At 45.5% G+C, this 57,671-nt stretch carries 42 protein-coding genes and 1 other annotated feature (2 of these 43 running past the window's edge); of the genes, 8 read left to right on the top strand and 34 right to left on the bottom strand.

All coding sequences use genetic code 11. The annotated features are described in order from the left end of the window. From PAHA3_RS07780 to PAHA3_RS07760, 5 genes are all read right to left on the bottom strand, one after another. Positions 1–274, bottom strand: the 5' portion of a protein-coding gene (locus PAHA3_RS07780) for a response regulator transcription factor (RefSeq protein WP_062834212.1). Its footprint begins 1,406 nt before the window's first position; the window shows 274 of its 1,680 coding nt (coding positions 1–274); its start codon is at positions 272–274; the stop codon falls past the left edge of the window. Between the two features lie 4 nt (positions 275–278). Then, entirely contained in the window at positions 279–2,027 is a 1,749-nt protein-coding gene (locus PAHA3_RS07775) for a sensor histidine kinase (RefSeq protein ID WP_235599385.1), read from the bottom strand. A 91-nt stretch (positions 2,028–2,118) separates the two neighbouring features. After that, a complete protein-coding gene (locus PAHA3_RS07770) occupies positions 2,119–3,009 on the bottom strand; it encodes a carbohydrate ABC transporter permease (RefSeq protein WP_062834211.1) in 891 nt (296 codons plus the stop codon). 15 nt (positions 3,010–3,024) lie between these two features. Next, on the bottom strand, positions 3,025–3,930 hold the full coding sequence (locus PAHA3_RS07765) for an ABC transporter permease (protein WP_047842804.1): 906 nt from the start codon (positions 3,928–3,930) through the stop codon (positions 3,025–3,027). Between the two features lie 148 nt (positions 3,931–4,078). Beyond that, positions 4,079–7,819 (bottom strand): alpha-L-arabinofuranosidase C-terminal domain-containing protein, encoded by a 3,741-nt coding sequence (locus PAHA3_RS07760; protein WP_062834210.1) that lies wholly within the window; start codon positions 7,817–7,819, stop codon positions 4,079–4,081. A gap of 391 nt (positions 7,820–8,210) precedes the next feature. On the opposite strand from PAHA3_RS07760, the gene PAHA3_RS07755 reads away from it, so the two are divergent. Continuing rightward, the gene (locus PAHA3_RS07755) at positions 8,211–10,628 is read left to right on the top strand and encodes a family 43 glycosylhydrolase (protein ID WP_062834209.1); all 2,418 of its coding nucleotides are present in this window, start codon (positions 8,211–8,213) and stop codon (positions 10,626–10,628) included. A 201-nt stretch (positions 10,629–10,829) separates the two neighbouring features. Here the strand turns inward: PAHA3_RS07755 and PAHA3_RS07750 are convergent, their stop codons facing one another. Beyond that, positions 10,830–11,384: a helix-turn-helix domain-containing protein gene (locus tag PAHA3_RS07750; protein WP_062834208.1), complete on the bottom strand. Its 555-nt coding sequence runs from the start codon at positions 11,382–11,384 to the stop codon at positions 10,830–10,832. 129 nt (positions 11,385–11,513) lie between these two features. Between PAHA3_RS07750 and PAHA3_RS07745 the strand changes: the two genes are divergently transcribed. After that, positions 11,514–12,095, top strand: coding sequence for a LysE family transporter (locus tag PAHA3_RS07745; RefSeq protein WP_062834207.1), 582 nt, complete (start codon positions 11,514–11,516; stop codon positions 12,093–12,095). 51 nt (positions 12,096–12,146) lie between these two features. Here PAHA3_RS07745 and PAHA3_RS07740 read toward each other — a convergent pair whose 3' ends face one another. Further along, entirely contained in the window at positions 12,147–13,124 is a 978-nt protein-coding gene (locus PAHA3_RS07740; protein WP_062834206.1) for an MBL fold metallo-hydrolase, read from the bottom strand. Between the two features lie 200 nt (positions 13,125–13,324). On the opposite strand from PAHA3_RS07740, the gene PAHA3_RS07735 reads away from it, so the two are divergent. Then, entirely contained in the window at positions 13,325–14,302 is a 978-nt protein-coding gene (locus PAHA3_RS07735) for an alpha/beta hydrolase (protein WP_062834205.1), read from the top strand. A gap of 52 nt (positions 14,303–14,354) precedes the next feature. On the opposite strand, the gene PAHA3_RS07730 is transcribed toward PAHA3_RS07735, so the two are convergent. From PAHA3_RS07730 to PAHA3_RS07720, 3 genes are all read right to left on the bottom strand, one after another. After that, positions 14,355–15,002: a hypothetical protein gene (locus tag PAHA3_RS07730; RefSeq protein WP_062834204.1), complete on the bottom strand. Its 648-nt coding sequence runs from the start codon at positions 15,000–15,002 to the stop codon at positions 14,355–14,357. A gap of 298 nt (positions 15,003–15,300) precedes the next feature. Next, complete coding sequence (locus PAHA3_RS07725) at positions 15,301–16,782, bottom strand: DHA2 family efflux MFS transporter permease subunit (RefSeq protein WP_062836013.1); 1,482 nt, start codon at positions 16,780–16,782, stop codon at positions 15,301–15,303. Between the two features lie 68 nt (positions 16,783–16,850). After that, positions 16,851–17,438 (bottom strand): TetR/AcrR family transcriptional regulator, encoded by a 588-nt coding sequence (locus PAHA3_RS07720; RefSeq protein WP_062834203.1) that lies wholly within the window; start codon positions 17,436–17,438, stop codon positions 16,851–16,853. Between the two features lie 274 nt (positions 17,439–17,712). On the opposite strand from PAHA3_RS07720, the gene PAHA3_RS07715 reads away from it, so the two are divergent. Then, positions 17,713–18,630, top strand: coding sequence for a LysR family transcriptional regulator (locus tag PAHA3_RS07715; protein WP_062834202.1), 918 nt, complete (start codon positions 17,713–17,715; stop codon positions 18,628–18,630). 39 nt (positions 18,631–18,669) lie between these two features. On the opposite strand, the gene PAHA3_RS07710 is transcribed toward PAHA3_RS07715, so the two are convergent. From PAHA3_RS07710 to PAHA3_RS07675, 8 genes are all read right to left on the bottom strand, one after another. Further along, the gene (locus PAHA3_RS07710) at positions 18,670–19,434 is read right to left on the bottom strand and encodes an SDR family NAD(P)-dependent oxidoreductase (protein WP_062834201.1); all 765 of its coding nucleotides are present in this window, start codon (positions 19,432–19,434) and stop codon (positions 18,670–18,672) included. A 22-nt stretch (positions 19,435–19,456) separates the two neighbouring features. Next, entirely contained in the window at positions 19,457–21,169 is a 1,713-nt protein-coding gene (locus tag PAHA3_RS07705; protein ID WP_062834200.1) for a M28 family metallopeptidase, read from the bottom strand. After that, the gene (locus PAHA3_RS07700; protein ID WP_062834199.1) at positions 21,156–22,409 is read right to left on the bottom strand and encodes a M20 metallopeptidase family protein; all 1,254 of its coding nucleotides are present in this window, start codon (positions 22,407–22,409) and stop codon (positions 21,156–21,158) included. The genes PAHA3_RS07705 and PAHA3_RS07700 overlap by 14 nt, the downstream gene beginning before the upstream one ends. A gap of 35 nt (positions 22,410–22,444) precedes the next feature. Next, entirely contained in the window at positions 22,445–23,434 is a 990-nt protein-coding gene (locus PAHA3_RS07695) for an ABC transporter ATP-binding protein (protein WP_062834198.1), read from the bottom strand. After that, complete coding sequence (locus PAHA3_RS07690) at positions 23,412–24,428, bottom strand: ABC transporter ATP-binding protein (protein ID WP_062834197.1); 1,017 nt, start codon at positions 24,426–24,428, stop codon at positions 23,412–23,414. Before PAHA3_RS07690 ends, PAHA3_RS07695 begins: the two co-directional genes overlap by 23 nt. Then, positions 24,406–25,329 carry an ABC transporter permease gene (locus PAHA3_RS07685; RefSeq protein WP_235599477.1) on the bottom strand — a complete coding sequence of 308 codons (924 nt, stop codon included), beginning with the start codon at positions 25,327–25,329 and terminating at the stop codon, positions 24,406–24,408. The genes PAHA3_RS07690 and PAHA3_RS07685 overlap by 23 nt, the downstream gene beginning before the upstream one ends. Positions 25,330–25,350: 21 nt before the next feature. Next, positions 25,351–26,301 carry an ABC transporter permease gene (locus tag PAHA3_RS07680; protein WP_062834196.1) on the bottom strand — a complete coding sequence of 317 codons (951 nt, stop codon included), beginning with the start codon at positions 26,299–26,301 and terminating at the stop codon, positions 25,351–25,353. A gap of 92 nt (positions 26,302–26,393) precedes the next feature. After that, positions 26,394–27,998 carry an ABC transporter substrate-binding protein gene (locus PAHA3_RS07675; RefSeq protein ID WP_082762741.1) on the bottom strand — a complete coding sequence of 535 codons (1,605 nt, stop codon included), beginning with the start codon at positions 27,996–27,998 and terminating at the stop codon, positions 26,394–26,396. Positions 27,999–28,255: 257 nt separating this feature from the next. Here PAHA3_RS07675 and PAHA3_RS07670 point away from each other — a divergent pair, with 257 nt between their 5' ends. Continuing rightward, on the top strand, positions 28,256–29,758 hold the full coding sequence (locus PAHA3_RS07670) for a carboxypeptidase M32 (RefSeq protein ID WP_062834194.1): 1,503 nt from the start codon (positions 28,256–28,258) through the stop codon (positions 29,756–29,758). 144 nt (positions 29,759–29,902) lie between these two features. Here PAHA3_RS07670 and PAHA3_RS07665 read toward each other — a convergent pair whose 3' ends face one another. Further along, a complete protein-coding gene (locus PAHA3_RS07665; protein ID WP_062834193.1) occupies positions 29,903–33,157 on the bottom strand; it encodes a bifunctional cytochrome P450/NADPH--P450 reductase in 3,255 nt (1,084 codons plus the stop codon). Between the two features lie 298 nt (positions 33,158–33,455). Next, positions 33,456–34,385 carry an NAD(P)/FAD-dependent oxidoreductase gene (locus tag PAHA3_RS07660; protein ID WP_062834192.1) on the bottom strand — a complete coding sequence of 310 codons (930 nt, stop codon included), beginning with the start codon at positions 34,383–34,385 and terminating at the stop codon, positions 33,456–33,458. A 384-nt stretch (positions 34,386–34,769) separates the two neighbouring features. Between PAHA3_RS07660 and cyoE the strand changes: the two genes are divergently transcribed. Then, entirely contained in the window at positions 34,770–35,699 is a 930-nt protein-coding gene (cyoE, locus tag PAHA3_RS07655; RefSeq protein ID WP_062834191.1) for a heme o synthase, read from the top strand. 114 nt (positions 35,700–35,813) lie between these two features. Here the strand turns inward: cyoE and PAHA3_RS07650 are convergent, their stop codons facing one another. From PAHA3_RS07650 to PAHA3_RS07640, 3 genes are all read right to left on the bottom strand, one after another. After that, positions 35,814–37,583 carry an ABC transporter ATP-binding protein gene (locus PAHA3_RS07650; RefSeq protein ID WP_062834190.1) on the bottom strand — a complete coding sequence of 590 codons (1,770 nt, stop codon included), beginning with the start codon at positions 37,581–37,583 and terminating at the stop codon, positions 35,814–35,816. Then, the gene (locus PAHA3_RS07645; RefSeq protein WP_062834189.1) at positions 37,580–39,325 is read right to left on the bottom strand and encodes an ABC transporter ATP-binding protein; all 1,746 of its coding nucleotides are present in this window, start codon (positions 39,323–39,325) and stop codon (positions 37,580–37,582) included. The genes PAHA3_RS07650 and PAHA3_RS07645 overlap by 4 nt, the downstream gene beginning before the upstream one ends. Before the next feature lie 617 nt (positions 39,326–39,942). Beyond that, positions 39,943–41,178: an MDR family MFS transporter gene (locus tag PAHA3_RS07640; RefSeq protein WP_062834188.1), complete on the bottom strand. Its 1,236-nt coding sequence runs from the start codon at positions 41,176–41,178 to the stop codon at positions 39,943–39,945. A 140-nt stretch (positions 41,179–41,318) separates the two neighbouring features. Between PAHA3_RS07640 and PAHA3_RS07635 the strand changes: the two genes are divergently transcribed. Next, positions 41,319–43,085, top strand: a complete 1,767-nt coding sequence (locus PAHA3_RS07635) for an ABC transporter substrate-binding protein (protein ID WP_062834187.1) — start codon at positions 41,319–41,321, stop codon at positions 43,083–43,085. A gap of 127 nt (positions 43,086–43,212) precedes the next feature. Here PAHA3_RS07635 and PAHA3_RS07630 read toward each other — a convergent pair whose 3' ends face one another. The 5 genes from PAHA3_RS07630 to PAHA3_RS07610 all read right to left on the bottom strand — a co-directional run bounded on the left by PAHA3_RS07630 (position 43,213) and on the right by PAHA3_RS07610 (position 51,459). Beyond that, entirely contained in the window at positions 43,213–45,840 is a 2,628-nt protein-coding gene (locus PAHA3_RS07630) for a PAS domain S-box protein (RefSeq protein ID WP_062834186.1), read from the bottom strand. A 270-nt stretch (positions 45,841–46,110) separates the two neighbouring features. Further along, positions 46,111–48,492 (bottom strand): polyprenyl synthetase family protein, encoded by a 2,382-nt coding sequence (locus PAHA3_RS07625; RefSeq protein WP_062834185.1) that lies wholly within the window; start codon positions 48,490–48,492, stop codon positions 46,111–46,113. 187 nt (positions 48,493–48,679) lie between these two features. After that, a complete protein-coding gene (locus PAHA3_RS07620; RefSeq protein ID WP_062834184.1) occupies positions 48,680–49,477 on the bottom strand; it encodes a sulfite exporter TauE/SafE family protein in 798 nt (265 codons plus the stop codon). Between the two features lie 491 nt (positions 49,478–49,968). Then, complete coding sequence (locus tag PAHA3_RS07615) at positions 49,969–50,724, bottom strand: SDR family NAD(P)-dependent oxidoreductase (RefSeq protein WP_062834183.1); 756 nt, start codon at positions 50,722–50,724, stop codon at positions 49,969–49,971. A 294-nt stretch (positions 50,725–51,018) separates the two neighbouring features. Continuing rightward, on the bottom strand, positions 51,019–51,459 hold the full coding sequence (locus PAHA3_RS07610; RefSeq protein WP_124114481.1) for a DUF6376 family protein: 441 nt from the start codon (positions 51,457–51,459) through the stop codon (positions 51,019–51,021). 171 nt (positions 51,460–51,630) lie between these two features. On the opposite strand from PAHA3_RS07610, the gene PAHA3_RS07605 reads away from it, so the two are divergent. Further along, on the top strand, positions 51,631–52,599 hold the full coding sequence (locus tag PAHA3_RS07605; protein WP_062834182.1) for a bile acid:sodium symporter family protein: 969 nt from the start codon (positions 51,631–51,633) through the stop codon (positions 52,597–52,599). A 103-nt stretch (positions 52,600–52,702) separates the two neighbouring features. Here the strand turns inward: PAHA3_RS07605 and PAHA3_RS07600 are convergent, their stop codons facing one another. The 6 genes from PAHA3_RS07600 to PAHA3_RS07575 form a co-directional block, all read right to left on the bottom strand. Next, on the bottom strand, positions 52,703–52,963 hold the full coding sequence (locus PAHA3_RS07600; protein ID WP_062834181.1) for a hypothetical protein: 261 nt from the start codon (positions 52,961–52,963) through the stop codon (positions 52,703–52,705). 292 nt (positions 52,964–53,255) lie between these two features. Continuing rightward, positions 53,256–54,341 (bottom strand): aspartate-semialdehyde dehydrogenase, encoded by a 1,086-nt coding sequence (asd, locus tag PAHA3_RS07595; RefSeq protein ID WP_074094892.1) that lies wholly within the window; start codon positions 54,339–54,341, stop codon positions 53,256–53,258. A gap of 169 nt (positions 54,342–54,510) precedes the next feature. Next, positions 54,511–54,786 (bottom strand) — a binding site (T-box leader). Between the two features lie 76 nt (positions 54,787–54,862). Then, positions 54,863–55,708: a class I SAM-dependent methyltransferase gene (locus PAHA3_RS07590; protein ID WP_062834180.1), complete on the bottom strand. Its 846-nt coding sequence runs from the start codon at positions 55,706–55,708 to the stop codon at positions 54,863–54,865. A gap of 73 nt (positions 55,709–55,781) precedes the next feature. Further along, positions 55,782–56,654 carry a UTP--glucose-1-phosphate uridylyltransferase GalU gene (gene galU / locus PAHA3_RS07585; RefSeq protein WP_062834179.1) on the bottom strand — a complete coding sequence of 291 codons (873 nt, stop codon included), beginning with the start codon at positions 56,652–56,654 and terminating at the stop codon, positions 55,782–55,784. A 17-nt stretch (positions 56,655–56,671) separates the two neighbouring features. Next, positions 56,672–57,067: a GtrA family protein gene (locus PAHA3_RS07580; protein WP_062834178.1), complete on the bottom strand. Its 396-nt coding sequence runs from the start codon at positions 57,065–57,067 to the stop codon at positions 56,672–56,674. Beyond that, positions 57,060–57,671, bottom strand: the 3' portion of a protein-coding gene (locus PAHA3_RS07575) for a glycosyltransferase family 2 protein (RefSeq protein WP_062834177.1). 375 nt of this gene lie beyond the right edge of the window; the window shows 612 of its 987 coding nt (coding positions 376–987); its start codon lies off the right edge, out of view — the gene reads right to left on this strand; its stop codon occupies positions 57,060–57,062. Before PAHA3_RS07575 ends, PAHA3_RS07580 begins: the two co-directional genes overlap by 8 nt.

Genomic DNA, 57,671 nt, shown 5'->3' with positions numbered 1-57,671 from the left:
GTGCATAATCGAATTCGTTATGACCAGTCAGCAACAGTACCTTGCATCGTGGCCACCGATCCATAATCTGCTCGATCAATTGCATGCCATCCATACCAGGCATACAGATGTCACTGAGTACAATATCAATCTTGACCGAGTTCAGCCAATCGATGGCTTCAAAGGCAGAGTACGCTTTAATAATCTCCATGTCTTGAAAGTTCGCCTTTTGAAAGAAAGCGTATAGTCCATCCAAAATAACGGGTTCATCATCTACAATAAGCATCCGCTGCATAACGCTACTTCCCTTCCCATGGAATTTTCACTAGAATGCACAACCCACCCAGCTCACTTCGCTGCGCTGTAAGACCATAGGCGGCCCCGAATTTGATTCTTAATCGCTGATTCACATTCATGAGTCCGGTTATCTCTTCGTTTCCATGTTTCCGCTCTGTTTCCTCAAAGGAAGATTGCAGGTAATTCAAGGTTTCGTCTGTTAATTGATCCCCATCATCCTCAATACGAATGGACAGGTATCCCTGGCCCTGTTGGTATGAAAGCTTTAGAGTACCTCCCTGACTACGCTTCGCAAGTGCATGCTCGAACACATTTTCTACGATTGGCTGGATGATGACTCTGGGAATCGAAATCATTCTGTACCTCGCATCCAGATCCTCCAGTTCCAATTGAATCCTGGAACCAAACCGAATTTTCTGAATCGATGCATAGACCAGCGCATGGTCAATCTCAGCCCCTAACGATACTTCGCTATGGGAATCCCGGGACATGTATCTGAAATATTGACCCAGATAGTCGGTGAATTCCTGAATGAGCTCCACATTCTCCACTTCCGCCATTTGCTTGATGCTGAACAGACTGTTGTATAAAAAGTGAGGTTGAATCTGGGATTGCAGATGTTTGAGTTCTGCCTCACTTGTTCGAATCCGTGCAACATAATTCTCATCGATCAAAATATGTAAGCGCTCTATCATATGGTTGAATCGAGAGTACAAATAGCCGAATTCATCCCTTCTGGATGAAGGAATATGTACGCTTGTCTGGCCCTGCTCTGCCATTCTGAATCCTCGAATAAGTACCGATAAAGGTTGATGAATCGATCTGTAAATTGAAAACGAGAAGATGATAATGATGACAATCGACATAAAGGTCACCATCCATAACCACAATTTGTATTGTTCCAGTGGTGCCCTAAGCACATCTTGTGGGATACTTGCAGTCAGCGTGAACGAGTGATCCTTATCATGCAACGAATAGTAAAGATATGGATCAGATTGGAACTTCGTAACTTGCATGGATACGGTTGGTTCAGGCAATACGGATCGGATTGATTCCATCGGTGCAGACTGCTCGGATGAAGAGATCACCACATGCTGCTGTTCACCGAAACTCAGTGTAATCTCACTTTCACCCGTTTCCGACAGCTGTTGCAATCGGTGTTTCAATTCTTCAGCAGACAAGCGTATTCCTAATATGAAATTGGGTGGTTCCTCATGGTTCATGTTATATGGATTACTTTTCAGGAAATAGAGATCGTTATTGGAATGCGATAATTCGCCATTCAGATTGCCCATCGTGGCGAGCAGATTCTTCCACTCGGTATCCTCCACGTCCCGAATTCCGTCGGCCGCACTGACCCGTTTATGCAGAGCGGGAACGTAATACACGACATCACTAATGTAAGGACTCGTTACCATGATCTGACTCAGCTTGTTGTGGATATTGTTCAGACTGGACGTAACTTCATACCTGCTCATAATCGCGGCTCGTGTACTTAGCGTGGACATGGGTTCATCAAATGAAAATTCGGTCACCAGCGCACTCATTCGCTCCAATTCGAATTGCAGATGATTATGGTAGAAGTACAATTTGGACTCATGTGCCTTCTCCACCTCCGTCTGCATCTGCTTGGAGCTGACTTGCGTAATCATAATGCTTATCCCGTACAAGGGCAGAATGACCAGTACAAAAGCAATCATTAATTTGACGACGATAGATGTCTCTCTCCAGCTCCCCCGGATGAATCGCAATATTCCCTCCTCCTCTCCTCACTCTCTTAAATTGCAAAAAAGGAGCCAGAAATCGGCTCCTTCCTCCCAACGGTTTTTCCTCCTATCGATCTTATCCCTTTACACTGCCGACAACAAGCCCATGGACGAAATACCGCTGCAGGAACGGATACACGAGCAGGATCGGAATAACGGACAAAAAGATCTGGGAAGCTTGAGTCGTTCTATCCGATACCTGACTTAAGAGCGTCGCATCCTCCAGCGTCATCATCTCGCTCTGGATCATCGTCACCTGCTGTAACATGGACTGAAGATACGTAGCGAGCGGATAGCCTTCCGGACTCTTCATGTAGATCATGCCATCGAACCAGGCGTTCCAGTGTCCTACCATGGCGAACAACGTAATGGTTGCGATACTTGGTAGAGAGATCGGAAGATAAATGCTCCATAGTGTGCGAAAATGTCCTGCCCCATCCATCCAGGAGGCTTCTTCAAGCTCCTTCGGCAAACCTCTGAAGAAGTTGAGCATAAGAAGCACATTAAAGATCGGAACGGCACCCGGCAGAATCAGAGCCCAGATGGAATCCAACAGCCCCGCTTCCTTAACCACCAGATAACCCGGGATCAATCCTCCACTGAACAGCATGGTGAATACAAAAATCCAGGCATAGAACGTTCTTGAACGGAATTTCGCCGCCTCTTTGGAGAGCGGATAAGCTACCAGAATCGTAAAGATCAGATTGGTCGTAACCCCCAGAACTACACGAAGAAGGCTGGTTCCGAATGAGTTCAGGAATTGCTGATTTTCCAGAATGTATTGATAGGAGGACAATGTGAAATCTACAGGCCAGAATGTGACACTGCCCGCCTTGACCGCATCACTCGAACTAAAGGAAATCGCTAATATATTCACAATCGGGAACAGGCATAACAAGGCAAGAATCGTCAGGATGACGTAGTTAAACCCTAGGAACCACCGATAGGCTCTTGAAGCGTGGTGCATGATTCTGCCTCCTTTCTAGAATATCCGATAATTCGCAAACCGATAGGCCAAGAAATAACCAAGTCCGATAAAAATGAAGGAAACGACAGATTTGATTAGACCCAACGCTGTCGATACAGAATACTGTGCATCCTGCAATCCGATCCGGTAGATCATCGTATCCAGAATATCTCCTGATTCATATACCAATGGATTATAGAGGTTGAACACTTGGTCAAAGCCACCGTTAAGTACGTTACCCAGACTAAGCGTTACCATCAAAATTACGATCGGGCGAATGCCTGGCAGTGTAATATGCCATGTCTGTTTCCATCTTCCTGCACCATCCATAACAGAGGCCTCATACAGAGACTTATCAATATTAGTTAGGGCAGCGAGATAGATAATCGTACCAAATCCGAATTCTTTCCATTGATCTGTAATAACAAGTATGTAAGGGAACCACTCATTACTGGCCAGAAATTGAATCGGGTCAATCCCCACGGCTTTCAACAACATATTAACGATCCCCGTGCTTGGAGATAACACATCCACGATGATTCCCGCCAGAATAACCCATGAGAAAAAGTGAGGCATATAGATTACGGTCTGAATCGTTCGTTTAAAACCTGTCTTGCGAACCTCATTGAGCAATAAGGCTACAAGTACCGGAATCACCAAGCCGGAAACAATTTTCATCGTCGATATAAATACCGTATTCCATACAACCTGCGAGAACCCCGGCAGATCGAACAGGTACCTGAAATTGTCCAAACCCACCCAATTCATATTTTTGAATCCGGCAATGGGAGAGAAATTCTGAAAAGCAATAGAAAGTCCCGCCATCGGAATGTAACCGAATACAATAATAATGAGCAGTCCAGGCAGAATCATGAGATGAAGCGGAACATTTCGGATAAATTGTTTGTAGTTGGAACGCATAAGCTGACTCCTCCTTCAACATTTATTATAGGAGCAGCCAGATCACTGCAATAGTGTGGGCTATTTACTTTGGGTATCTTTTGTTGACTCTCTCCCCTGGAACGCCAAAAAACCGCGATATCCGCGGTCTCTTGTTCACGCTATAGATTTAATTCAGGATTTCCATCACCAATACATTCACTGAATGAGCAGCTAAATTAACCACCACCGATGTATCGGACAGTGTGATCTCCTGTTCTTGGGGAATCACTTTTTCATCATTCTTCTGATTCACATTTGGCATATGCACCAAATGATCTTCTCCAGTAAGCGTGATCAGTCTGGCTGAAGCATCAACCTTCAGATCCTGAAGGCTAATCCGGGTTGATTTATCCACACTATCTGCATTGACCAGTTTCACATATACATGCCCTGCGTCTTTCGTAACAGAGTGGAATACTTCCCGGTTGTAAGCTTCCAGCTTGTAATCCAGAATCTTGCTGGTATTGCGACCGTCTGTATAGGAGCAGATCAGATTCTTTCCTGTATCCCCACCATAGTTAACCGTGATGGTATAATTGGTCCCATTCTCCAGTGGTTGATAGTTGGCCGCTCTCAGGTTACCTGCTGCCGAACTGGATGAATAATCTCCCAAGGTGTAACCTTCGATCCCTTGTTTGTACACCTTCACTCCCGTGGCATTTCCACCGTAGCTGATTGCGTACTCAATGACATCCTTATTCTCGGGCGTGATATCCATCAGTCCCACACCGATGTAAAAACCATCCTCACCCGAGATTCGTTTAGCCTCAACGCTCACTTTGTAGTTGCTCCATTCGTCATTCAGCAGGTACAATCCGTTCAATCCACTTGTTTGTGCGCTCAAGATGAGCCCTTTCCCTGCGATTAACGTGTATCCTTCCGATCCAGGAATCTGTCTCCATGACTCACTAGGCTCTGTACGTTCCCTGAAATCTTCATCAAACATCATACTGCCATCCTCATTGGATGTCACAGTGACTCGTTTCACTACGATGTCTGCATGACCTGTTGCAATTTCGATACCGCCACGCGGAATGAGATTCAACGGTTTGCCTTTGCTATAGGTAGAGAATGAAGTCTCAAGCACCTGATCTCCTACATGTTTTGCAAAAAGCTGCTGTACATAATAATTCGGTGTATACCACACGGTTTCATCATCAAACCAGATGCAGTCCGGCGTCCAGCGGTAGGTACCGTCCGTCAGTACTTTGTTGAACAATGGCGCATAGGCAGCCAAACGAACAACGTCCGCATTATTTTCAAATCCAGTCATGATCGCAGCTTCTGCAACTGCACCTGCCAGCGTATTTTTGTCCGTGGAAGCATATTCTCCCACAAATACTTTGGATGTTTCTTTCCAATCGATACTTCCATCTTCAAGATAAGCCCGGTCATAATAGTTGTACCGATCTGCGTTGTTCAGCAGATATTCATTGGATCGATAGTAGTGCTCATCTGCGATAGTATCCATGTAATTGTCCTGATTCTCATACCAGGTTACCGTCTCCTCAATCACCTCTGTGCCATCTGCAAAAGCAACCTGAGCTGATCCGGTCAGATTTCCGCTGAGGAATTTCCATCCTTCCTGGTACGCATCATCATCCGCCTGAGCACCAACCGTCGAGATAATGTGCAGTTCATGATCAGGATAGTTCCGTTTCATGTAGTCATCTATCGAACGTTTGAATACTTCGAAGTTGGCAAAAAATTCAGTGCCCCAGTTCTCATTGCCTACGCCCAGATAACGAAGATCAAACGGTTCAGGATGTCCCATCTGGCTTCGTACCGCCGCCCATTCATTGTGTTCAAAGTCTGTACTGAGCGCAAAGTCGATCAGGTCTGTAAAGTTCCTGATATAATAATCCCGCAAAGCACCACCCGCAGGGTGAGCATAATCCGAGCGTGCCTGACATAACACACCGCAAGCCATGACTGGAACCGGAGCGGCATTCAGATCTTCCGCCAGTTGGAAGTACTCCATATAGCCAAGCCCCATCGTCATCATGTAACCCCAGACATTATAATTCTCTTTGCGGAGCTCAACCGGACCCACAGAATCCTTCCAGTCATATACGTTATCCCAGATGAAAGATCCCTCCGAGATGCATCCTCCCGGAAAACGCAGGAACTTCGGATGCAGATCTGCGAGTGCTTGGATTAGATCTTTTCTCAATCGATAGTTCGGATTACCTGTATAGTTGGCATGTGCTGTAACCGATATTCCTTCTTCTGCCGGATCAGCTCCCCATACATTCTGAGGGACTAAGGACACCATATCGATGGAGATTTCACCTTCAAACGTAAGTGCCAGTTGACCAAGTACGGTCTCGGTTCCAGTCAGAAGCAAAGCGTATTTCTTCCATGTGTTCCCGCCTTCAACATGTAGCGTTACCGAATCACTGATGGAAGTGTCACTTCCATTCTGTAATTGAACGGTGATCATTCCTGCCGATTCTGCTTTTGCCCATACGGTAAAGTCATACGATTCACCCTGTTTGATGGACATGGCACAATGCTGGTTGGAGTCTGAGAATCCGCGATTTCGAATCGTTGCCCCATCCTGAACCGTTACATAATAAGCATTGACTTCAGGGTCTTCCACGTTAAAGTGAACGTTCAGTCCATCCGTATGCTGTACGAGCATTTTCTCCGTATCGCCTGACCAAGCAAACAAAGGTTCACGGTTTCGCCCTGTCGAACAACCACATTCTCCAGAGTCATGGGAGTACGTATCGAATGCAAAGGATTCAAATGATCGATTTTGAACAAGCTCTGCATAGATTCCGCCATCTGCCGCGTTATTAATATCCTCGTAGAAAAGCCCATACATGACTTCACTGATGTCTGCCACCTTCTGATCCCCATGAATGGTGACCGTATAAGGCGGGAGATGCGCCGGCACAACAGACACGTCAAAGCTTTGGCTCAGCTTACGATCTCCTCTGTTCAGAAGCGCACGGAGCGTAACCTCTTGTGCAGATGTGATTGCCTGAACCTCTCCGTTCTCGGACAAAACTTCCGGCTTACTGGAACTCCATTCAACAGACACTTTACCACCCAGCAAGTCTGCAGGTAATGATACATCCTTGGTGATAATTCGGTTGGGGAAAGACAAGTACTTGTCTGCCGCAAGCTTCACAATCGCTTCATCTGTCAGTGACTCACACATCACTTCAATGACTTCATCCATGGTAAGTGCTGCCCCATAGATCCGAAAGTCAGATAACGAACCTGCAAAATCCACATCCGCTGCATACTGGGAACGTCCGATATAATTCTGGCTATAATTCTCAGGATCGGTGAACGAATCAAACCATTCGCGCAATTTGGCATAATTGCCACTGGATGTCTGACTAATGGAACCGTCTGCGGCCTTCTCCCCATTCACATATACAATCGGCCCCGCACTGCTCAACGTTCCCCCTTGGCTGCCTGCCACAGAGAGTGCAATATGCAACCATTCTCCAGTTGCAACTCCTCGACTTGGGTGAACAACCAGATTATCGCCGGCATATAACGTACCCAGGAGCTGACGCGTCAGAAACATATACGGCCCCTTCTCGCCTTTGCCAAAGTCAAAAATGCGTTCCCACACATTGGACCCTTTGCCGAGAAATACCCAAGTTGCAATAGTAATTCCCGTGTTATCGCTTACATCACGAAGCAGATCCGACGGTAATTGCAGATAAGAAGTTCCATTCGATCCCCCGTTGAAAGTTACCGCCGATCTTCCTTTTAACTCGGATATGACAGGGGGTAACTCGCCTTTTGCCAAACTATCATGTCCGTTCCCGGAGCTGTCTTTCCCAATCTGAACAGCATCTTCGAACGTGTATTGTGCGATTAATTGGTTTTGATATGTGGTCATGTTCTTACCTCCTATGTAGTTTGGAATTGTCGTTACAGAATACTCGCCTTTAATTCGTATAAGTATAAAATGATTAATAAATAGTTAAATACCTAATCTAAACGTAATAATATCCCATCACATAACCTAATTTCAATCCTAAATTTGAGAAAGACAACTGGTTTATTTGAATGTAATAAGCCTCACGAGCTCTTTCCGGCTCTCTTCATTTATTTATTTTAGTCTTATAAACATTACATTTATGGTTTACAAACATATAAACCAATTGATAATATAACAAATGAAAGCGCTTGATATAATAAAATACTCAAAGGAGGTCTGCCGAACCTTATATCGTGTGTTGCCAAGTATCGGGTTATTTTCATTCCGGGAATTAGGAAAGGGGAAACGTATGAAACGTTATTGGGTACGCGTACTTAACATTTCTGTACTAAGCACCACTTTACTTACTGCAACAACTTTGGCACCGGTCTCGGTGTTCGCAAATGGTTCAGGGGCAACCGTGGGTAATTCGCAGACTTCCATCACACCTATCGCAAATCCTGCTCCATCATTCAAAAATGTTTCCGTTCATGACCCTTCTGTCATTAAGGTGGATGATACGTTTTATATTTTTGGATCACACCTGCAAGTGGCCAAGTCCAAAGATTTTCTGAACTGGGATCTCGTCGCCTCTGGTGTTACGGATAACAACCCTGTTGTCCCCAATGTAACCAAGGAATTTGCTGAAGCCCTGGAATGGGCACAGACGGATACGTTATGGGCGGCAGATGTCATTCAGCTCGCGGACGGCAAATTTTATATGTACTACAATGCTTGTAAAGGGGATTCTCCCCGATCAGCCCTCGGAATTGCTGTCGCAGATAACATCGAAGGACCTTATAAGGATCAGGGCATTCTGTTGAAATCTGGCATGTGGGATCAGATCAGTGAGGATGGTACCATTTACGATGCAACGATTCATCCCAATGTGGTCGATCCAGATGTCTTTTATGATAAGAACGGCAAGTTATGGATGGTGTATGGCTCGTATTCCGGAGGGATTTTCATTCTGGAGATGGATGAGACGACTGGCAAACCGCTGCCAAATCAAGGTTATGGCAAGAAGCTCACAGGTGGCAACCATAGTCGTATTGAAGCCCCATACATGCTCTACAGTCCAGAAACCGATTATTATTATCTGTACCTGTCTTACGGCGGGCTAGGTGCTGATGGAGGATATAACATTCGTGTAGCCCGCTCCCAAACACCGGATGGACCTTTCCTCGATGCGGAAGGAAACGATATGATCAACGTTAAAGCGGACAAGGATAAACCGTTGTTTGATGATCGTTCTATCGAGCCTTTTGGAGTCAAATTGATGGGGAACTTCCTGTTCGAGAGACAGATCGGTGATCCAGGCACAGGCCTAGGTAGTGGCTATGTTTCGCCAGGACATAACTCTGCTTATGTTGATCCGGAGACTGGCAAACAATTTCTCATCTTCCATACTCGCTTTCCAGGGCGTGGCGAAGAACATGAAGTTCGCGTACATGAGATGCATATGAATGCAGATGGGTGGCCCGTTGTTTCTCCCTATCGCTATGCGGCTTTGGGAGAGGATACAACGCAACTGACAACTCAGGATATTGCTGGTCAGTACCAATGGGTGAATCATGGTAAGGACATCACGGCGGACATCAAGCCATCCCAGACGGTTCAGTTCACGGCAGATGGGCAGATTCATGGTGCTGTGACAGGAACATGGAGTCTTGGCGCAGACAACAAGGTTCAGATCACATCGAATAACGTTGTCTACAAAGGCGTTTTCACGCATGAATGGAACTCGGAATCTCAAAGTACGGTTCTGACCTTTAGCGCCCTCTCCTCCTCAGGGGTAGCCATCTGGGGAAGTCAAGGTGTTGAACGGAGCGATCAAGACATTGTAGATGCGGTGAAAAAGGATCTGAGCATTAGCAATACGGATCATGTGTTCTTCAACCTATCTCTGCCTACTAAGGGAACAAGTGATGCAGAGATTACGTGGAAAAGCTCCAACACTTCGGCTCTATCCGCTACAGGTGTAGTGCAGCGACCGCGCGCTGGTAAGGGTGATGCCAAAGTAAAATTAACCGCAACGATTCGTAAAGGAACTGCGGCAAGCTCCAAAACGTTTAACGTTATCATTCCACAGCAAGCGATAAGCCCGTTGCTCGGGGAGTATACTTTTGAGCACAAGAAACTTGCCAAAGTCGCACAGGATTCCAGTAAAAATGAATATCACGGACAAGCTTTTAACGTGGTCAGTTCTGCTGCTGGTGGCAAAAATCAGGCTGCCACATTTAACGGGACAGACAGTTTCATCCAATTACCTGGCCTCGTTACAGATACAACGGATTTCACGTTTAGCGCTTGGGTCAATTGGGACGGCGGCGGGTCCTGGCAGCGTATTTTCGACTTTGGAAATGGCTTGACGAGGCATATGTTCCTTACTCCCTCCCAGCATAATGGAGCGCTACAATTCACCATTCATAATGAGGGTCGGGATCAGAGTCTGATTGCTGCAAATCCACTGCCTTCCAAAGCTTGGGTTCATGTGGCTGTAACCCTTCAGGGTGATGTAGGTACTCTGTATGTGAATGGTACATCGGTTGCAAGCAGCTCTGAGATCACCTTTAACCCGAAAGATCTGCAGGTAACGGAAGCTTATGTAGGCAAGAGTCGTTATGCGGCTGATCCGTTCTACAAAGGCAGTCTGGATAATGTAAGAGTGTATGACAAAGCATTAACAGCCAAAGAAATCCAGCGTCAGGCCAAAGAAAAGCCTTAAGTCAGAGTCATATCATAGGCGCTGAGCCCCATAAGTACACACATCAATAAAGCAGCCAATGTATCGAACTGCACCCCATTTGTTAGAGATAACGAACAGCGGTGTTGCAGTTCATTACATCAGGCTGCTTTATTGTCATTCCTTTCATGTATGCATTCATTCGTTCATCGTTGGTTACTTTCAGAGATGGATCTTTGCTTCTCACTTCGGATAATGAATGACCATGTTGAATTTGCTCTCCTTAGCACAGGAGTTAACATAGGCATGAGGCTTGTCCGCTCCAAAACGAATTGACTCCCCTTGGTTCACCGTATATTCTTCTGTGCCTACCCGAATCGTAACTTTCCCTTCAAAAACAGTAATAAATTCTTCCGTACCTTCGATATGCGGTTCAGCTTTCAACTCAGACTTGGGGTCCATCTCCATCATATATATTTCAAAACGACGACCCTCTTCAAAAGAAAAATAAGGATAAATCCGAACTCTTCCCCCATCCTCCATCAATACCTGAATATCATCGACCGTTACAACGGTAGCATCTGACTTCGGCTCGTGGATCAAAGCAGTAAAGGAAATCTTCAAGCCGTTGGCAATCTTCCATACGGTTGCAATCGATGGGTTGGATTCGCCACGTTCAATCTGACCAAGCATCGTTTTGCTAATACCAGACATTTCGGCAACTTTGTCCAGACTCAGCTTTCTTTGTTCCCGAAGCTGTTTCAGGTTCTGCGCAAGAATACTATTAATGTTTTTCAAAATCCATCCTCCTCATTTTATAATTGTATTGTGCTTTATAACGCACATATTGTACAATGATAAAGTTCGTACGTTATAGCGTACATTTCAGGACATTATATCATACAACTAAGAAAACGTGGAGGACACATGAACATCATACCTTTAGTGACATACGCAATCATTGCTTCATTTACACCTGGACCCAACAACATCATTTCCATGACGCATGCAAGAAATCAGGGGTTCCGAAACACCCTTCCGTTTATCAGTGGAGTTGCAGCCGGCTGCCTGCTTATTATGTTTTTGTCCAGTTATTTCAACCTTATTCTTCATCAATACATCCCGAGGATTACACCCATCTTGAACCTTTTGGGATGTGTGTACATGCTCTATCTGGCGTTCAAAATCATGCGAAGTAAACCTGCAGATGCACAAGAAAACAAGTTTAATCATTATTCATTTCTATTCGGCTTCACCCTGCAATTCATCAATCCCAAAGTCATTCTGTATGGGCTTACTGCCATATCCGTTTTTGTTCTGCCTCTTGGACAATCCCATATTCAATTGATCGCATTCTCCTTGCTGCTCACCTTCATCGGTATTAGTGCCAATATGACCTGGGCGTTCGGTGGCATGTTATTCCAGAGCTTTCTATTAAAATTCGAGCGTCCTGTTAATATCGTAATGGGTATGTTGTTAATTTACAGTGCTCTATCAATCCTGATATAAAAGGCAACAGAAAAAGCGTCCACTCATTCAATGAGCTGAACGCTTTTATTTTTATCCTAATTCCGGTCTCCACCACGGATGTATAGGATAATTCTCCGTATGAAGAACAACCTTCTCGCCGATTTTGGGTGTTGCAATCTTAACGTTCAAGGCATGTGCAGCCTTCGTAATTCGTTCAACCGGTTCATTCCAGGCATGATAGGCCAACGTAAATGCTGCCCAATGAATTGGAATGAGTAGCTTACCCCTTACGTCCAAATGCGCTTGCACTGTTTCTTCTGGCATCATGTGAATGTTGGACCAACGCTCGTCATATTGCCCACATTCCATCAACGTTAGGTCAAATGGACCGTATTTATTGCCAATTTCTTTGAAATGAGGACCGTATCCGCTGTCGCCACTAAAGAACACTTTCGTATGTTGTCCAGCAATAACCCACGAACACCATAAGGTAGAATTGCGGTCGAATAATCCTCTGCCTGAGAAATGTCGCGCTGGCGTGCAAGCGAATGTTAAACCTTTGAACGATAACTCATCCCACCAGTTATGCTCGGTAATCTGTTCCGAAGGCACACCCAGTTGAATCAGTCGACGACGGACCCCAAGCGGCACGATAAAACGCTTTGTTTTATCCTTCAATCTGCGAATGGAGTCATAGTCGAGATGATCATAATGGTCATGCGATATAATGATTGCATCCAGAGCCGGGAAATCCTCGGGTTGAATCGGTAGATTCGTGCTGTAACGCTTGGTACCCACCCAGGATACAGGGGATGGACGATTGCCTAGCATCGGATCAAAGAGTAACCTGTGACCTTCGATTTCTAGCAAAAATGCCGAATGTCCGAACCATGTAACCTGTGGGTTATCCGATGCATTGAAGGATTCAGCAGGTTCACATATCTCCATAGGCATTACGCCCACCGGCCTCCGCTCTACATTGCCACGCATGGAATCTCTCAATATACTGATCAGAGACTTGAAGCTCATGCCGGCCGATGTCGGGATCTGATTTTCATATTTTGTCATTGTGCATACCTTCTGTTCTATATAATCAATCTGTGATTCAACATTAGAAAAATATCTATTCATATCGTAGCTTTATATTAATTCATTGGCCGTTGATATTCAATTTTCGGTTAATTAAGATAGAATTAAGGCTCAGTTTTCTCTCCTATAAGATTGGGCATATATGATAGAGAAAATACATGGAGAGTATGTGAGAGAACATGAAGAAATGGCGTAAAAGATTAGTTAAGTTTTTGATATTTGACCTCGCGTTAATTATTTTACTTTTCGGTACAGGCGTGATCTACCAACAAGTGGGTTTAAGACAGGATGCCAAAACACTCGTACCTCCTGGAAAGCTCTACGAAGTACACGGAGACAATATGCATTTATATACCGGTGGAGAAGGCGATGTAACGGTAGTACTTGCCTCCGGCTGGGGTACCGCTAATCCCTATGTAGATTATTATCCCCTATATGAGAAGCTTGCTCCTAACACAAAATTTGCTGTATATGATCGATTTGGCTATGGTTATAGCGATCGAACCGATAAGAAACGTGATGTCGATACCGTGGCAGAGGAATTACACGAGTTGTTAGAGGTATCTGGACAGAAGCCACCTTATGTTTTAGTTGGACATTCTCTCGGCTCGCTGGAAACCATCCGTTTCGCACAGAAGTACCCGGATCTCGTGAAAGGTATCGTCATGATTGATGGTGGAAGTCCCGAATATTATGCGAATGACGATGACTCCTTGGCAGATACAATTGGTGGTTTCGCGAATAAATTCCGTATCCAAACCGGACTGTTCCGCCTCTCCATGCAATCTGACTTGGTTGTCGAGACATCCAATGCCAGTCGCAATGAACTGAAACTTGTACCCGATGATCTGAAAAAACTGGATACAACTGCGTTGTTGTACAACTACGGTAATGCTAACACGTTGGATGAATTACGTGAAATAGCTACCAACGCCAAAGTGGTCGTAGATCACAAGCAAACCTTGCCGTTTCCGCTAACTATACTGACGGCTGATTACTTAGGTGCCAGTGAACCCGAATGGGATAAAACTCAAACAGAATTCAAATCTTGGTCTAATGAATCGAAACAGATAACCATTAAAGATACTGATCATTACATCCATCAATATCGCCCGGATCTCGTTGCGGATGAAATATTAGCCTTGGTGAAGAAGTAACTTGAAAGAAACCCCAAAGAATCTCGAACTCTTTGGGGTTTTGGCTATGAATTTATTGTGCTATCGCCAGTCTTGGCCGTTGGGATCTGAAATCGCTGAAGGCCTGTTCGATCTCTGATGACGTCAACTGGTGACGATAGAAATATTGCTCCATCGCCTCCATTTCGATGCGATCCCCATTGTAGATGTTATCAATTTTCCGAATGACCTGGTTATACAAACTTTCACGTCTGGATTTCACAGGTTCACACAACCAAAAGTCTGTTCTTTTCACATCACCTGTCTCCGTCCATAGTAAATTCTCATATCGGATGACATCCCAGTCCCAATATCCAGCATAAATCTGCTGAAGTTCCGTCGTAAACATATCGTATATCAAGTTGGGAGGAATGTGTCCATATGTCTCACGGTACTGTTTCAGATTGAATGCTTCAATCCATTCTGTCAGGGTGTACTCTCCTGGTGAATACGCATACAATTTAGGTGCATACGGATGACTTTGCAGTGACCTAAGAGCCTCATTTTCCATTTCCCCATCCAATTTTGCACGCGAAGCGTATACTTTGAGACAATAATCCTGCAATCTGTATACAACCGAGCTATTGCTAATAAGCGAAGCCTGTATAGTTAAATGGTGATTTTTTTCGTAGTGCAACAGCATCTTTTCGATGTTATTGCCAATGGAATTGATGATTATCATAACGTTGTCTCCTTGAGTAAAGATAAAATATAAACCGTTTTCGAATTGGTTCAAAATTGCACTATTACATCCTATATTACCCTTTTATATTAGTATGAACATATACAATCTTGCCGGAACATGAAGTATTTGCTCTGAAATTCATTCGTTGAACCACCGTATTCCAGCTATATTCCTACTCTAATGGCTGAAACCCGTTTCACGTCAACATAAAAAAAATAAATAATAATACACAAAAAAGCGATGCGTCCTTGGTTTAAGGAACGCATCGCTCTTGATATTGCGTTTTTTATAATAATTAGTGCATTGGGCCTTGTTGTCCAGCTTGTGCTCCAACTTTGACCCGTTTCACAAACAGTGAAATGATCAGTCCGATCACGGCAAGAACCAGTGCAAAGACAAACGCGTTTTGTACACCTGACGTGAAACCTGCCAACTGATTCTCAGGGCTCTCCGGGTCCGTCACATTGCTCAAGAAGCGAGTCTGTCCTGCACTCAATATACTTACCGCAACAGCTGTACCAATAGCTCCGGATACCTGTTGAAGTGTATTCATGATCGCAGTTCCGTGAGGATAGAACTCAGGTGGTAATTGATTTAGACCGTTCGTTTGTGCAGGCATCATAATCATCGAAATACCGATCATCATGAACACGTGCAACGTAATGATCATGCCCAGGGAAGTTGTCGCTTCGATGCCCGTGTACAAGAACAAGACAACGGATACGATAGCCATCCCAATAATAACAAGCCATTTTGGACCAAACTTGTCGAACAGACGTCCCATAATCGGAGACAAGAATCCATTCAGCAAGCTACCTGGCAATAGAACCAGGCCTGCTGTCAAAGCTGTAACCGCCATACCTTGTTGCAAGTACATTGGCAGAATCAACATCGAAGACAGCATCATCATCATACAGATGAAGATCAGGATCAGACCAACCGTAAACATTGGATATCGGAATGCACGCAGATCCATCATCGGCTGCTTCATTCTCAATTGACGGATACTGAATAACAGTAAGGACAACACACCAATAACGAGAGTGGCAACAACGACAGGGCTCGTCCAGCCTCCGCCAGTTTCCCCATGTCCTCCTGCGCTACTGAACCCGTATACAATACCACCAAATCCGAGTGTGGACAGGATAATGGACAGTACATCAATTTTGGGCTTGGTCAATTTCGAAATATTCGGCAAGAACAACAAGCCACATACCAGTGAGATAATGAAGAACGGCAAGGAGATCCAGAAGATCCAGTGCCAGCTCAGGTTAGCCAGGATCAGACCGGAGATACTCGGACCACTTGCTGGCGCAAACATGATAACCAAACCGATCAATCCCATGGCAGCACCACGTTTTTCAATCGGGAAAATAACCAATATGGTGTTAAACATCAGTGGCAACAATAGTGCTGTACCTATCGCCTGCAGTACGCGTGCCACCAATAGAATTTCGAAACTAGGTGCAAGTGCAGCAACAAATGTTCCTGCAATCGAGAAAATCAGGGACGTTGTGAACAATTGTCTGGTTGTAAACCACTGCAACAGCATACCGGATACCGGTACCAGGATTCCCAATACAAGCAAATAACCTGTGGTTAACCATTGAATCGTTGTAGGACCTACTTCAAGCAGACCCATAAGTGGCGTCAAAGCCACGTTTAATGCCGTTTCTCCAAACAGACCAATAAAGCCGCTTAGCAGCATGGCGAACAAAATCGGAAATACCTTATATTGCTTTGTTTCTTCTTGATTCTGTGCAGAATCAGCCTTCATGGAAACCTCCACGATCCCATCCTCCTCAAACGTATCGAACTTTCTTTTTCTCTGTCTCTTGGTATAACTTATTGAATCTGTCTGGCATTCTTCGCCACAACCGACAAATAATCAGCAGCCGTCAGCAGAGGCTGTTTATCCTGATTCGTCAGGCTGATTATCAATGCGCCTTCCATCAAGGAAATGACCAGAAGTGCTGTCTCCCGCGCCTTCTCTTCACCAATGCCATCCAGAATCAGATGTTTCTTAATGACATCCTGCCAATCTGCAAATACCCCCTGACAGGCAACACGCAACTGCTGACTAATACATGAGGTCTCCACAGCTGCCCAGAAGCTGAATGGCAGAAATCCGGTAAAACCAGCTGCTTCTGTTTCATGAGCCAGATCATGAATAAATCTCTGAATGGCGTCCCCCGTGTTGTCATGGGCTGCAAAGGTTTGCTCAAATGTCTGCAAGATATGTTCATTGGCTTTTTGAATACACTCGTGCGCGAGCTCTTCTTTGCCGTGCGGGAAATAATGATATAAGGACCCTTTCGGCGTACTACTCTCCTTGATGATCTGATTCAGACCGGTCGCATGATATCCTTGTGAAAAAAACAGTCTCGCTGCTGTGCTGACAATGGACTCTCTAGCATTAGACTTTTCACTCAACGAAAGCCACTTCCTTCAAATAATTATAACAATCGGTCTATATAATTAAACCCGCTCAAATAGGTACTGTCAATCATTTTTATTTCAAATTTTAATGTAAACGTTAACACTTCAGGAGTAAGAAAATAAACCAAGCGACTGCGCATGGTCAGATCATCAAAATAATTAAATCCAATTGGAATAGTGTGTATTAATCATGCTATACTAATCGAGAAATTGTAAATCATTATTCAAAACATATATTTATAGAAAGGTGTTTGCCATGGAGATGCGAATGATTAAGACCTTTCAAACCATTGTAAAGCTTGGAAGCTTTCAGCAGGCCGCAGAAGCATTGCAGTATTCACAACCCGCCATCACACAACACATTCAGAAGCTTGAAGGTGATCTTGGTGTGAAATTAATTGACAGAGGAAAAAAGATTAAATTGACGGAAGCAGGGAAAATTTTTTACGCCAGAGCCGATCAGCTTCTTAAAGAATATGAGTACTTAACGAATACGATCTCGGACATCCAGCAAGGACAAGCCGGTTATGTGCGAATCGGAGTATCCGAGCCAACAGCGAGTCACAGACTTCCGGCGATTCTGTCTTCATTTGTGGAGAAAAATCCAAAGATCAGACTCAGCATCCGTATTGGGGACAGCAAGTTGCTAAATGAGCTGGTCGTGGATGAACAGCTTGACTTTGCCGTCTGCCCTTCTCCAGAAACCAGTCTGGATACCGAGTTTCAGCCTCTTCTTTTTGAACCCATGGCCTTATTGTTGTACAACACGCATCCATTCGCTCAAGCTACTGAAATACATTTGCAGGATCTCAAAGGACAACCGTTTCTGTTCACACCTCCGAATTGCCCGATTCGAATTCGAATTGAACAACTGTTGGCCGAGAAAATTGACAGTGATTATCAGGGTATCGAAATAAGTAATATCCGATCTCACAAATATTATGTACAAGCCAAATTGGGCATAACGATTGCTCCCATAGCTACGATCTCTCCTGCTATTCCGGGAACCGTTATCCAACCGATTGCCGATCTGAAGGTTGGCCCCATCGTGGGCGTTTTACGTAAACGAAATACTCCACTTGGTACTGCGAGCGAGAAGCTGATGCTGGATATTCGAGCCGCCCTACTCCAAAGTAACCTGTATGTTCCAGAGTTCGAGCTTCCTTCCAAGCTGGCATTGCCATAAATGACTTGCCAGCTGTAATCATAGTATAGGACTCATTCGCTACTTCAGTCTGCCTGCCGTGCGTCCGCCATCTACCGTCAGTATGCTGCCCGTTATAAATGAAGCCAGTTCCGAGGTTAGATACAAAATAGCTTGAGGAGCATCGTCGGGACCTGACGTCCGACCTAACGGTGTAATTTTAATCATATGTTCTGTATGTGCCTGTGTCATCACACTAACCTCACTGCCGGGTGCATATCCCGGTACAACGGCATTAACCCGAATGCGATATGGTGACAATTCCAGTGCGAAGGTTTTGGTGAGCATCTCAATCCCTACTTTGGAAACGGAATAATTCCCCATGCCAACACCGGCGGTGGAAGCTGCTCCGGAACTTATATTAATGAAGGAGCCTTCCACCCCGCTTACAATCATCTGATTGGCAAACTGCTGTGTGAGTAGAAACGGTGCTGCCAGATTCAGATCCATCGTATCATTCCAATCCTGAAGCGTCATGTTCATCAGCGTGCGATATGGGTATATCCCTGCATTATTGATCACAATATCTGGCGCATTCCATTGGTGTTCAACCACGTGAACCAATTCATTGACGGAGTGTTCGTCAACAAGGTTGGTCACATGCCAGTGCACCTCCACACCCTCCTGCTTCAGTTCATCCGCTACATCCCTTAAAGCGTCTTCTCGAATATCGGACAGATAAAGTTTCGCCCCTTCGACTGCATATGCTCTTGCAATCCAACGTCCAAATACACCTGCAGCCCCAGTAATGACTACCTTTTTACCAATAAATCTTCGTTCAGTCATGATGTTCTCTCCTTTATGCAATTCAGTTGGAATGGACATGCCTCTCGCTCTCGGTCACAAGAAGAATCGCCTGTTTAATCTCATGACCGATACGATTTACCTGACGTACAAGTGATGTTCTTAACCTGTAAAAGAATTCGCTGTCCACGGTGGCCGCAGCCAACTGTTCGGCTTCCGCAAGAGCGGGTACCAGCACTTGACTGCCTGCAAGATCATGATCATAACGGCAGCCTTGAACGTAGTTGATGGGAACAAGCCATCTGCTGAGTGCCAATATCGTTCGATTCACCTCTGAAACTGACGTATTCGGCAAGGAACCACGTTCAACTTGTTCATAGAAACGATCCGTAACAGCCTGAAGATGTTGTATCCTGCTTGTTATATGTGAAAAGTCTATATGCTCCCCGGCAAGCCCGGCGTAATAGCCGATTCTGTCCGATAACGTCTGAACAGCTGGTCTCTGATCAATGGGAATGATCGGAGAAAAAGCGGCATGGTAGACTGCTGCTGCATACACTTTGCAATCCCGTGCCAGAACATCTCCGTCAATTTTGTCCAACGTATCCTCCGTCGTATGCCACCACCAGCCAAACCAGCCTTCAGGCTGATAGGATAACCCCATGAAAGCCGACGGAAGTCCGGCACCCCAAAAGGACTGATCCCCCGACCTGCCAAAAGGCGAACCGCGGAAAGCCTCATCCGTTACAAACCTGATTGCCTGCTCACATAACCCCTTAGTCTCTGCCATGGTGTTCGCCGCAGCCAGATTACTGGCACCCTTAGCGCCCACAGAGTCAATATTGATATGGAGCACGCCATTCTCGTGCAGATCCTCCCAATGAAGATCACTGTATAACGCAGAACCCGCATATCTGCCATGGGAATGCCCGGACCAAAAAGCGAACCGAACAGAACGCCGCAGAGAATGACGGTGCAGAGATAGTACTCGTGCCACTTCCACCATGACTGCATTAGCGGAGCCGTTATCCATCGCACCATAATGCCAGGAATCCACATGTCCGCTGAAAAGTATAAAGGACTCAGGCTCCACCATGCCTTGTATCTCTGCAATCAGTGTAGGGATCTTGACCCAACCCGTTTTCACCTCGGCATGTAGCGTAATCTCTACCGAATCACCATCACGCGTGGATATCAGCGACTTAATCTGCTCCCCGTCAGCCTTATTGACCGAAAACACCGGAATGGCAGGATAACCATCATCCTCTGGTGTCGGATTCCCCCACACGGAAGAAACGATCATCTCATGCGTATACGCACCACTATTAATAAATATGATTGCCTTGGCACCCTGCTGCTGCAAACGGTGAATGGTTGTCCAATTCGCCAGTCCGTGCACGATCACCGCGCTGTTGATCCGCTGACCTTCCCTGGAGTTCTGGTCTTCCTGTTCCAGATCCAGGAATCTCAATTCCGTGTTCAATTGTTCCGCCTGGGCCGACATCGAATGTGTAATAGCCGTGAAAGAGATATCACCAACCCGGAGTTCTGCTCGGAGCGGGATACTGATATAGGCCTCGTTAAACGTAAGCTCCGTCGTCAGTCCGAAGCTCTCCAATTGTTCTTGAATATAACGAAATGCCCGCAGTTCTTCTTCTGATCCGGACAAACGAATCTCCTTAGCGATCTCTTTGTTGTAATCAAGTAGCAGATCACGATTGATTTCATGCAGAACGACATTCAATTCCGTTTGTTGCTGTAACTTAGCCATTTGCATTCGCCCTTTCCTCTTTGCCTGCCGCAACGCCTAATGCAATCCTTGATTCATCTTCACTGCTCTGGTTCAAATAATGAATGGCCGTTTCGCCAAGAACCGATATGCCTGTGACAATGGCTTGCTCATCAAAGATAATCGAATCACTGTGAAGAGGAAGCTGCGAGCGGGCATCTCCCTCTGCCACCGTTCCGAGCCGGAATATGGCTCCAGGCACATATTCAAGATAAGCGCCAAAATCTTCGGCACCCATGGATGGTTCCTTCAGATATACGACCGAATCCTTACCAATCACAGACTCCGCTGCATGTTCAATCACGTCGACTACGTGATCATCATTAATAACAGGAGAACCGCCGCGGTAATAGTCAAATATCGCTTGTCCACCAAAACCCTCCGCAATCGTCTCGATGAGACGCTTCATATATACTGGCACGGCTTCACGTGTCTCCGGATTGTGCGTACGGATCGTACCTCTGAGTTGAACTTCACCTGCGATAACGTTATAGGCATTGCTATTGCTTTGCAGCTTCGTGATCGAGATGACGGAAGAATCCAGTGGAGACAGGTTGCGGGATACGACCGTTTGCAGCGCAGTTATGATCTGGGCAGCAATAATAACCGGGTCAACCGTGCGGTGTGGATACGCAGCATGTCCCCCTTTTCCCGTCACCCGAATATCAAAAGCATCTGCCGCAGCCAGCATGGCTCCTTTCCGTAATCCAATCTTGCCTGCGGGCAAATCCGGCCATACATGCAGGGCAATAATCGCATCCAACTCAGGGCTCTGCAATACGCCTGCCTCAATCAGATCCGTAGCTCCTCCCCGTACTTCCTCCGCAGGCTGGAAAATAAATTTCACCGTTCCCTGAAGCTCATCTCTGTGCTCACTTAATGCCGCCGCGGTTCCGAGTAGAATCGCTGTATGCACATCGTGCCCGCAAGCGTGCATCACACCTTCGCGAGTGCTGGCATATGGCAATCCGGTCTTCTCCTCAATAGGCAGGGCATCCATATCAGCGCGAATGCCAATCGTTCTGCCATCACGTCCACCTTTCAGAAGCCCAACCACCCCTGTTCCACCTACACCCGTCTGTACTTCAAGGCCAGCCTCCGTTAAAAATTGGGCAACCAGTTTAGCCGTTTCAAACTCCTGGTTTCCAAGCTCCGGATTCTGGTGAATATGGCGGCGGAGCCGAATCGCCTCGTCCTTCCACTTTTCGGCTGTGATACGAAAACTCATCGTTGCATTCCTCCTCTTCCATGCTGAATTGACCACTATTCGTTATATAAATGACATTGCACTTCGCGCTCCGGTGTGACGAAGCGTTTCTGCGGAACGACCTGACGGCATGTCTCCATCACATAAGGACAACGGGTATGAAAAACACAGCCCGAGGGAGGATTAAGTGGAGAGGGAATCTCCCCGCTTAATACCACTCTCTCCCGCTTCACACGCGGATTCGGAATGGGTACCGCTGACAACAGGGATTTGGTATACGGATGGAGTGGATCGGCGAACAACGCTTCTGCGGGTCCCTGCTCAACCATTTCGCCCAAATACATTACGCCAATGCGATCGGCAATATGGCGTACCACGCTAAGGTCATGGGCAATAAACAAATAGGAAATTCCCAGCTCCTCCTGAACCTCTTCCAGTAAATTGATGACCTGTGATTGGATCGATACATCCAGCGCCGATACCGGTTCGTCACATATAATCAGCTTTGGCCCAAGGGCCAGCGCTTTGGCTATGCCCAACCGCTGGCGTTGACCGCCGGAAAATTCATGAGGAAAGCGCTCATAATGCTCTTCACTGAATCCGACTTTGCGCAGCAATGACAGGGCTGTCTCCATTCTGTCCCGTTTATTGCCCTTCTTATGGATTAATAGCGGTTCTTCAATTGAATATCCCACACGTTTGCGAGGGTCCAGCGAGGTATACGGGTCCTGGAAAACCATCTGCATATGTTGCCTGTAATTTCGCAATTCTTTTTTGTTTAATCCGAGAATGTCGGTACCCTCATAAAATGCTTCCCCGGACGTCGGTTCAACAAGTCTAAGAATAGAGCGACCAAGTGTACTCTTTCCACAACCGGACTCTCCTACTAAACCGAAGGTTTGCCCGGTATGGATGTCGAAGGACACACCATTGACTGCCTTGACTTGTCCCTTGGTTCGGCCAAAAGAAGATCGAACTGGGAAATGTTTGTTCAGATTGCTCACCTGTAATAGCGGCTTCGACTCAACCAATGATTTCGAGTTCATGTGTCTCCTCCTGAATCGTTGCTATTCCGGGATACCAGCAGCGTACCGAATGTTTCTCATCCACCTGCTTCAATGGAGGTGCTGCTCGCAGGCACTGTTCATCTGCATAAGCGCATCTGGGAGCAAACCTGCATCCCTCGGGAATCTGATGTAGCGCTGGAACCGTTCCCTCAATGACGTGCAGCTTGCTGTGCTGTTCACCATCTATTCGTGGAATGGATTTCATTAAACCTGATGTATAGGGATGCTTCGGATCGAAGAATAAATCGTCCACACTGGCCTCCTCCACGACTTGGCCTAGATACATAACAGCCACCCTTGTGCACGTCTCTGCGACGACACCCAGATCATGTGTGATCAGGATAACCCCCAGTCCCGTCTTCGATTGCAGACTCTCGATCAGTTCCAGAATCTGAGCCTGAATCGTTACGTCCAGCGCAGTCGTTGGTTCATCCGCGATCAGCAGTTTGGGATTACAGGCCAATGCCATGGCAATCATGACCCGTTGTCGCATACCACCTGAGATTTCATGTGGATGCTCATCTACCCTCTTTTCTGGTGAAGGAATTCCCGTCATTCGGAGCAGGTCTACCGCAGCAAGGCGTGCCTGCTTGCCATTCATGCCCTGATGCAGCTTCAAGCTCTCGGCAATTTGTTTACCGATGGTCTGTACCGGATTCAGGGAAGACATGGGGTCTTGAAAGATCATGGACAGTTCATTGCCACGAATGCGTTCCATTTGTCTTTTCGATAAGCTTAAAAGATCGGTTCCCTCGTAGAGGACTTCACCGGAGTAATCCACGTAGTCTTCATCAAACAATCTGAGGATGGATTCGGCGGTTACGCTTTTTCCACAACCGGACTCGCCTACGATGCCGAGCGTCTCACCAGCAAGGACGTGGAAGGATACACCTTCCACCGGGTGAATCGTTCCCTTTTCGGTTGAAATGGATACTTTCAGATCCTTCACCTCAAGCAGCGGTTGTTTTCCCACGTCGTCTCCCCCTTTTCACCTTATTGGCATGCGGGTCGAGCAGATCTCTTAGACCATCACCGAACAGATTAAGCCCCAACACAACGAGTACCAGGAAAATGCCAGGAAAGACTGTCATCCACCAAGCGTTATAGATCACCGTTTTCCCGTCAAAGAGCATATTCCCAAGACTTGGGGACGGTGAAGGAATACCCGCACCAAGGAAACTTAACGAAGCTTCCGTCAGGATCGATACGGCAAATATAAAACTGGATTGGATAATAAGCGGGGACAGTGTATTGGGTGCCATATGAATCCAGATGATCCGCCAACTGCTGGCTCCCTGTGCATGCAACGCTTCAATATAAGTCAGCTCACGAATCACCAGCGCTTTGGAACGAATGATTCGTGCCATGGATGGAATGAAGATAATACTCAGGGCAATAATGACATTTCCCGGATTCGGACCAAGGGCAGCCATAATGGAAATGGCGAGCAGAATGGATGGAAAAGCAAACAAGCCATCACAGATACGCATAAATATGTGGTCCAGCACCGAGTAACTTGCAGATAACAGCCCCACAATCATACCGATCAATGACGCCACGGCCGTAACAGCGAAACCAACCACAACTGAAATACGCAACCCGTATACGGCCCGAGTGAATACGTCACGCCCAAAGTTATCTGTACCAAAAACATGCTGCCCGTTCGGACCTTTGAGGCGATTCACCGGATCAATCTGTAACGGGCCGTACGGCGTAATTAAGGGCCCAACGATGACTAGCAGAACAACAACCAACAAAATTCCCGCCCCTGTAGTTAACAAGGGATTATTCATAAAACGTCTGAATGCGATACGTCTGCTTTTCCTCTTCTTGTGAAGTCCTGACGGAGCGATGGTCGTTCCCGAATTGGTTATCAAGTGGTGTCCACCTCCCGTTTATTTCTTGCTTAATCGAACCCGTGGATCGACCAAACCGTACAACAAGTCAACAATCAGATTCACGAACACATAAGCCACCGTAACCAGCAGCACCGAACCCTGAATAACCGAATAATCTCTTCGACTAATCGAGTTCACGATGAGTTGCCCGACGCCCGGAATATTGAATAACGTTTCAATGACCGCAGCGCCTGTAACCAGCCCACCGAATGATTCCCCAATCACCGTTAGAATCGGGATAAACGCAACACGTAACGCATGCGTATACACAATCGTTTTTTCTTTGACTCCCTTGGCTTTCGCGGTCTTGATAAAATTGCCGGACATCACATCGAGAATGGACGATCTTGTCATTCGGGTAATGAGCGCTGCCTGAATGATGCCGAGCACGATGCCTGGTAACAGCAGGTATTTGATATGCTGCCACAGTCCCTCGCTAATCGGCTGATATCCTGCAACGGGTAGCCAGCGCAGCTTTACACTAAAGAACATGACTAACAGTGATCCCAGCAGAAAACTCGGAATTGATATACCAAGCATGGAGAATCCCATCACCGATTGATCCACGATCGTGCCTCTTCGCTTAACCGCTGTAATGCCAAGGAACAAGGCAAGAAAAACACCGATTACCTGTGCAATGATGGCGAGGGATAATGTTGGCGCCAACCGTTCAAAAAATGCTTCTGTCACAGGCTTGTCCAGAAAGATCGACTCCCCCAGATTCCCCGACAACAGCCCCAGCATCCAAATGCCAAATTGCTCATAGATGGGTCTGTCCAGCCCCAATTTGCTTCTTAACTCATCAATGTCGGCCTTTGTTGCCTCTTCCCCCAGCAGAATGGCAGCCGGATCACCCGGTGTGACATGAATGATGGAGAACACAACGATGGCGACGACGAACAAAACCGGAATCAAAGATAATAACCGCCGAACGATATATCCACCCATAAGAGGGCACCTCACTCTCGTGTTGGCACACGGAAAGGCGTATCCCTGTAAAAGCGATGGTACGCCTTTTCATCCGTTGCCCTTTGCTTCAGCTACTTGTTGTTGGTTGTATTCCAGAATATAGGGCCCAAAATATTTTGGAATCCACTGATATTTTTCGATAGCGCTGTAACCTGCTTCGTATGTCCGATCTGAGAGAATGGAACTTCGGTCCATACAAATTGCTGCAATTCATCAATCAGCGGCCTTGCGGCTTCTACCGATTCTGACGTGCGAATTCCCTGAAGCAGCTCGTTGAGCTTCTCGCTTTTTAACAGCCCCGCTCCGCCTCCCCAGAACGAGTATTGATAGAACGTAGGCCGGAATGCATAACTCATTGGATAGATATCCCATCCTGTACCTGTCCCGAGCTTCTCCTGCAACGTTGGCCAATCATAGACATCCAGCTTGACCTTGATCCCAATCGACTCCAGCTCCTGCTGCAAAACAACGGCTACGTTATATTGGTCCACATAATCTCTCGTCGTGAAAATTTTAATCTCTTCGCCGTTATAACCGGCCTCCTGAAGCAATTGCTTTGCTTTGTCCGCATTGGCCTGGCTGTACGCTTCCTTGCCCGCTTCCGAGTACCAGTTCGGATATTCCGGAAGGACCAGCGAGGACGTCTTCACATAAAATTGTGGATCACGGAATGCGGACGTCAGAATGTCATCCGTATTCTGAATGGCATTAACCGCCTGACGAAGCTTGACGTTCTTGAACAAGCCGTCATTGCTATTGTAGAAATAGCCAATCATTCCTCCTGGACTGAGGAACGTTTGCAGCTCCGGGTTGCCTGCAATTTGCTGTTCATTATCCACAGAGATATTTAAGGCAATGTCATATTCCCCAGACGTAATTCCGGCCAATCGGGTCGACTCGTCTGTGACAAAGCGGAAGTACAAGTCATCAACCAGCGCTTCCTTTTTGCCGCCAGCTCCATTACTTGGCTCGGAACGGGCAGAGTAATCCTCATATTTTTTCAAATGAATATATTGATCCTGCTTCCACTCCTCCAACTGAAACGGACCTGTTCCGATGTAGGATTTGATGCCCTTGTCATCTGCCTCATCCACGACTTCCTTCGGATAAATGGCTGCTGCCGGAATCGGATCAGCAAGGAGTTGCAGAGTTAACAGAAATGGTGTCTTTAATTGCAGGACAACGGTAGATGGATCGATTTCTTTCGCCTCTGCACCTACAAAATTCGCTTTCCCATGACTGGACAACTTGATCCAGCGATTCAGGGAAGCCACTACATCCTCTGCCTGTAGCTCCTTGCCATTATGAAACTTCACACCTTGGCGCAGATGGAATGTATACGATAATTGGTCTTCACTGATCTCATAAGATTCAGCTAGCAGTGGAATGACCTGTGCATCTTTATCCAACGTCACCAGTTGCTCATAGATCTCACGTGAAATATCCTTTACCGCTGTATTGGAAGAAACGTGTGCATCCAGCGTGACCGGTTGTGTTGGATAACCAACGTTCAACGTCCCGCCAGTCTTGACTTCAGCACCCGTTTGTTGGGATTGATTGTCCCCTGATGATGATGAAGCTTGCGTGTTCTGATCTTGTCCACCCGATGCGCAACCTGCCAGAAGCAGGAATGCCAGAATCATGATTAATGCAGGTTTGGTTCGATTTCTCATCATGTAACCCCTCTCGCTCTCATGCATAATGGTAAATCCGATTTCACGATCCCGAATGATATGCAAGTGTTCATGTCGGATTAGTGAAAATTGGTATTTTCAGGCTAAGGGAAAGGCATGTTTTTGTAAAATAAGCATTATTAATGTGTTAATTCATTTTTTGTAAACTATGAAAAAAGCGTAAAACTATATACATCCAAGTATTCCGATGGTAATATTCAACTTAAATTTCATCCTTTATCTGGAAGGAGTCATCATTCATGACCACACTCGAACGTTTGGACCCTGCGCTTAAGCAGCACATCGAAAAAATAGAGCATTATAAGCAGATTCAAACCCTGCTCGCCTGGGATGCCCGCACAGGAGCACCCAAAAAAGGCGCTTCATACGCTGCCCGTGCCAAAGCGACATTAGCCGGAGAGTTATTTCGTTTACAGACGGAACCGGATTTTGGTTTGAGACTGGAGGAAGAAACACGAAATGCGAACGTTGATGAACTGACCGGAAGAATCGTTGCAGAGCACCTGAAAACATATCAACGCTGGAGCGCGATTCCCAGAGAAGAATATCAGGCTTTTGTACACCAACAAGGTCTTGCTAACGCTGCTTGGCTCGAAGCCAGAGCTGCCAATGACTTCTCCATTTTCGCGCCGCAGCTGAAGCAGATCTTTGATGCAAGCCTGAAGTTTGCAGGTTATTGGGGGTACGAGCAGCATGCATACGATCCACTCGTGCAGCAATTCGACCCCGATCTGGATACCGTCACATTGAACCGCATTTTCAGTGAACTGAAATCCGCCCTCTTACCTCTGATCCGCCGTGTCGCGGCTTCCTCCAAGCAACCGGATACATCCATATTCACCCATCCTTTCCCGTTAGAAAAGCAACGACAGCTTGGCATTGAACTGTTAGATGCCATTCGGTACGATTTTGATGCCGGGCAATTCGGTGCAACTGTCCATCCATTCAGTTCTGCCATTAATCCATATGATGCAAGGCTCGCAGCCAAGTTTGTAGAGAATGACGTTCGTGTTTCCCTGTGGAGTGCACTACATGAAGGCGGACACTCGCTCTATACGCAGAATATTAATCCCGATTTGATTCATACCGGACTGGGCATCTTCACTTCATATGGCATTCATGAATCACAATCGATCTTTTATGAGAAATTCATTGGCAGGCATGAAGGATTCTGGGAAAATAACTATCTCAGCTTGCAAAAAATCAAACCTGAAACGTTTAGCAATGTGAATCTGGATGATTTTTATTTTGCATTAAATGCAGTAAAACCAACGTTTAACCGCTTTGAAGCCGATGAGCTTACCTACAATCTGCATCTCATTATTCGGTATGAGCTGGAACAGGCCATTATCGCTGGAGAAGTGGATTATGAAGGGTTACCTGACGCATGGAATGATAAATATGAGGAATATCTGGGGATTCGTCCCCCTACTCATCTGGATGGGATTTTACAGGATGGACATTGGACGGCAGGCTTTGGTTTGTTCCCTTCCTATACGCTCGGTTTTGTGTATGCAGCTCAGTTACACGAAGCCATTCGCCGCGACCTCCCCGATTATGATCATTTGATTGAATCAGACAATGTCGAGACCATTACCGAATGGCTAACGACTCATGTTCATCAATTTGGTAAATCACGATCGGCGAACGAGCTAATCAAGTCCATCACAGGGAAAGGAATTAACACCGCTCCATTGATCCGATATTTGACTAATAAATACGAGCAACTCTATGAGCTGTAATCTGTAATCCTTAATGCACTTTATAAGATGTATCAACCTATCAAAACAGCCGCTAATTTGGATGCAAAACTCCAGATTAAGCGGCTGTTTGTTCATATAATTAGATTAAGGACTGTGGAAGTACATATTGAAGTCGAATCCGTCTTAATGTATCTCCTGATGTACGGCTTTGGAAGGTTCACTTGTTCGTTTATTACCCGCCCATACGTCTTGTACATAGCGTCCTTCGGCCTGAAGCTGAATGAGCCAGTCTTTCGCTTGCTGCATCGTTGCTCCCTGCACTTCCTGATACGCTTGCCGCAAAGTCTCTTCCACTGCAGGAGCCATGTGGCTTCCATCTCCGCATATGTAGAGTTTCCCTTTGTTCATCAGCATGTGAAGCAACTGCTCAGAATCCTCCTTCATTAGATGCTGTACATACGTTTTCGGCTTGCCCTCCGCACGAGAAAAAGCAGTGTGTAGCTTAACGATCCCTTCTCGCTCGTATTGTTCAAGCTCCTGACGATATATGAAATCTGAATCATCCCTGCACCCAAAGAACAGATGCGCCTCACTCAGTGGCAGACCTCTCTGTTTCATGACAGCTCTCGCCTGAAGGAAACCTCTGAACGGTGCAACTCCCGTCCCCGGTCCCACCATGATCATCGGAACGTCAGCCTCTTCCGACAGATGAAAATCGGATTCAGGTGTACGTACAAACATCAGAACACGTGTTCCAGATGGACAACCAGCGAGGTACGATGAAGCAACTCCCAGATATTCGCCTTTACCATTCCATGCAGGCTCTCTTACTACCGATACGGTTATGCTCGCTTGCTCGGAATTCAGGCTTGGCGAGCTGGATATTGAATAGTATCTAGGCTTAAGTGGAGGCAATAGTTCAAGGAACCTTTCGAATGGCAGCTCACACGCCTCATACTTTTCCAGCAGTTCCAGCATGGTGACTCTATTCGCAAGAATATAATCCCTGTAGCTATTTTCGTCCAACATGCCTTCCAGTTCACGCTTATGAGGTGGGCATACCGTATGATTAGCTAACTCCTGCAACTGTGCTCTGGTGACAGGCGTCTGCAATTCCACACAGTGATTGAGCAACTCATACACCTTGACCGGACGGTTCAGTGGAAGATGCGTAAGATGTGTCATGTCCGATGTTAATTGGATCTGAACATCTTCACTTAGTCCGAACCGACGGAGTATCCGATCCACGTTCTGCTTCTGATTACTAGGCAATACACCGAGATGGTCGCCTTCTCGATAAATCATGCCTTCGGGCAGTAACACCTCGATGTGTCGTGTGCTTCTCCCACTTCCCGGGTCCTGAAGCTCTTTATTCACCACAACCGTGGCATAGCTGGCATCATAAGTTCGTGCAAGCGGCATATCCGTTTTCTCACGGACAATCTCCATTTGAAGTCTGTTTGCGCTTGGTGTGGATGGCTTCACGATCTCCGAGTTGATTCCCAAAGCATTCAACAACTGAGGCCACAACATATGTTGCCACGCTTCGACTTGCTTTTCCATATCACCTCCGGCATCGGCTTCACCGCGGGATAACAGTCTTTTACCTCCCAATATTTCAAGCTTCTCATCCATCAATCGCGGAATACTCTGGTATGTACCGGACCAGCTCCGATCTCCACAGCCCAGAACGGCATAGTTCACATCCCGTGCTTCCTCTGACTCCGCTCCGTTCAACCAGTCTACAAATGCCGTAGCATTTTGCGGCGGTTTACCGTTATACGAAGCAGTAACGATGAGAACGACACCTTGTTGGGGTAATCGGCAAGCCCATTCATTCAGAGAAGCTGCTTCACTTGGGATTCCATTCGAACGTCCTTTCTCCGCAAGCTCTCTGGCAATGCCTTCTGCCGTTCCCAGATTGGAACCATATAACACCAGGAGCGATGGGTTACCGTCTGCTTCAACGGCCAGCATTTCTCCCGTCTGGCTGTCACTTGCTACATTCTTATGAACAACAGGACCAGGTTTCTCTTCTGCATTTACAATAGCCTTATTCATCGTTTGCGAAGCCGCGCGCGCTTTCACCTGGATTCGGAAGTCTCCCGGTTTTAATGTTAGCGTCTGTTTAACATCCAATTCATAGTTGCTATAATCGATCAGTTCAAAATGTTTGAGGACCATGCCAAGCACAAGTGTTGCTTCATATAAAGCAAACTGCATGCCGATACACGCTCTCTCCCCATTACCAAAAGGTTTATACGCATGATGAGGCACTTTCGTCGTATCCTCAAATCGCTCCGGCCGGAAAAGCTCCGCATCCTCTCCCCAGGCATCTCTGTCACGGTGAAGCTGGGGCAAAAGAATACTGCAACTTTCCCCTTTCTTCAAGGGGTATTTGCCACCTATGACGGTGTCTTCTTTGGCATATACGTCAAATCCCGGGGCTGTTGGCCATAGACGGAGCGATTCACTGAGAATCATGCGAATATAGGGAAGCTGAAGAATTTCCTCGTACTGTGGTGAGTCACTGACCAAAATCTGATCAACTTCTGCATACGCCTTTTGAAGCGATTCCGGATTTTTCAGTAAAAAATAAAGAGCAAAGGATAACAAACCACTGGTTGTCTCATGTCCGGCAATTAGAAACGTAATAATCTGATAACGAATGTTCTCATCATCCAGCATTTCACCAGTCTCTGGATCTTTGCCATTTAACATACGTGCGAGCAAGTCTACCTCTTCGGGTGCTGAACTCGCTTTACGTTCCTCTATAATCTGATCTACCAGAGAGAACATCGTCTGTATATCCTCCTGGAACTGTCGCTTGGTTTTGACCATAAGCAGATTTTGAATTTTCAAACGCGAGCTCTTCTGCATCGCTTCATTTAGTGCCCGAACCATGCTTTCAATAAAAGGACTGTGATCCTGTCTGTAAAAACTGTTAAATCGATAATTGAATCCACATAGTCCAATGGTATCCAACGTGAGGCGTGTCATATCGTCCGCAACATCAATCGTATCGTTGGAATTGAGTCGTGCCCACTTATTGATCAGCTGTTCCGCAATATCGACCATCATGGGATGATAACCTTTCATAGCCTGCTTGCTGAAAGTGGGAAGCAGGATGTTATGAGCCTTTTTCCAGTTGGGCTCCGATGTTTTGCTTGTGAATAAACCATCCCCTCCAAAGGCCCGTACATTCTCGAGTTCATTGTATACAAACTTGTCAAAACGGGACACATCGCATAACTCCGCGACAAGATCTGGTCCAGATACGATTAAACCGGAATAACCGGGAACGGTAAGTCGATATATCGGTCCATGCTGTTCAGCCAGAACGCCTAACGACAGCGTGGGTTTATCTTTATCAATTAAGGGCAGATTGCCAAGTGGCCCATACATTTTGGGCTGTGGAATGTAAGTTGCATCACTCATGAAGATCACCTCTTATCTGTACGCCGTGGAGCAAGGTATTCGTTAGCCATATGCTGGCCGTTCTGCTTTCATTCATAAGTGATCTCTCCTTTGATGATTATATAAATGATAGTAATATGTATCATTTGATAATACAATAAACCAATATTTATATAAAATCAAATTTTCTTCTGCCTAAATTACATTCATTTGAACTGTTCAACGTTTAGCTAGAACAACTACAAATAGAGGATTGCATATGCAATCCCCTATTTTATGAACCTATGACGCTATAGTTCTTTACGCTTATTCATTTAATCTAATGATGACGTGGCTCATCCCACTTCTCAAAATTCAATTCATTATTAATGCTTACCGCAGACAGCGCACCCAGAGAAGCAGCCGTAATTGCCTGATACATCTCGGACGCCGCATCACCAGCACTGAATACACCCGCTACGGATGTTTTGCCGGAAGCATCAACGATAACTGTTCCTAACTCTGTAATTTCACAACCGATGGCCTTCGGTAGTTCTGATCCGGTAAACAGTTTCGGTTGGAAGAAGACTCCCGTGCATGGAATCGCTGTACCGTCATTCAGTACAACTTGTTTTACCATTCCTTCTTCCGAGTTAATGGATTGAATCGGTGCATCAAATACAGTAACATGATGCTGTTTCAGTTCTTCACGCTGCTCATCGGTTAAGGAATCTGATCCATTCGTGCAGATCGTATAACGATCTGTCCAGCCGGATATGACTTTTGCCATATGTAATGCCTTATCTCCACTAACGATGATGACCAGCGACTGGTCTCTTAACTCCCATCCATCACAATATGGACACACAAACGCACTTTTGCCGTAAACCTCTGTTAATCCATTAATATCTAGAGGCAGATCTTTCTTACCTACTGCAAACAAAATCTTTTTCGTACGATAGCTTGCCCCCTGTGTTGTCTTGACTACAAAATCACCATCGCTACCTGTTACAGCTGTTGCCGTATCAGATGTAAAACGTACTGAAGGATATGCTGCAATCTGCTCTTTGGCCGCTTTGCGGAATTCACGAGGACTGGCCCCATCTCTCGTCACAAATCCATGAGTCTCCCTTGTGACCCAGTTTCGCGGTGTCTCATCATCAATGACTACCACGTTCTTACGAGCCCTGCCGAGCACAAGTGCTGCATTAAGCCCCGCGGGTCCTCCACCAATAATTAGTACATCCAGGAGTTGATTCGTATTACTCATATTATTCACCCTTTCCAGACATTTAATATCTCTAATTTATCTTTAAAAATAACCTCCGCTTTCTCTTAAGAAAAGTAATATCGGAGATTTACAAGAACATGTTTAAATAAGACCATTAAAGATATCTTATATCTACAATAAACAAAACCTGAGCATTTTGCAAGACATATCTTCATCTATTCTCTTCAACCCAGCCGGTATATCGTATAAATCCCCTCCTGTAACACAGAAATAATTATTTAACAATTAAAAAGCACCTTGTTTTTAAATTGTTCACAATCAAATGACATTATTTTAAATACTAAAACGTTAATTAAATCACATAGTGTATTGAATGGTATAATAGCGACATAATATACAAGTATAGATATAGGAAGTGAGTTCTTGAAAACATTGAATAATGGTTCACAGACCAATATCAGCCTGGAGTATAGCTCGATTCCGAAAGTATTCTTCGATACGATCAAAATCGGAATCATCAAGTCCAACCTGATCGCCATGTTTGCGGGTTTAAGTTTGGCTTTATATGTATTTGATGCTTCAATCTTAGCTAATATTGTACCGATCATCCTTTCCTTTATTGGGTCTTCTCTCATTATTGGAGCTGCAGGGGTGTTTAACAATCTGTATGATCGTGATATTGATGCGATCATGGAACGTACGAAGAAACGTCCTACCGTTACGGGACGCGTAGATACCAAGTCGGGTCTAATTCTCGGTATTGCAATCACCGTCATCGGTGGCATCATGCTGTACATTGCTTCTCCATCCGCTGCTGTATTTGGTATTTTGGGTCTGTTGCTTTACGTGTTCCCTTACACGATGTGGACCAAACGTACAACGATCTACAACACGGAAGTGGGAAGTCTTTCGGGTGCTGTGCCTCCGCTCATCGGTTGGGCAGCCATTTCACCGGAACTGGGTCATTTTGAGATCTGGGCATTGGTCGTTACGATGCTCTTATGGCAAATGCCTCACTTCTACGGAATTGCGATTCGTCGTTTTGACGAATACAAAGCTGCTGGTGTTCCCATGCTGCCGGTAGTTAAAGGCATCAGACGGACATACATTCAGACGAATGTGTATCTGGTCCTGTTGCTGATCTCCAGCTTTTTATTCTGGCCGATGAGTCCATTTGTCGCTATTGTGGCATTTCTGGTCAGCTTGGCCTGGCTCATTCTTAGTGTGGCTACCTTTGATAAGAAAGAAACAGAGAAATGGTCCAAACGGATGTTTATCTTCTCCATTAACCATATCACTATTATCTTCCTGGTCATCATTGCGTATTCCTTGATTGCTCAGATGATGAGATAAACATATGCCATCGTTTCACTCGTTATAACGATAAAAGCCTTACAGACTATCCTCTTTTGAAGAGTCGTCTGTAAGGCTTTTTTGCTTTTTATTGTCGTTTCTAACTTTTTATAGCTATCCAACTTTGACGGGGGTTTGCTCCCCTTGCCACAGCAGCTGCATCTCTTCATTGGTGGCAAGCAATTCGGTCAAACTTCCCTCAGCTTCAATGCGTCCATCTTTCATTACGATAATATGATCTGCTTTGGAAAGTGCTGCCCTGCGGTGAGAAACCGCGATACAGGTGACATCCGGCTCTTGGAACAATCCTTCCCATACTTGTTGTTCTGTCTCCACATCCAGTGCGCTGGACAGATCGTCAAAGATAAAGAGGTCTGCCTCCGTCATTAGCATGCGTCCTGTAGCCGCGCGTTGAATCTGCCCGCCTGACAGCATTACTCCTCTTGGACCAACTGGGGTCTCAAGCCCCTGATCCAGATGTTTGATATCTTTATCCATCACAGCCAGACGAATGGCTTTTTCAAGCGTTTGCTCGATGTTACCCTGTTTGCCCTGGACGATATTTTCTTTCAACGTATCACTGAACAGTCTTGGCACTTGCGGGGTATATGCTGCTCTAGGCGGCATCAGGAAGGTGGCTGGATCAACAGCTGCTCCATTCCAGTGGATGTCCCCTTTTTGCTTGGGTAATAGTCCAAGAAGTGTTCGTACAAGCGTTGATTTACCTGATCCGATCCTTCCCGTAATAACAAGAAATTGTCCACGTTTCAGACGGAAACTGATCTCTTCTATCCCATTTGCAGAATTTGGATATTGATAAGTCAGATTATTCACCTCAAGGGATTGCAATTTCTCCTTGGGGTCTCTCTGTTCACTTATAAGCTCCGGTGGATCTTCATACAGGTAGATTTCTCTCGAATCCATGATCTGGTCTTCTTCCCCTGGGCGGAATAGCTTACGCATACGATCATAGGATACCTTGAGCCTTTTGTGCTGAAACACCATATAGCCAAACAGTGAAATGCTAAATCCAATATTGGCCAGATAACTGGTGAATAAGGCAAAATCACCTACGGTAAAGTTCCCTGCTTTCATCTCAGCTGCGCACATCAGTAGAATCAATCCGGTACAGATACTTAGCACATGCTGATTCATTGATCTCATCCACTGCTTGAACAGATTGTCTCGTAGTGCAGCCTGGCGACGATCTTCATTCAACTGGTTAAAACGTGCAGAGACATTCTCTTCGGCCTGACCCAGTTTCAGGGCTTGCACAGCTCCAAACGTTTCCGCAATAAAACTGGTGATTCGTCCTGTCGATTCGCGATTAACCTGAGCATACTTCCGAGCCCGATTCCCGGACAGGTTGTTGAGTAAGGTCACGACCACCAATGGCAGCACAGCAACCAATGTGATCTGCCAATTAATGTTCGCCATAATGACGATGGACACAACTGCAAATACAAGCCGTCCCCAGAAGTCCACCCATGATTCTATATACTCGACAACTTCATCCACATCATCCCGAAAGCGACTCATCGCCTCCCCTGGTGAAGCCGGAAGATTACGTCCCGGCCAGCGCATGATCGCTGCGAGCATGTTGGTTCGCAAGATCGCCTGAACATGATACAGATACGTAACCCATGCATAGAAAGCTACAAAAAATGTACCCACCCGCGCCATTCGGATCAAAGCAATAAAGATAAGCGGCACAGCAAGCCACATGTAGTCATTGGAACCCGCTGTCGTCCGATCAAAAAACCACTGCATCCCGATCCCGATCGCTAACGGCAAGGAATGAAATATACACCATAACAATCCGTTGATTACAAACAAGAATGGCCTGAATCGAAACAAACGGCCTATAAATCCTGCTACAGTCATGCCAATTCCTCCTCTCGGCCTGTAATGAGCAGTCTGGCATAGTGCGATGCCGGGTTACTGGCAAGTTCTTCTCTCGCTCCAAATTCCAATACCTTGCCATCCCCGAGCACCATAATCCGGTCCACTTTCTCCAGCGTAGCCAGACGGTGAGCAATGATGACTCCGGTAGATTGTTTCATTAACTGGTCAATCGCAGATTGAAGCATGCCTTCGGTGGCAGCATCCAGTCGTGACGAAGGCTCATCCAGAATAACCAGACTTGGTTCGGTCAGGAATACACGGGTTAGGGCAAATAACTGTGCTTCCCCTGCCGACAATGAAGACCCACCTGCTGACAGATACGTATCAAGTCCTGCTAGCTGTGAATCAATCCATTGACTAAGTCCAAGGCGATCCGTCGTCTCTCTGATCATCTGATCCGATACATCCCCATTGAAAAGGGTCAGATTATCACGCAGCGTGCCATCAAACAGCTGCACATCCTGTGTCACCATACCCACCCGGCGATAGAGCGCTTGTAAAGAAAGCTTCGTGATATCCGTTCCACCTACACGGATCGTACCTCGATCCAGATTGTACAATCGGAGAAGGACACGACTAAGACTCGATTTGCCGCTACCTGTGCGACCGATGATTCCCAGACGTTCACCAGGTTTAATAGCAAAATTAATGTTCTGCAATACCGGTTTATCCTGGTTATAACTGAAATGTACCTGACTGAATTCCAGACCAAGCGGTCCTTCCGGCAATTGCTCCTCTGTGCCCTCTTCAATCTCACTCTGCATGGACAACAGCTCTCTGGAGCGCAACATGCCGGATTTTGCTTTTTGAAACTCTTGCACCTGATCTCCCAGCATCTCAATTGGATCATTCAGCATCTGTGTATATTGGTAAATCAAAAATAATGTTCCGATACTAATTAGACCTTCCATATAGTAATGTACACCCAGCAAAAGCACCGCAGTGACCGCCAGTGCGAATAGAACTACCGTGGTATTCCATGGAATAACCCGTAGCAGCCAAGCTTTTCTACCCTTAAGAAATACCGTGCGCATCGTGCGGTAAAAGCGGTTCATCACATATGGCACATGACCATTCGCTTGCACATCTTCAATCCCGGCAATACGTTCTTCAATTAATCCGAATAGAGACGCACTTGCCGCCCGCTCATTTTTGGAAGAGTCCACGCCCAGATTTCGGATGAAGACCATGAACAGGATCGATAACAATGTGAACACCGTCATGACCAGAGCAATAGGCACATTAACGCTGAACATGAACCCGAGAATTCCGGCCAGCAGTACAAAACTCCCAATCACTTGCACAATGAACATCGCGAAAAAATTGGAGATACTCGTTACATCACCATCCACACGTTCAATCATCTCTCCAGGTGTCTTCACATTATGAAAACGCATATCGAGACGCAGACAGTGCTTTAGCAGATCGCCCCGCAGTTGATTCGTGGCCCGCCAGGCCACATCATTCCCGAGATAACTGACCGCTACCGTGATAAGTTGATTAAACACGGCAACAACCAGAAATAGTCCTGCAAGCTGAATGAGGTTGGTGAGCACTCCCCCACTCGCAGCTGTATCAATAAATCGTTTGATAATCTGTGGATTCAAAAGCTGAAGCCCTGTTGATGTTAACAACATGATCAAAAGCACGGCCAGCCGTCCTTTGACTGGTTTTAGATAGCGCAGCAGCCAAGACATGGAGCGTTTCTCTGTTTTGGGCACAGGTCCCACCTCTTCATCGGTTTATTTATATAAAATGAACTAAAGAACATTACACTGTAACTACGATGACAGAATAACCTTTCGATCGCTGTTATCCCCACTAGGATGAGTCATACATAATGACATTAAAATCGGCATTTCCCGCCCATAATTGATATGTAGAACATATGTTGACCATTGTACATTCTCCTTTTGAACATGTGATTTTTAATAAAATAACGCTTCAAATGCTCCTTTCCATGTGAACGGATTGGTGGAATGCATGCAAAAAAGCCATAGATGAACTAATGTTCATCTACAGCTTATAACCAAAAGAGACCGGATGAAATGCAAAGCATCTCCCGTATCTCCTCTGCATCGCAATAATGATGAGCGTCCACGACAGGGGTGCACAAACATGACTGTCCCAACGCGATCATTGCATTAAAAATTGGATTAATGTCACTATGCTCATGCGTATTCAGTTATCGATTCGAAATCTGTATCGGCATAAACATAATCATCATCCCACCCGTTTCACATATTTGTTGTTTATTGTATTCGTTGGATTAACATCCGTCAAGATAATTTTAACTGAATTGTTATTTAATTCATGTCATTAATCTTTTCAATTCATGCTACATACTCAATGATGTGGACTCCGTTTGCTTCTCTCTAACAACAAGACGTCTATGTGCGATCAGAAGAAAAGGTACTCCCAGTGCAGTCGTCAGCGCAATCGGGACAAAGACGGCGAGTCCATTCTCTGCTCCAAATTGACTCAACAGTATACCACCCATTACAGGAGCGATGACACTACCGATATTATTGAAGCCGATGGTCCCGAAATACGTTCCTTTCCATTCCGGCTTCGCAATCCGGTCAATAAGCATATCCATCATCGTGAACAACAGCACTTCCCCAATGGTAAATAGTATGACACTCATCATCATCATGAGTACGCCTTCAGCGATTCCGACCATCATCAGACTGGTTGCGACCAGCAGGTTACCTACAATCAGAGGAACCAGTGGTGGAAAGTTTCGGAAGGTTCGTACCAGTGGATATTGAATAATCAGTACCGTCACGGCGTTCAGGGAGAGCATGTACGAGAACATCTGGCTCCCATTTTCAAAGATCGGACTCCTCGCCAAGTACTGTGCCAACGTAGAACTAAAGTGTCCGTAACCCAGCACACAAAATGTGGTACCAATCAATACCGGCAGAAATACCCGGTCACGGCCAGTGGTCATCAACGCTTCACGTAAACGTGGTGCAGTCGCCTGGTGACGCTCTGGCAGATTGGCATGCTGTAGCTTGAATTGCAGAAACAGTACAAGTCCATAGGCTATGTATACCAAGCCGGAAATCACAAATGGAAATGTTGATTCAGATGATCCCAGCTGAAATCCGATAATTGGCCCAAAAACCACACCAAGATTAATTGCAGCATATCTGAGGTTGAACACCAGCAATTTGTTCTGAGGTGAAGTAATATCCGATAACAGCGCTCTGGAGGTGGGCTCAAATACTGCGCGGCATAATCCGTTTAACGTATTGGCAACAAAGAACACCCATAGATGCTCTGCTGCTGAAAAAATGAAAAATACACCTGCCCAGCTAAAGACTGAGATTAACATCACGATTTTGCGACCGATCCGATCCGAGATATAACCTCCATAAAAACTGACCATCACACCTGCCAGCGAGCTAACTGCAACCGTAACACCGGTCTGTGTCGGGGTAGCCTCTAGCACACGTGTCAGATAGATGGATAGAAACGGGATACTCATTGACGTCACAAGACGTCCAAACATGGTTCCGATAATGATGGTCCATGCCAAGGGGTGAATTTGCCTTAAATATTGCTTCATGCGAACTTCTCCTATTCTGACTGCTCCAATGCGGGGTGATTTAACTACCTCTTCTAATGTATAATTGTAAGGATAAAAGGGGGAAATAAAAGTGTAAACATATGATCACACTTTTCACCTTTAATAGAGGAGTCATGACCATGGATACCCTACATACACACTTTATAAGGCTCGCCGGGGCCGAACAACTTTCTTTCAAGCTTCATGAACCTGTAGCGGTGACGATTGACAGCCTGTCCGCGGCCTTGTGCTGCACCCCTCGCAATGTGAAATTCATTCTCAGAAAATTGGAGGAACAAGGCTTCATCCATTGGCAGCCTGGGCGTGGTCGTGGACATCATTCGGAGCTAACAATGCTGCGTAGCATGAATGAAGCGTTGGAAGCGAGTTTTACCGAACTTCTGGCTAAAGGCAAAATGAAAGATGCTATTGAACTCATCGGAACCGTTCAGATGGATGATACATTGCGAGAACAGCTCATGCTCTCTCTTCATCAACAGATGGGATTTCACAGCCACGATGAAACTGCCTCTGGTCAGGATATCCTGCGTATTATGAGGTCACGCCAATTGGGCGATCTGGACCCTGCTTTTGTCTACACTGCATTTGAAACCTTTCTGCTGAGCCAGGTCTGTAATACGTTGATCACTTATGATGCCAAGACGGAATCCTTTGTGCCAGCATTGGCTCACATGTGGGAGTGCAGCGAGGACCATCGCTTATGGACCTTCTACCTCCGGAAAGGTGTACGTTTCCACAATGGCCGTGTCATGACATCCCGGGATGTGCAAACGACGTTGCAACGCTTGATAGATGTAAATAGTCCGTCCATTTGGTTATATCGTGATATCGAACGTGCGGAAGTAGCTGGCGATTACTGCATCAAGTTTGTTCTTCATCGTCCCAATCGCTTCTTCTTGCATCTGTTCAGCTGTATTCGGATGACGATCCTGCCCTACGATTACAATGTAGCCAATACCTTAATAGGTACCGGTCCTTTTCAGATCTCTGAGCTGAATGAAGATGTACTGGAGCTTGCTGCTTTCGATGCGTATTACGGCATCCGGCCACATCTGGATCAAGTGCATTTCTGGTTTGTACCTGACCTGAGTCCGAATGATCGCTATTATGAGCTACCGGGCACAGATCGACTGAGTCTCGCAACAGGCTGTGATCAGACCAACAGCATCAATTATCCGGCGCTCGGTTGTCAGTATATGTTGTTCAATTTTCACAAGGAAGGCATCCATCATCACCCCCTATTTCGACAAGCCCTGCGTATCGTCTATGATTCGGTCGCACTTGTCCGAGATCTCGGTGGGAATCGGATTACACCAGCCAGCAGTTTCCTTCCCTGGAGAAGTGCAGATCAAGACTGGACCGTTGCCTCTCTGGATCATGCCCGTGAACTGTTGCATAAATGTGGGTACCAGGGTGAGACGATAACTTTATCGTATAAGCATAATAAGGATGCAGACGTTGCCGAGTGGTTCCAATGTCGTGCGCAGTCCATCGGAATGAACATCAGCATGCACGCGGTTGTGGATTATTTCAACTCAGAGGAAACCTTAAGCGCGCAATTGATTCTGGCTGAAGAGATACTGGAGGAAGACTGGCAGTACGGCATGATTCATTTTTTCAAAAACCTCTCCAATCATTTTCATATGTGTATGTCTCCTGCTTTCCAGTCCCTGCTGGATGACAAACTGGATCATTTCGCCCAGCTGCATCGGGCAGACCGTACAGAGCTCCTGGATGAAGCGGAAGCTTTGCTACGTGAGCACTACTGGATCTTGCATGGCTGTCACATGAACAAGCAGGCTGAACTGGATCAGAGCATCTTCGGTATGCAGATCGCAGAATTCGGATATATGGACATTTCCAAACTGTGGATCAAAAATCCATAGGGATATGTGCACAGTCGTATCTGTGGCGCATACAGGGGTGGAGCAAATCATGGAATAGCAAAAAGCCGCTAGCTTAGCCTATTTACGCTAAGCTAGCGGCTCTATTGCCGATCCATTTTTAGTGCATTCAGAGATTATTTTTGATGTAATAGGTCTCTAATGCTTGCATAATGGATTCGATTTTAATCGGTTTGCTTACATATGCGTCCATGCCTGCCTTTAAGCATTTATCCATGTCTCCTCTTACAGCATTTGCAGTTACCGCGATAATATATGGACAATCCTCAGGGGATTTAAATTCTTTAATCACTTTTGTCGCTTCGAATCCATTAAGCCTTGGCATATGCACATCCATGAATATAACATCATATGAATTGTGTTTGACCGCTTCGACCGCCCCAACACCGTCCGCCACATGATCCACGAAGTGCCCTTTTTTCTCAATGATCCTGCTAAGGACGAGCTGGTTCACCTCATTGTCTTCTGCAACTAAAATCCGCAAGGCTGATGTTCTGCTCTTCTTCTGCTGTTGATCTAAACTATTGCTCTCTTCACCGTTATTTAATTTAAATCGGGCGGTAAACATAAATATTGTACCCGGCTCATGCGATTCCTCGATCCAGATCTCTCCCTGCATGAGCTCCACCAGTTTCTTACTAATGGCTAGGCCAAGACCGGTACCTTGAGGTTTGCGGGTCATAAAATTCTCCAGTTGGTAGAACGGTTCAAACAATTGTTGTTTCCTCTCTACCGGAATGCCGATGCCCGAATCTTTTACCTTAAAATAAAGCTGCACGTTATTGCCGCACTGCTCCTTAACTCCCACTTTCACTTCAACGCCGCCTTCTGAAGTAAATTTGACGGCGTTGCCGATGATATTGGTAAGTACCTGTTTAAGACGATAAGCATCACCATACACCGGAGATGGAATGGCATCATCCATACACAAACGAACATCCAGCTTCTTTTCACGAGCTAGCGGTTTTACGATTTGCACCGTCTCGGTCACGATCTCTACGAGATCAAAAGGATCATCTACCAGATCGGTTTTGCCTGACTCGATTTTGGAGAAATCAAGAATATCATTAATAATGGCCAGCAAAGAATCTCCACTTTTCTGGATGATTTCGATATATTCCTTTTGTTCCCCGCTAAGTCCGGGGGTATCCATGAGCAAATCCGTCATCCCAATTACACCGTTCATAGGTGTACGGATTTCATGGCTCATCATCGCCAAAAATTCACTTTTGGCCTTATTCATTCTCTCCGCTGTCTCTTTGGCTACAAGCAGTTTTTTCTGCTCCGTAATATCCTTCGCAATCAGGTAAAACCCGACATTGGATTTGTTAACAATGATCGGAGCAAGCGTAGCCAAGACCTCTGTCTCAGATCCATCCGTGTGCCGAACAGCGTTGATTTCCTTTTCAGCCATCTCATAACTACTGCCCAGAATCAGACCCAGATTACTGGCTCCGATAAATCTGCTTATGCTTGTGCCAATCATTTCTGCCACAGGACAGCCCGTCATTGTCACCGCTACTGGATTCGCATTCATAATATTACCATCCATATTAAACGAGATAATGGCGTCATGATTGTATTTCTTAAGCGACGTGTAACGCTCCACAGATTCCTGCAATTTAAATTCGATGCGCTTGCGTTCCGTGATATCCTGTAGTGTTCCGTTCAGCTGGATTGGCCGACGATTCTCATCAAGCGTAATCAACCCACGCAAGTGAAGATACTTCTCACTTCCGTCAGAGCTGATGTGTTTATATTCAAAATCGAGTGGTTCACCCTGTTTTACCCCTGTAATATGTTTTTGTAAAGAGGCTAGATCTTCGGAATCCATAACATCAAAAACATCACTTATACGATATGGTTTGCAGGTGCGTTCAAGTTCAAAAATCTCAAAGATCTGATCTGAAAGTGTAATTTGGTCTTTGACCATATCCCATTCCCAACTGCCAATTAAAGCGATGCGTTCCGCCTCTGCACTGATATCCTTATGTTTTTTTCTCTCGGATACATCTCGTCCAATTGAAAGAATTTGCTGCCCCTGCTCAGGATGACCAAAGACCTTGTATGTGGTTTCAAACCACAAATAATGCCCATCTTTATGACGGACCCTAATAGTCAACAGATTGCCTTTAGTCAAGTCCATCTGTGAGATCCGTTCCAGATCTTGTGGGTGAAAATATGCGTCATTATTTTGACCCATCACTTCCTCCGGAGAATAACCCAATAAATGTTGGACTGACGGTGAGCAGAACCTACAAATTCCCTCCTGATCAGCAATGTAGATAATCTCCTGTGCATGATCCGTAATAAGTTTGAACATCTCTTCACTATGTAGAAGTTTATGTTCGGACATTTTGCGGTCAGTAATATCAACAATATGGCAAATGAAGTAAAGCGGCTCATCCGTAATTTCACTTCGAACCAAGGAAACATGTATTGAGCACCATAAGATGTCACCATTTTTGTCGATATAACGCTTTTCATATTTATTCTCATTTGATTTACCTTCAATTAGCTCGTAACTACAGATCACATCTTGTGGTGAATCATCGGGGTGCGTAATATTCTGATAACTGAGAGCCATGAATTCATCACTTGTATAACCTAGCATATAGCAAAAAGCAGGGTTCACTTTCATCCATTGTCCTGTCGGAGCAACGAGTGCAATTCCAATAGGCGCTTGGTTATAGATCTGTTCGAACAATTCATGATGATCGACCTTTTGAACCTGCATTGTAAGCTCTCCTTTTGGCATATAAACTCAAGATAAAGCTTGCCGAAATTTAATATTCACCTGGTATAAATTATTTTATAAGAATTAGCCGGTTTAAAAACAACAGTACCTGCTTAATACCCAGAATTTCAGCCGTTGAAACAAATCTTTCCAAGAAATTTGTGTCTATAACACCAAACAAGGCCTGGAATCCATCGATATGGAATCCCGACCTTTGTCGTTATATCTCATTATAAATCATATGCAACAATGAATTCTAAGAAAACTGGGTTAGCGCTCGCGACCAACAAGATAATCCAACAGATGTCTCAAAAAGGAAATAGGTTTCGGCATCTCGTTCAATGCATCTGTGGCAAGACAATAATGCTCCCACATCGCTTTCTTTGCGCCTTCATCACCCAAAATGGACACAAAGGTGGAATTATTGTTCCGCTCATCCTGACCTGCAGGTTTCCCGAGAATGAGGTGATTTCCCTCGAAATCCAGCAAGTCGTCCTTGATCTGGAAGGCGATCCCCGCATGATAAGCGAACTTCTTCAGCGTAGCCATCTCCGCTTCCTTCACTTGGGCAAGAATGGCTGGCATGACCAGGGCAGCTTCGAAGGCAATACCTGTTTTGTAAAAACAGATCATGTTCAACTGCTCCAGCGTCAACGCCTTGCCTTTGGAGTTCAGATCCATCGCCTGTCCCATACACATATCCTCTGCTTTTTCAGCCGAATATTGAATGAGAGTAAGCACGGTTGCCGCATCAAAGCGATTCAATGAGGATTGCTCTCCAATCGCCTTCTGGATAAGAAATAGACCGGTAAGCTCTGCTGTGGCGCTATTGTGCACATGGTGCAACGTGGAACGTCCACGCCTTGTCGAAGCATTATCCTGCGTAGGCAGATCATCGAAGATCAGGGAAGCGGTATGCATGTACTCCAGCGATCTGAGCAGCGGAACGATGGATGATTCAGGTAAACCATACTCGCGAACACCCATAACCCAAGTCAATATCGGGCGTAGCCTTTTTCCGTCTCCCTGCAAGCTGTAATTGGCTGCATCGATCAGCGTTTCTTTCATCTCATGAAGTCCATTTGGTTTCGCAATCTGCAACTCCACATTAATCTGTTCACGAACCGTTCGAATGGTCTGCTTGAACTCCTCTTTCTCCTGCTTGTCATTTTTCAATTGAAGCACGACCTGATCCCGTAACAATTTATCCAGGAAATCAACGTCATCCGCTTTTCGCACCATCTGTTGAACCAGTCGATTGAACTCAGGCTGCCCACTGGCAAAAATCATCATCACTTCATCATATTTCTCCTGACCCAACCGTTCTTTGCAACGCTTCAACCCGTTAATAGCACGATCCAGTATGACCTCTCGGGTCTTGGCGTCCGAGTTGTAAACATCATGGATCAGATGAGAGATGACTGCCCAATACAATTCATATGGATTAATCAGATCAGGGCGCAAATCTCGATACTTCAAATAGTACGTATAAGGGGTTACTGCCCCTTCCTCCATATCGTCAAACATATCAGCAAAATCATCGGCCAGCTGATTATATATCCCGTAATAGAACGTCCGCAGATCGAAGCCTTCATCCACTGGCGCACTGAGAACAGATCGGACAATCGATCGGGAGGAAGAAGATTTGATAATAATCGGAATGTACAATTCTTCATTGGTATAATTCGCATTGGATAATTTCTTGCTGCGATCAATCTCCTGAGACTGAAAGAAGACATAAGATTGCTCTAAGAACGTGCGCTGTTTCTCTGGACGCTGGTAGTTCTTGATATACTCAAATGCTTCCCGAAGCTCGGAATGCACATATTCAATTACTTCAAGATTGCTTCCTTTCCACTCTCCTAGATCAGGTACGACCCCGGTAAGAAGTGCATCGCGTATCATCAGGGAGTATTGTTCTTTTTCCTGAACAGTCAGAGCCTGAGAATCCAGCAGATCATCCACAAATGGATATGTCAAACCGTACGAATAACCGAGTCGGATCGCCGCATCAAATCTCCGGGCACGTTCTTCAGGTGGTGTCTGCTCGTTCATCTCATCGTCCACATGAAGGACCACGCCAAGAATGATCTTAATGAGCTTCCGTTGTGCCTGCTCTGCATCCAGCTCCTTCGGGATGTTGGATGCTACGTTCTTTAATTTGTTCATCACCCAGATGACAGCGGATTCTATGTGCTCCTTCTGTCCCCACCGGTACAACGCAGCCAGACTGATATAATCGGGCTGTCCTTTGCGCCCAGTAGCAGAGCCCATAAAGTACTTTTTGGTATTCTGGACAACGTGCTGAACTCGGGATTGCGTATCTGGAGAATCAAGAGCTTGCCCCAGATCTCGCATATAAATATATGAGATACTCCGATCCAAGTAATCATCCAGTTTTCCTGTAGCATTCAGCCAATGGATATATCTATGAACATCCCGGGGATCCGGTTTTCTTTTGCTAGGTGATAAAAGAGAAAGCCAAGCAAAACGATGAATATGTTTTTTTTGCCATACATGAATATCTTGGGTAAGTGCTGTTGTATACGTATTTTCCATAAGTTGCTGCCTAAGAGAAGTAAAATACTGAGATGCTTTCTGCTCAGCTAGCCGATATCCTGCATCAGCCTGTTCTGTAAGTACGTTATTCATAGGGTGGATACCTCAACTTCTATTAATGTTAAACATGTATCCATGAAAGGAGATGAGGTGCTCCATGGACGAAAACTGAACTCATTTGATCGTGTATCCAACGCTTCAGCTCATGTTCATAACCTTTATACGGCGATCCAACCGTTTGGTTACGAAATCGTCATTGTTCATTCCCATATACGTGATTTTACAGAATGGATGACCAGACTTTGACCGCTGTGATGGCGATAAGTACGATTAATGCATATCGAAGTACCCTTACATTGATCATCGAACTAACCCGTGAACCAAGGGATGCCCCCAGCAGACTGCCGATCACCGTATAGATGATGGGTTCCATCGGAATATCTCCACCCGTAATTTTCCCTATAACGCCGCCAATGGCGGAGATAAATACAATCGCCAGTGAAGAAGCAATCGTCGTTCGTACGGGGATGTTAAGAATCGTCAGCATGATAGGAATAAGGATAAAGGCACCACCCGCACCAACAATTCCTGATACAATACCTACTGCAAAAGCAGTGCCTGCTGCAATCCATCGGTTAAACACCAGTGGAGCTGAGGTATCGAGCTTTCCTTTTCCGGGAATCAGCATTAGCACAATCGCCATGATCGCCAGAATGCCATAGATCAGATTAATAACCCTTCCGTCCAGATGACCGGATATGAACCCGCCAATCAGACTGCCAGCAAGAATGCTGGAGCCCATGTACAGCACCAATCCGCGGTGAACGATTGCCCCACCACTTCTACCCGTTTTTACTTTTCTGCGGAATGCAATCACACCGGCAAGTGAAGCAAATAATACTTGAAACATACTAATCGACGATACCTGATGTGCTGAGAACGGCTCCAATCCCATCCAGGATGGAACATATAACAGCAGCGGATAATTGATAATGGCCCCACCAATACCCAACAAACCGGAGAAGAATGAACCGACCAGACCCAGTATAAACATGATGACAAAAAGCAGAAGATCCATCGGTTATGCGCTTCCTTTCGTGCAATATAAATCTCATTTCGATATCACTCAAAAGTGCTATACACAGCGAATATTATCCGTTATAATAAAAACCAAGTAAATTAATCCGAAATGAGTGATTAAGCATGTTTAACGTGTTGAAGACTCTTTTTGAAAATAAATGTCCACAGTGCAACGAAAAATTACAAGTTCATAACGATGCGTTATGCTCGACCAAAACTTGTTCTCAATGTCATTACAAAGAAGAGAGTTATGGCTCTCTCGGAGTTCGAATTGTATATGACACCACAAAATGATAAAAAACTATAGCCTTGTTAATTGTATCACGATCTCTGAAATTTCGGGATGATTCGACAAACTTATTTCAATCTCATATGCCATGATTACTTTATAATGAAAATACAAAAACGGTGCAAAACGAATAAATCGTTCTGCACCGTTTTTTCTGTTTTTTTGAGATGAGTTCTCTTAATTTTAAATGAGTACTTATTTTATTTGGTTTTGAAGCTGAGGAATCCATCATCTACGGCAACGGTTGTCCCGTTCACTGCACTTGCTGCATCACTGAACAGGAATGTAACCACACTGGCTACTTTCTCCGGTTGAATAAGCTCCCCACGCATATGTTGAGTAGCAAGCGCATCCTTCATGGCTTGGTCATCACCCAGAATTGGTGTTTCGATAAAGCCAGGTGCTACACCAACTACACGAATTCCATGCTCAGCAAGTTCAAGTGCACCGGATTTGGACATCATGACAACAGCAGCTTTGGCTGCATTGTAGTTGAAGCTGCCTACTGCGGCAACACTTCCATAGATCGAAGCTGTGTTTACAATGGTACCTTGTACATTTAATTCAACCATTTTTTTTGCGCCATAATACATGCCATAGTACACACTGTGTTGGTCTACATCAATGACTCTGTGATAGGATTCCGGGTCCATCTCCAGAAACGGCTTCACAAGTCCGATCCCTGCGTTATTGAAAATACCGCTTAGCGTACCATATTGCTCTACTGTCCAGTCAATTAAAGCTTTAATTTCGTCCCCTTTGGATACATCCACTTTGTACGCGCCCGCTGTTCCGCCTGCTGCTTCAATCTCTGCGGCAAGCTTCTTCGCACCCTCTTCATTATAGTCAGCGACAACGATAGTCGCACCCAGATCCGAAAGTTGAAGTGCTGTCTCTTTACCAATCCCACTAGCTCCACCTGTAATAATGATTACTTTTCCATTGTGTTCAGTCATGACGCAGTTCTCCTTTGCAAAATATATTTAGTCACATCATAAACTTATAGTAAGTAACTATGTTTTATTAACTTATATTTTTATCATACGCCTCTGTCACAGCCTTGTCAAATCATAGATCATCTTCACATGAATATGAGATAAATGTCATATGCATCTCATGATTACTTGATATAGTCTAGCTCCAGTGACATTAAATATGCATGAGTTTTCGGAAAACAAAAAAAGGCGAACATATCGGTAATTCAATCACTCCGATGTCTCGCCCTTTTCATGTAGTTAGATTAATTCATCCTATTCTCCCTGAAGCCCGCTTAGCGGATCTTTCAAATTATTGATGTTGGTAATCAGTTCAGGAATGCCTGTCTTCTCCCAGTTTTCAGCCGTAAAGCCTTGCTCTGCAATCGTATTCTCGAAATTGTCCACGACTTCTGTTAATTGCGTATTGTAGCTAACCAGATTCTCATGAATGCTTTCTCCGATCGCTGGTGCCGTCAGTTGAGAAAACTCGCTTGCTTCTGCTTGAATCAGATCGATCTTCTCTTGAATCTGCGTCGTAATCTCCGGATTATTCACCGCACCTGATGCGAGCTCTTGCAGATCAGCCCCGGCGTTCGATACCTGTTCTATATAATCAGTAGCCCCACTCACATAATTTAAACTTTGATTGGCTTGTTCCACGACAGAACAGGCTGAAATCAGCAGAATACTTGATGCAATAAGGCCTGTCATCATTAACGTGTGCTTTCTTTTTCTTATGAACATGATCATCTCCCCTTCTCCTTATCGGAATCCTTGTTCCAAGTCCATGATACCTGTTCAGACTGCTTCATTGCAAATGGGTCTGCAACCAGCGTTATTAACATGTATAATAGTAGAATCACACGGTAAAGGGATGTCATGATTATGCTTCAAGCCTTAAACCAACGCTTGAACCGCATCATGCCACTGATTACCCCAATCAGCATTGTTATTGGCGTGTTATGCGGGAGTTTTCTTTCTTCTTATACCTTTTTATCCCCTTGGCTTTTTGCGTTCATGACGTTCGCTGGAAGTATCAGTCTTGGGATACGGGATTTTGTGAACGTGCTGAAGAAGCCGTTCCCCCTGTTTGTATGTCTGTTTATTTTGCATTTGGCAATGCCTCTCATCGCTCTGGGCATGGGTCATTTGGTCTTCCCTACAGATGCCTACACTATAACAGGCCTTGTTCTGGCAGCCGTGATTCCGACAGGAATCAGCAGCTTCATCTGGGTCAGTATCTATCGGGGCAATATCGCACTTACACTTTCCATCATCCTGATTGATACCATGCTTGCTCCTTTTGTAGTGCCCGGCGTGTTATCCCTGTTAATCGGAACCAGTGTCACATTGGATACGGCAGCCATGATGAGCAGTCTGTTCTGGATGATTGTTGTGCCATCCCTGGTAGGTATGCTTTTGAATGAGTGGACCAAAGGCGCCATTGTCCCAGTCTGGGGACCAAGGTTGAATCCGTTGTCCAAATTGTTTATGGCATCTGTCGTCGCGATTAACGGATCTGTCGTTGCACCCTACTTGGCGGATTTCAATTGGAAGTTGGCTGGTCTTGCGGTCATCATTATTTTCCTGGCATCATTCGGTTATGCGCTGAGTTACTTCATCGCCCGATTGCTGGGCTGGAATGAGGCCGATCAGGTAGCTCTGGTGTTCAATGGAGGGATGCGTAATATCAGCGCAGGCGCGGTACTGGCCGTTTCTTATTTTCCGCCACCTGTTGCTGTCCCGGTCGTGCTTGGTATGGTATTCCAACAGATGCTCGCATCATTGACAGGTTATCTGCTCGGTCGTCGCTCTCAGCTTCTGCAAAAGTCAGATAAGACATCTGCTGCCTAACAACATACTGGAATAATCAAAAAAACGCCGACATGATTGTCGGCGTTTTGATTTGTGTTGCTATTATTACTATAATGCTACGATACTGCTACGTTTCGTAAACCTAGTAATCCGTTCCTGAAAATGCTGCTGTTAAACCTAAAGATAAGATAAGAATGTAAAACACAATTCCGATGGCGATCCATAATAATGATGCTTTTGCATAATTGGCTTTGGAAGGGTTGGAATTACCGAACGCCCACACAAACAACATGATGATGTTAACAAGTGGAATAGCCAAAAGCAATAACGTGAGCATCCAACTACCAAAACTAACTGGCTGTGGTCCTGGTTTATGTACGGCTTGATTAGGAGCTGCTTGCATAATAATAAAGTCCTCCTTTCTTCGTCTATATCATACCTACTTGCTAAGACAATGTCCTTCTAAATTAGAGAGGAAACGTTTGCCGTTAATAAAAATAACTGAAATCTCATGAATTTACAATGTAATATTTTCCATATAAATATTAATATAATAATCTCCTGAATCGCCGAACAAGTGAACCTTCTTCGCTTACCATTTCTTGTCCACAATAATAAAAAAACCATCAACGAGTGATGGTTTTCATCTAATCATTCTTTTCAGAAATCTGTTGCTACTCATACATCTTTTATGATTATTTCGGCTGAATATATCCTTCAGCTTTAAGCAATTCTGCGATCAGAACCGCACCGCCTGCCGCTCCACGCAATGTGTTGTGGGACAATCCAACGAATTTGTAATCATAGAGTGAGTCTTCGCGCAGTCGGCCTGTGGAAACACCCATTCCGCGTTCGATGTCACGATCCAGTTTCGTCTGTGGTCTGTTCTCTTCTTCAAAATACGTAATGAATTGTTTTGGTGCGCTTGGCAGAGCCAGCTCTTGTGGGCGACCTTTGAACTGCAACCAACGCTCCAAAATTTCGTCTTTGCTTGGTTTTTTCTCGAAGTTTACAAACACAGTAGCCAGATGCCCATCCGTTACAGGAACACGAATACATTGTGTTGTAATTAATGGAGCCGATGCTTTCACGATCTGATTGTTTTCGATGCTACCCCAGATCCGCAGTGGTTCTTGCTCACTCTTCTCTTCTTCGCCACCGATGTATGGAATGACATTATCGAGCATATCAGGCCAGTCCGTAAAGTTTTTACCTGCACCAGAGATTGCTTGATACGTGGAAGCGACAACCTGAGTCGGGTTGAACTCACGCAAGGCGTGCAGTGCTGGCACATAGCTCTGAATCGAGCAGTTAGGTTTTACTGCAATGAATCCAGTTTTGGTACCCAGACGTTTGCGTTGAGCTTCAATCACGTCCAGATGCCCCGGGTTAATCTCAGGGATTACCATAGGTACATCTGCCGTCCAGCGGTGAGCCGAGTTGTTAGACACGACAGGTGTTCCTGTTTTGGCATAAGCCTCTTCGAGCGCTTGAATCTCATTCTTTTTCATATCAACCGCGCAGAAAATAAAATCAACCTGGCTGGCAAACGCCTCTACCTGGGAAGCATCCTGAACCACGATTTTCTTCACAGCTTCCGGAATAGGAACTGCCAGTTTCCATCTGCCTTGTACGGATTCTTCATATGTTTTACCTGCCGAATTGGCGCTTGCAGAAATAGCTGTTACTTCAAACCATGGATGTTGATCGAGCAGGTCCACAAAACGCTGACCCACCATTCCCGTTCCTCCGACGATACCGACTTTCAATTTTGCTGACATTTAATCATCATTTCCTTTCGGTTTGAGTGATGCTTCTCTTTGTATCAATTTCATAATTCACTAAAACGTATTTATGAAATTGACTTCCTAATTAACACTATTCAGGCAATTCCAAAGCGTGTAGTCACACCCCGAAAAAACCAAAAAATCCCATCCCCAAGACAATAGTCTCAGGGACGAGATTGAACTCTCGTGGTACCACCCAGATTCGCCAATATGTCACCATATCCGCCTCTTCAAGTAAGGAATACAACCATGATGCTTGCTGTAGACCGTTCATACTCTAGCTCTGTAACAGGAGCTCCTGTCACACCATCCCTTAACGTTAAGTTCCGATGTGCTGCTCTGAGTCTTTATTCAATAAAAGATTCTTTACTCCTTTTCAGCTGCCGGAGCTCTCTTTGAAAGAATGAATTTTATCTACTCGTCTCTTCGTCGCATTTGATATTGCGATTATAATATCAAAATTACTGTGATGAAGTAAACACATTTTTTAAAATTTGCTGCAAATGGTTATTTCTTTACTGCTTTTTGGCAACAATCGCATACGTTCCCAATGGACTCCCTGGCCCCAAAACATGATGTGTCTTAAGTAATTTCAATTCGGAAAGAAGAAGTGTTTTCACTTTGTCCGGGATCGTAAGCATTTGCAGTTCCACAGGCGCTTCTGCCAGTGTCATTTCGGTTTCCCAGCGACCGTCCTGCAGCTCAGGAGAATGGATCGTAATCTCTTCCTTTATTATCCAGCCTGTCTCAGAGACAAGCTCTTGGATATCCCCCGGTGTAAAAAGCGTGCGCACATTGGAGAAGCTGTTCTCTTTGTAACATTCGACCTGGGACTGAATTAGAACGGATAACCAATGTGAGAGCTGGCTCACATCTGTAACTCGTGCATCCCATTCGGCAAAACATAACTGATGTCCCCACGTCCTAACCTTGCTAAGAATCTGGGCGAGTTCGTCAAACGATCTCAAATACCAAGAACAATGGGATAGCACAATCACATCAAACTCATTCTCGGCGAATTGGGCTTGATCACTTAGAATGTCGAAATCATAATCCATTCGAATTCGATCACCCAGCGGAGATCTCCGCAGCTTGGCTGCCGCTTCCCCTACGGTCAGAGGTGCACCATAATCCTCTGGTGCAATATCTACACCATGAACGTACCCATGCTCCCCCACCAAGTGTGCAAGCACGGCCGTTGTATCCCCCTGACCACATCCGATTTCCAGAACCCGGCTACCTTCCTGTATTCCCCAAAAGAGTCCCAGTTTCATCCGATGCTCGGTCTGAACGTACTGAATGGCGGCGTTGTCCTCCACGTCCATATACTTAATAAGATCCCTGATGATAGACTCATTCATGATTCCTCACTCCTCAAAGAGCAACTTGAACTTCTTGCTCATTGTAGCGTTACAGGAAGCTATATATCAATCCCTATGCCCACTGGGTTGCAAGCTTCTGAAGATAAGGTGTCAACATGGGCTGTAATTCCTTGCGCATCAGTCCGATCTCCAAGATCGCCTGAATATATCCGAACTGATCACCAATATCGTAGCGGCGCCCCTCCAGTTCAAGGGCCAACAGTTCCTCCGTCTGACTTACTTCTTTTAAAGCATCCGTTAACTGATATTCCCCTCCTGCCCCTCTCTCGATCTGATCCAGAATGGGAAAGATGGAAGGTTTCAGAATGTATCGTCCCATTACAGCTGTTCGGGATGGCGCTTCAGCAAGGGAAGGCTTTTCGACCAGATTGGTAACCCGGTGAACCCGGTCTTCTACACCATTCGAATCAATAATGCCATATTTGCTCACATTTGCCGGATCTACCTGACGGACACCGATGATCTGGTTGCCTGTCTTTTCATAGAGATGGACCATCTGTGCAAGTGCAGGCGGATCAGAGACCATAATGTCATCTCCGAGCAGTACAGCGAAAGCATCATCCCCTACAAATTGCCGTGCACACCCAATCGCGTGCCCTAGTCCAAGCGGTTCTTTTTGACGAATAAAATGAATATTGGCCATCTCGCTGATCGCCTGCACCTCTTCCAATAAAGACTGTTTGCCCTCGGCATATAAAGAATGTTCAAGCTCAACCGATTTATCAAAATGATCCTCTATGGATTTTTTGTTGCGTCCGGTCACAATGAGGATATTCTCAATGCCTGATTGCACTGCTTCTTCAACAATATATTGGATGGCCGGTTTGTCTACAATCGGTAACATCTCTTTGGGCTGTGCTTTGGTCGCTGGCAGGAAACGGGTTCCGAGACCCGCTGCCGGAATAACTGCTTTTTTAATATGCATTTCATCTTACGCTCCTTTCATTTGATAGCTATACGAAACACCCAATATCTGCTGGCCATATAGTTCAGAACCATTCCCATTAAAGTAGCCAGGATCTTGCTTATCACGAGACTCCAACCCAACATGTCGTGCAAAATCATCAGAATCAGCGCGGATAACGCGAGAACGACGAGATTGGTGATTAGAAAACGAATAAGTTTCGCTCTATCGCCGCCCTCTCGTGTTGTATCTCGAAAAGTCCATCTGCCGTTCAGCCAATAACTGTTCGCAACACCACAGCTGTACGAGATTACTTGAGCAATCAAAACCGGTACACCGATCACTGCGAGCAAAGCAAACACCACTGCATCCACTGCCGTATTCGCGACACCCACAATTCCGAACTTGAAGAGTGTGACCAGACGATTAGTCATGGTGAGCAACTCGGGCTGTCAATCGGGATTGTGCTTGCTGGGCATCGGCCTGAACCACGTCTCTCACAATGTATAGCGGACGCGCCTTGGTCTCATCATAGATTCGCCCAACATACTCGCCCAGAATACCCAGCATGATCAAGATGAATCCGTTGAACATCAGCATGATACTCACAATAGATGGCCATCCTTTAATGGTTGAATCTGTAAAGATAGCCGAACCTATAACCGTTAACATATAGATGAATCCGCCTACCGACAGGATCGCACCTACATAACCTGCGAGCTTGAGCGGTTTATGCGAAAATGACGTAATACCATCCAGGCTCAGCTTCAGCATGCGTTTCAGCGGATATTTCGTTTCGCCTGCCAGGCGTTCATCACGTTCATATTCAATGGCAGTCTGACGGAATCCGACCCAACTGACCAGCCCGCGCACGAACCGGTTTTTCTCCGGAAGACGTTTCATCTCATCACATACTTTGCGGTCAATCAGGCGAAAATCTCCGGTGTCCACCGGGATATCTGTATCCGTTGAGGCACGCAGTACACGGTAGAACAGACTGGCTGACCATTTCTTGAAGCGGGTTTCCCCACTTCGTCT

Origin of the sequence: Paenibacillus amylolyticus (assembly GCF_001570725.1) — a bacterium.
GTDB lineage: Bacteria > Bacillota > Bacilli > Paenibacillales > Paenibacillaceae > Paenibacillus > Paenibacillus amylolyticus_A.
Note: the sequence above shows the minus strand (reverse complement) of the source record. Positions and strands in the feature narration are given on the sequence as shown.

Coding starts and splice junctions, on each gene's coding strand:
- PAHA3_RS07770 (WP_062834211.1), bottom strand. CDS start 3,009: ATGCACCACGCTTCAAGAGCCTATCGGTGGTTCCTAGGGTTTAACTAC.
- PAHA3_RS07765 (WP_047842804.1), bottom strand. CDS start 3,930: ATGCGTTCCAACTACAAACAATTTATCCGAAATGTTCCGCTTCATCTC.
- PAHA3_RS07760 (WP_062834210.1), bottom strand. CDS start 7,819: ATGACCACATATCAAAACCAATTAATCGCACAATACACGTTCGAAGAT.
- PAHA3_RS07755 (WP_062834209.1), top strand. CDS start 8,211: ATGAAACGTTATTGGGTACGCGTACTTAACATTTCTGTACTAAGCACC.
- PAHA3_RS07745 (WP_062834207.1), top strand. CDS start 11,514: ATGAACATCATACCTTTAGTGACATACGCAATCATTGCTTCATTTACA.
- PAHA3_RS07740 (WP_062834206.1), bottom strand. CDS start 13,124: ATGACAAAATATGAAAATCAGATCCCGACATCGGCCGGCATGAGCTTC.
- PAHA3_RS07735 (WP_062834205.1), top strand. CDS start 13,325: ATGAAGAAATGGCGTAAAAGATTAGTTAAGTTTTTGATATTTGACCTC.
- PAHA3_RS07730 (WP_062834204.1), bottom strand. CDS start 15,002: ATGATAATCATCAATTCCATTGGCAATAACATCGAAAAGATGCTGTTG.
- PAHA3_RS07725 (WP_062836013.1), bottom strand. CDS start 16,782: ATGAAGGCTGATTCTGCACAGAATCAAGAAGAAACAAAGCAATATAAG.
- PAHA3_RS07715 (WP_062834202.1), top strand. CDS start 17,713: ATGATTAAGACCTTTCAAACCATTGTAAAGCTTGGAAGCTTTCAGCAG.
- PAHA3_RS07710 (WP_062834201.1), bottom strand. CDS start 19,434: ATGACTGAACGAAGATTTATTGGTAAAAAGGTAGTCATTACTGGGGCT.
- PAHA3_RS07705 (WP_062834200.1), bottom strand. CDS start 21,169: ATGCAAATGGCTAAGTTACAGCAACAAACGGAATTGAATGTCGTTCTG.
- PAHA3_RS07700 (WP_062834199.1), bottom strand. CDS start 22,409: ATGAGTTTTCGTATCACAGCCGAAAAGTGGAAGGACGAGGCGATTCGG.
- PAHA3_RS07695 (WP_062834198.1), bottom strand. CDS start 23,434: ATGAACTCGAAATCATTGGTTGAGTCGAAGCCGCTATTACAGGTGAGC.
- PAHA3_RS07680 (WP_062834196.1), bottom strand. CDS start 26,301: ATGGGTGGATATATCGTTCGGCGGTTATTATCTTTGATTCCGGTTTTG.
- PAHA3_RS07675 (WP_082762741.1), bottom strand. CDS start 27,998: ATGATGAGAAATCGAACCAAACCTGCATTAATCATGATTCTGGCATTC.
- PAHA3_RS07670 (WP_062834194.1), top strand. CDS start 28,256: ATGACCACACTCGAACGTTTGGACCCTGCGCTTAAGCAGCACATCGAA.
- PAHA3_RS07665 (WP_062834193.1), bottom strand. CDS start 33,157: ATGAGTGATGCAACTTACATTCCACAGCCCAAAATGTATGGGCCACTT.
- PAHA3_RS07660 (WP_062834192.1), bottom strand. CDS start 34,385: ATGAGTAATACGAATCAACTCCTGGATGTACTAATTATTGGTGGAGGA.
- PAHA3_RS07650 (WP_062834190.1), bottom strand. CDS start 37,583: ATGACTGTAGCAGGATTTATAGGCCGTTTGTTTCGATTCAGGCCATTC.
- PAHA3_RS07640 (WP_062834188.1), bottom strand. CDS start 41,178: ATGAAGCAATATTTAAGGCAAATTCACCCCTTGGCATGGACCATCATT.
- PAHA3_RS07635 (WP_062834187.1), top strand. CDS start 41,319: ATGGATACCCTACATACACACTTTATAAGGCTCGCCGGGGCCGAACAA.
- PAHA3_RS07630 (WP_062834186.1), bottom strand. CDS start 45,840: ATGCAGGTTCAAAAGGTCGATCATCATGAATTGTTCGAACAGATCTAT.
- PAHA3_RS07625 (WP_062834185.1), bottom strand. CDS start 48,492: ATGAATAACGTACTTACAGAACAGGCTGATGCAGGATATCGGCTAGCT.
- PAHA3_RS07620 (WP_062834184.1), bottom strand. CDS start 49,477: ATGGATCTTCTGCTTTTTGTCATCATGTTTATACTGGGTCTGGTCGGT.
- PAHA3_RS07615 (WP_062834183.1), bottom strand. CDS start 50,724: ATGACTGAACACAATGGAAAAGTAATCATTATTACAGGTGGAGCTAGT.
- PAHA3_RS07610 (WP_124114481.1), bottom strand. CDS start 51,459: ATGATGACAGGCCTTATTGCATCAAGTATTCTGCTGATTTCAGCCTGT.
- PAHA3_RS07605 (WP_062834182.1), top strand. CDS start 51,631: ATGCTTCAAGCCTTAAACCAACGCTTGAACCGCATCATGCCACTGATT.
- PAHA3_RS07600 (WP_062834181.1), bottom strand. CDS start 52,963: ATGCAAGCAGCTCCTAATCAAGCCGTACATAAACCAGGACCACAGCCA.
- asd (WP_074094892.1), bottom strand. CDS start 54,341: ATGTCAGCAAAATTGAAAGTCGGTATCGTCGGAGGAACGGGAATGGTG.
- PAHA3_RS07590 (WP_062834180.1), bottom strand. CDS start 55,708: ATGAATGAGTCTATCATCAGGGATCTTATTAAGTATATGGACGTGGAG.
- galU (WP_062834179.1), bottom strand. CDS start 56,654: ATGCATATTAAAAAAGCAGTTATTCCGGCAGCGGGTCTCGGAACCCGT.
- PAHA3_RS07580 (WP_062834178.1), bottom strand. CDS start 57,067: ATGACTAATCGTCTGGTCACACTCTTCAAGTTCGGAATTGTGGGTGTC.